60 protein-coding genes (1 of these 60 only partly in view) are annotated in these 56,811 nt (G+C 48.8%); 38 read left to right on the forward strand and 22 right to left on the reverse strand.

Annotated elements, in window-relative coordinates:
- Positions 1-191: 191 nt before the first annotated feature.
- The 14 genes from spoIIIAC (at position 192) to FWE06_04920 (ending at position 8,825) form a co-directional block, all read left to right on the forward strand.
- Positions 192-386 carry a stage III sporulation protein AC gene (gene spoIIIAC, locus FWE06_04855; GenBank protein ID MCL2546509.1) on the forward strand — a complete coding sequence of 65 codons (195 nt, stop codon included), beginning with the start codon at positions 192-194 and terminating at the stop codon, positions 384-386.
- 73 nt (positions 387-459) lie between these two features.
- Positions 460-846 (forward strand): stage III sporulation protein AD, encoded by a 387-nt coding sequence (locus tag FWE06_04860; GenBank protein MCL2546510.1) that lies wholly within the window; start codon positions 460-462, stop codon positions 844-846.
- Positions 843-1,949: a stage III sporulation protein AE gene (locus FWE06_04865; GenBank protein MCL2546511.1), complete on the forward strand. Its 1,107-nt coding sequence runs from the start codon at positions 843-845 to the stop codon at positions 1,947-1,949. The genes FWE06_04860 and FWE06_04865 overlap by 4 nt, the downstream gene beginning before the upstream one ends.
- Positions 1,950-2,417 (forward strand): stage III sporulation protein AF, encoded by a 468-nt coding sequence (locus FWE06_04870; protein MCL2546512.1) that lies wholly within the window; start codon positions 1,950-1,952, stop codon positions 2,415-2,417.
- Positions 2,414-2,965: a hypothetical protein gene (locus FWE06_04875; protein MCL2546513.1), complete on the forward strand. Its 552-nt coding sequence runs from the start codon at positions 2,414-2,416 to the stop codon at positions 2,963-2,965. Before FWE06_04870 ends, FWE06_04875 begins: the two co-directional genes overlap by 4 nt.
- A 22-nt stretch (positions 2,966-2,987) precedes the next feature.
- Positions 2,988-3,521, forward strand: coding sequence for a SpoIIIAH-like family protein (locus FWE06_04880; GenBank protein ID MCL2546514.1), 534 nt, complete (start codon positions 2,988-2,990; stop codon positions 3,519-3,521).
- An 85-nt stretch (positions 3,522-3,606) separates the two neighbouring features.
- Positions 3,607-3,963 carry an Asp23/Gls24 family envelope stress response protein gene (locus tag FWE06_04885; protein ID MCL2546515.1) on the forward strand — a complete coding sequence of 119 codons (357 nt, stop codon included), beginning with the start codon at positions 3,607-3,609 and terminating at the stop codon, positions 3,961-3,963.
- A complete protein-coding gene (gene nusB / locus FWE06_04890; protein ID MCL2546516.1) occupies positions 3,960-4,412 on the forward strand; it encodes a transcription antitermination factor NusB in 453 nt (150 codons plus the stop codon). The genes FWE06_04885 and nusB overlap by 4 nt, the downstream gene beginning before the upstream one ends.
- Positions 4,409-5,608: an exodeoxyribonuclease VII large subunit gene (xseA, locus tag FWE06_04895; GenBank protein MCL2546517.1), complete on the forward strand. Its 1,200-nt coding sequence runs from the start codon at positions 4,409-4,411 to the stop codon at positions 5,606-5,608. The genes nusB and xseA overlap by 4 nt, the downstream gene beginning before the upstream one ends.
- Positions 5,605-5,829, forward strand: a complete 225-nt coding sequence (gene xseB, locus FWE06_04900) for an exodeoxyribonuclease VII small subunit (protein ID MCL2546518.1) — start codon at positions 5,605-5,607, stop codon at positions 5,827-5,829. The genes xseA and xseB overlap by 4 nt, the downstream gene beginning before the upstream one ends.
- 55 nt (positions 5,830-5,884) lie before the next feature.
- Complete coding sequence (locus FWE06_04905) at positions 5,885-6,274, forward strand: hypothetical protein (GenBank protein MCL2546519.1); 390 nt, start codon at positions 5,885-5,887, stop codon at positions 6,272-6,274.
- 20 nt (positions 6,275-6,294) lie between these two features.
- Entirely contained in the window at positions 6,295-6,987 is a 693-nt protein-coding gene (locus FWE06_04910; protein MCL2546520.1) for a hypothetical protein, read from the forward strand.
- A 7-nt stretch (positions 6,988-6,994) separates the two neighbouring features.
- Entirely contained in the window at positions 6,995-8,311 is a 1,317-nt protein-coding gene (locus FWE06_04915) for an aspartate kinase (GenBank protein MCL2546521.1), read from the forward strand.
- 40 nt (positions 8,312-8,351) lie between these two features.
- Positions 8,352-8,825: a hypothetical protein gene (locus tag FWE06_04920; protein MCL2546522.1), complete on the forward strand. Its 474-nt coding sequence runs from the start codon at positions 8,352-8,354 to the stop codon at positions 8,823-8,825.
- Between the two features lie 55 nt (positions 8,826-8,880).
- Here the strand turns inward: FWE06_04920 and FWE06_04925 are convergent, their stop codons facing one another.
- Positions 8,881-11,067, reverse strand: coding sequence for an alpha-galactosidase (locus FWE06_04925; protein MCL2546523.1), 2,187 nt, complete (start codon positions 11,065-11,067; stop codon positions 8,881-8,883).
- Between the two features lie 168 nt (positions 11,068-11,235).
- Between FWE06_04925 and FWE06_04930 the strand changes: the two genes are divergently transcribed.
- The 6 genes from FWE06_04930 (at position 11,236) to FWE06_04955 (ending at position 19,988) form a co-directional block, all read left to right on the forward strand.
- A complete protein-coding gene (locus FWE06_04930) occupies positions 11,236-11,778 on the forward strand; it encodes an RNA polymerase sigma factor (protein MCL2546524.1) in 543 nt (180 codons plus the stop codon).
- An 8-nt stretch (positions 11,779-11,786) separates the two neighbouring features.
- Positions 11,787-13,499, forward strand: a complete 1,713-nt coding sequence (locus FWE06_04935) for a hypothetical protein (GenBank protein ID MCL2546525.1) — start codon at positions 11,787-11,789, stop codon at positions 13,497-13,499.
- A 70-nt stretch (positions 13,500-13,569) separates the two neighbouring features.
- A complete protein-coding gene (locus tag FWE06_04940) occupies positions 13,570-16,506 on the forward strand; it encodes an acyl-CoA dehydratase activase (protein MCL2546526.1) in 2,937 nt (978 codons plus the stop codon).
- A gap of 1 nt (position 16,507) precedes the next feature.
- Positions 16,508-17,812, forward strand: a complete 1,305-nt coding sequence (locus tag FWE06_04945; GenBank protein MCL2546527.1) for a 2-hydroxyacyl-CoA dehydratase — start codon at positions 16,508-16,510, stop codon at positions 17,810-17,812.
- Complete coding sequence (locus tag FWE06_04950) at positions 17,805-18,365, forward strand: GNAT family N-acetyltransferase (GenBank protein MCL2546528.1); 561 nt, start codon at positions 17,805-17,807, stop codon at positions 18,363-18,365. The genes FWE06_04945 and FWE06_04950 overlap by 8 nt, the downstream gene beginning before the upstream one ends.
- A gap of 114 nt (positions 18,366-18,479) precedes the next feature.
- Complete coding sequence (locus FWE06_04955; GenBank protein MCL2546529.1) at positions 18,480-19,988, forward strand: DUF1538 domain-containing protein; 1,509 nt, start codon at positions 18,480-18,482, stop codon at positions 19,986-19,988.
- Here FWE06_04955 and FWE06_04960 read toward each other — a convergent pair.
- The gene (locus FWE06_04960; GenBank protein ID MCL2546530.1) at positions 19,977-20,540 is read right to left on the reverse strand and encodes a hypothetical protein; all 564 of its coding nucleotides are present in this window, start codon (positions 20,538-20,540) and stop codon (positions 19,977-19,979) included. The genes FWE06_04955 and FWE06_04960 overlap by 12 nt on opposite strands.
- Before the next feature lie 178 nt (positions 20,541-20,718).
- Here FWE06_04960 and pth point away from each other — a divergent pair, with 178 nt between their 5' ends.
- The 3 genes from pth to mfd are packed head-to-tail and all read left to right on the forward strand — an operon-like array spanning position 20,719 to position 25,471.
- On the forward strand, positions 20,719-21,324 hold the full coding sequence (pth, locus tag FWE06_04965) for an aminoacyl-tRNA hydrolase (GenBank protein ID MCL2546531.1): 606 nt from the start codon (positions 20,719-20,721) through the stop codon (positions 21,322-21,324).
- Positions 21,321-22,016, forward strand: coding sequence for an SDR family oxidoreductase (locus FWE06_04970; protein ID MCL2546532.1), 696 nt, complete (start codon positions 21,321-21,323; stop codon positions 22,014-22,016). The genes pth and FWE06_04970 overlap by 4 nt, the downstream gene beginning before the upstream one ends.
- Positions 22,013-25,471 carry a transcription-repair coupling factor gene (mfd, locus tag FWE06_04975; GenBank protein ID MCL2546533.1) on the forward strand — a complete coding sequence of 1,153 codons (3,459 nt, stop codon included), beginning with the start codon at positions 22,013-22,015 and terminating at the stop codon, positions 25,469-25,471. Before FWE06_04970 ends, mfd begins: the two co-directional genes overlap by 4 nt.
- 294 nt (positions 25,472-25,765) lie before the next feature.
- On the opposite strand, the gene FWE06_04980 is transcribed toward mfd, so the two are convergent.
- From FWE06_04980 to FWE06_05015, 8 genes are all read right to left on the reverse strand, one after another.
- Complete coding sequence (locus tag FWE06_04980) at positions 25,766-26,521, reverse strand: helix-turn-helix domain-containing protein (GenBank protein ID MCL2546534.1); 756 nt, start codon at positions 26,519-26,521, stop codon at positions 25,766-25,768.
- A gap of 544 nt (positions 26,522-27,065) precedes the next feature.
- Entirely contained in the window at positions 27,066-27,830 is a 765-nt protein-coding gene (locus tag FWE06_04985; protein MCL2546535.1) for a class I SAM-dependent methyltransferase, read from the reverse strand.
- 146 nt (positions 27,831-27,976) lie between these two features.
- Positions 27,977-28,696 (reverse strand): glucosamine-6-phosphate deaminase, encoded by a 720-nt coding sequence (gene nagB / locus FWE06_04990; GenBank protein ID MCL2546536.1) that lies wholly within the window; start codon positions 28,694-28,696, stop codon positions 27,977-27,979.
- 74 nt (positions 28,697-28,770) lie between these two features.
- The gene (locus tag FWE06_04995) at positions 28,771-29,385 is read right to left on the reverse strand and encodes a hypothetical protein (GenBank protein ID MCL2546537.1); all 615 of its coding nucleotides are present in this window, start codon (positions 29,383-29,385) and stop codon (positions 28,771-28,773) included.
- 11 nt (positions 29,386-29,396) lie between these two features.
- Positions 29,397-30,215, reverse strand: a complete 819-nt coding sequence (locus FWE06_05000; protein MCL2546538.1) for a hypothetical protein — start codon at positions 30,213-30,215, stop codon at positions 29,397-29,399.
- Positions 30,216-30,330: 115 nt separating this feature from the next.
- Positions 30,331-31,251 (reverse strand): MerR family transcriptional regulator, encoded by a 921-nt coding sequence (locus tag FWE06_05005; GenBank protein MCL2546539.1) that lies wholly within the window; start codon positions 31,249-31,251, stop codon positions 30,331-30,333.
- Between the two features lie 80 nt (positions 31,252-31,331).
- A complete protein-coding gene (gene proS / locus FWE06_05010) occupies positions 31,332-32,750 on the reverse strand; it encodes a proline--tRNA ligase (GenBank protein MCL2546540.1) in 1,419 nt (472 codons plus the stop codon).
- Between the two features lie 273 nt (positions 32,751-33,023).
- A complete protein-coding gene (locus FWE06_05015) occupies positions 33,024-33,419 on the reverse strand; it encodes a hypothetical protein (protein ID MCL2546541.1) in 396 nt (131 codons plus the stop codon).
- Positions 33,420-33,554: 135 nt separating this feature from the next.
- Between FWE06_05015 and rsxC the strand changes: the two genes are divergently transcribed.
- Genes rsxC through FWE06_05045 form a run of 6 tightly spaced genes read left to right on the forward strand, consistent with a single transcriptional unit; the run spans position 33,555 to position 38,602 of the window.
- Positions 33,555-34,898, forward strand: a complete 1,344-nt coding sequence (rsxC, locus tag FWE06_05020) for an electron transport complex subunit RsxC (protein ID MCL2546542.1) — start codon at positions 33,555-33,557, stop codon at positions 34,896-34,898.
- Positions 34,899-34,902: 4 nt separating this feature from the next.
- On the forward strand, positions 34,903-35,928 hold the full coding sequence (locus tag FWE06_05025; protein ID MCL2546543.1) for an RnfABCDGE type electron transport complex subunit D: 1,026 nt from the start codon (positions 34,903-34,905) through the stop codon (positions 35,926-35,928).
- Positions 35,925-36,584 carry a hypothetical protein gene (locus tag FWE06_05030; protein MCL2546544.1) on the forward strand — a complete coding sequence of 220 codons (660 nt, stop codon included), beginning with the start codon at positions 35,925-35,927 and terminating at the stop codon, positions 36,582-36,584. Before FWE06_05025 ends, FWE06_05030 begins: the two co-directional genes overlap by 4 nt.
- A gap of 2 nt (positions 36,585-36,586) precedes the next feature.
- A complete protein-coding gene (rsxE, locus tag FWE06_05035; GenBank protein MCL2546545.1) occupies positions 36,587-37,213 on the forward strand; it encodes an electron transport complex subunit RsxE in 627 nt (208 codons plus the stop codon).
- Positions 37,210-37,791: an RnfABCDGE type electron transport complex subunit A gene (locus FWE06_05040; protein MCL2546546.1), complete on the forward strand. Its 582-nt coding sequence runs from the start codon at positions 37,210-37,212 to the stop codon at positions 37,789-37,791. Before rsxE ends, FWE06_05040 begins: the two co-directional genes overlap by 4 nt.
- 1 nt (position 37,792) lies before the next feature.
- Positions 37,793-38,602, forward strand: coding sequence for an RnfABCDGE type electron transport complex subunit B (locus FWE06_05045; GenBank protein ID MCL2546547.1), 810 nt, complete (start codon positions 37,793-37,795; stop codon positions 38,600-38,602).
- A gap of 110 nt (positions 38,603-38,712) precedes the next feature.
- On the opposite strand, the gene FWE06_05050 is transcribed toward FWE06_05045, so the two are convergent.
- On the reverse strand, positions 38,713-39,339 hold the full coding sequence (locus tag FWE06_05050; protein MCL2546548.1) for a gamma-glutamyl-gamma-aminobutyrate hydrolase family protein: 627 nt from the start codon (positions 39,337-39,339) through the stop codon (positions 38,713-38,715).
- Positions 39,340-39,453: 114 nt separating this feature from the next.
- Between FWE06_05050 and FWE06_05055 the strand changes: the two genes are divergently transcribed.
- Positions 39,454-40,053, forward strand: coding sequence for an ECF transporter S component (locus FWE06_05055; GenBank protein MCL2546549.1), 600 nt, complete (start codon positions 39,454-39,456; stop codon positions 40,051-40,053).
- A 93-nt stretch (positions 40,054-40,146) separates the two neighbouring features.
- On the opposite strand, the gene hflX is transcribed toward FWE06_05055, so the two are convergent.
- The 3 genes from hflX to rpmE all read right to left on the reverse strand — a co-directional run bounded on the left by hflX (position 40,147) and on the right by rpmE (position 42,240).
- Positions 40,147-41,475: a GTPase HflX gene (gene hflX, locus FWE06_05060; GenBank protein ID MCL2546550.1), complete on the reverse strand. Its 1,329-nt coding sequence runs from the start codon at positions 41,473-41,475 to the stop codon at positions 40,147-40,149.
- Positions 41,433-41,957, reverse strand: a complete 525-nt coding sequence (locus FWE06_05065; protein ID MCL2546551.1) for a flavin reductase — start codon at positions 41,955-41,957, stop codon at positions 41,433-41,435. The genes hflX and FWE06_05065 overlap by 43 nt, the downstream gene beginning before the upstream one ends.
- Positions 41,958-42,030: 73 nt before the next feature.
- Positions 42,031-42,240 (reverse strand): 50S ribosomal protein L31, encoded by a 210-nt coding sequence (gene rpmE / locus FWE06_05070; GenBank protein MCL2546552.1) that lies wholly within the window; start codon positions 42,238-42,240, stop codon positions 42,031-42,033.
- Between the two features lie 76 nt (positions 42,241-42,316).
- Here rpmE and FWE06_05075 point away from each other — a divergent pair, with 76 nt between their 5' ends.
- The gene (locus FWE06_05075) at positions 42,317-42,601 is read left to right on the forward strand and encodes a hypothetical protein (protein ID MCL2546553.1); all 285 of its coding nucleotides are present in this window, start codon (positions 42,317-42,319) and stop codon (positions 42,599-42,601) included.
- Between the two features lie 5 nt (positions 42,602-42,606).
- On the opposite strand, the gene purD is transcribed toward FWE06_05075, so the two are convergent.
- From purD to FWE06_05105, 6 genes are all read right to left on the reverse strand, one after another.
- Positions 42,607-43,857 (reverse strand): phosphoribosylamine--glycine ligase, encoded by a 1,251-nt coding sequence (gene purD / locus FWE06_05080; protein MCL2546554.1) that lies wholly within the window; start codon positions 43,855-43,857, stop codon positions 42,607-42,609.
- Positions 43,858-43,889: 32 nt separating this feature from the next.
- On the reverse strand, positions 43,890-45,422 hold the full coding sequence (gene purH, locus FWE06_05085; GenBank protein MCL2546555.1) for a bifunctional phosphoribosylaminoimidazolecarboxamide formyltransferase/IMP cyclohydrolase: 1,533 nt from the start codon (positions 45,420-45,422) through the stop codon (positions 43,890-43,892).
- 64 nt (positions 45,423-45,486) lie between these two features.
- A complete protein-coding gene (locus tag FWE06_05090) occupies positions 45,487-45,684 on the reverse strand; it encodes a DUF6440 family protein (GenBank protein MCL2546556.1) in 198 nt (65 codons plus the stop codon).
- 67 nt (positions 45,685-45,751) lie between these two features.
- On the reverse strand, positions 45,752-46,369 hold the full coding sequence (purN, locus tag FWE06_05095; GenBank protein MCL2546557.1) for a phosphoribosylglycinamide formyltransferase: 618 nt from the start codon (positions 46,367-46,369) through the stop codon (positions 45,752-45,754).
- Positions 46,366-47,385, reverse strand: a complete 1,020-nt coding sequence (gene purM / locus FWE06_05100; GenBank protein ID MCL2546558.1) for a phosphoribosylformylglycinamidine cyclo-ligase — start codon at positions 47,383-47,385, stop codon at positions 46,366-46,368. Before purM ends, purN begins: the two co-directional genes overlap by 4 nt.
- An 81-nt stretch (positions 47,386-47,466) precedes the next feature.
- Positions 47,467-49,905 (reverse strand): VanW family protein, encoded by a 2,439-nt coding sequence (locus FWE06_05105; GenBank protein MCL2546559.1) that lies wholly within the window; start codon positions 49,903-49,905, stop codon positions 47,467-47,469.
- Between the two features lie 331 nt (positions 49,906-50,236).
- On the opposite strand from FWE06_05105, the gene FWE06_05110 reads away from it, so the two are divergent.
- Both FWE06_05110 and FWE06_05115 read left to right on the forward strand, forming a co-directional pair.
- Entirely contained in the window at positions 50,237-50,821 is a 585-nt protein-coding gene (locus tag FWE06_05110) for a sigma-70 family RNA polymerase sigma factor (protein ID MCL2546560.1), read from the forward strand.
- A 161-nt stretch (positions 50,822-50,982) separates the two neighbouring features.
- Positions 50,983-51,264, forward strand: a complete 282-nt coding sequence (locus FWE06_05115; GenBank protein ID MCL2546561.1) for a zinc-ribbon domain containing protein — start codon at positions 50,983-50,985, stop codon at positions 51,262-51,264.
- Between the two features lie 137 nt (positions 51,265-51,401).
- On the opposite strand, the gene FWE06_05120 is transcribed toward FWE06_05115, so the two are convergent.
- Positions 51,402-51,914, reverse strand: a complete 513-nt coding sequence (locus tag FWE06_05120; GenBank protein ID MCL2546562.1) for a hypothetical protein — start codon at positions 51,912-51,914, stop codon at positions 51,402-51,404.
- Between the two features lie 225 nt (positions 51,915-52,139).
- Here FWE06_05120 and FWE06_05125 point away from each other — a divergent pair, with 225 nt between their 5' ends.
- From FWE06_05125 to FWE06_05135, 3 genes are read left to right on the forward strand one after another with little or no spacing between them, the layout of a single operon-like run.
- Complete coding sequence (locus tag FWE06_05125) at positions 52,140-53,108, forward strand: hypothetical protein (GenBank protein ID MCL2546563.1); 969 nt, start codon at positions 52,140-52,142, stop codon at positions 53,106-53,108.
- Positions 53,108-54,052, forward strand: coding sequence for a riboflavin biosynthesis protein RibF (gene ribF, locus FWE06_05130; protein ID MCL2546564.1), 945 nt, complete (start codon positions 53,108-53,110; stop codon positions 54,050-54,052). The genes FWE06_05125 and ribF overlap by 1 nt, the downstream gene beginning before the upstream one ends.
- Before the next feature lie 2 nt (positions 54,053-54,054).
- Positions 54,055-54,261, forward strand: coding sequence for a hypothetical protein (locus tag FWE06_05135; GenBank protein MCL2546565.1), 207 nt, complete (start codon positions 54,055-54,057; stop codon positions 54,259-54,261).
- A 78-nt stretch (positions 54,262-54,339) separates the two neighbouring features.
- Here the strand turns inward: FWE06_05135 and FWE06_05140 are convergent, their stop codons facing one another.
- Positions 54,340-55,161, reverse strand: a complete 822-nt coding sequence (locus FWE06_05140) for a polysaccharide deacetylase family protein (protein ID MCL2546566.1) — start codon at positions 55,159-55,161, stop codon at positions 54,340-54,342.
- A 110-nt stretch (positions 55,162-55,271) separates the two neighbouring features.
- On the opposite strand from FWE06_05140, the gene FWE06_05145 reads away from it, so the two are divergent.
- Both FWE06_05145 and FWE06_05150 read left to right on the forward strand, forming a co-directional pair.
- Positions 55,272-56,120: a DegV family protein gene (locus FWE06_05145; GenBank protein MCL2546567.1), complete on the forward strand. Its 849-nt coding sequence runs from the start codon at positions 55,272-55,274 to the stop codon at positions 56,118-56,120.
- Positions 56,117-56,811: the 5' portion of a diacylglycerol kinase family lipid kinase gene (locus FWE06_05150; protein ID MCL2546568.1), read on the forward strand. The gene runs 214 nt beyond the window's last position; the window shows 695 of its 909 coding nt (coding positions 1-695); it begins with the start codon at positions 56,117-56,119; its stop codon lies off the right edge, out of view. The genes FWE06_05145 and FWE06_05150 overlap by 4 nt, the downstream gene beginning before the upstream one ends.

The following is a 56,811-nucleotide window of genomic DNA, read 5'->3' on the forward strand; positions in this document are numbered from 1 at the left end:
AACAAAAAATCGGCGTTAGATATGTTGGCAAAAGCCATTCACATATCCAACGCCGAAATTGCCATCAGCTGGAACTTTTAAGACGTACTGTTCTTTATGCCAATCTGTACGCTTCGGTTTACGGGTTCTTTTTTTTGTTTGACAGCATAAAGTATTTCATGGACAACCCCATACAAAGGAGGAATTTTTTCATGCAAGTTGATTTGATCTTTCGCATCGCCGCCATCGGCATACTCGTGTCGGTGCTGCACTTGTTGCTCAAACATTCGGGACGCGAAGAACAGGCGATGGTGACGACTATTGCAGGGCTTGTTGTTGTGTTGATGATGGTGCTGAATGAAATCAATACATTGTTTGAGTCGGTGCGAACGATGTTTGGTTTTTGAACCAATATGGGAAAGCAAGGTAACTTAGCGTATACTTGAGCCGTGTAGTTGATGTACACAGAGGAGAAAATTCATGGAAGAGCTGATGAGAATTGCGACGCTTGCTGTTCTGGGATTGGCCATGACGCTGTTGTTGAAGCGCGATGTACCGCCGTTGGCACTAATTGTAACGATTGCGCTAATTATTGCAATATTGATGATGGCAATTAACACGTTGGGGCAGGTCAATGCATTCATCATGCGCGCCGCTGAAGTGGCGGAACTGAATGGTGATATTCTTGTGCCGTTAATGAAAACGGTGGCAATTGCTGTTATTGTGCGTGTATTTGCTTCACTTTGCCGTGATGCGTGTGAGACGGCAATTGCAGCCGCCGTAGAAATCGCGGGTGCGGCGATTGCGCTGGTGTTACTGTTGCCATTGTTTAACGCGGTGCTGGAACTGACGGTGCATTTACTATGAAAATATTGTTGATGATATTGTTGGCATTGCTTGTTATGGCGCTGAGCGGCTATGCTTATGAAGACACCGTGCCGCAAGATATCGTTGATGCAGTGGGCGTTGAAGATATTGTTCACGCATTGCCTGGCGAAGCGGCTGACCTAATGCACGGTATGACGCCGTATAATGCAAGAAATTGGCAGGCTACATTTAATAACCTTATCGGGCAAGCAGGACGCGAGGCCGGTGGCGCGTTACGGACGGCGTTGTTGGGATTGCTTGTGATAGTTGCGATTTTGCTCATTTGCGGCATGGTGGATGGGCTGCGTGAGGGTGAGGATGTCAATGGGCATGACTTTGTGCAGACCGGAGGTGCGTTGGCGATTGGCGTGACGGCATTGATGCAGGTCAATGGGCTGTTGCAGCTAGGCAGCCGAATGATTGAGCAGTTGACGACATTTTCTAACGTATTGATTCCCACGATGACAACAGTCGCTATCGTGAGCGGGCAACCGGGGGCGGCACTTGCCAAGCAGTCCGCGGCAGTGCTTTTTGGCGGAATATTGATGAATGTGATTCAGGGTGTGTTGATTCCGCTGTTATATGGTTATATCGCGCTGTCTGTCGCGCATGCGGCGGTTGGGCATGATACGCTTGGCAAGATAGCACAATTGTTGAAATGGATAGCCTCGCGACTACTTATCATCTTGATGACGCTGTATACGCTGTTCCTGAGTTTGTCAGGAGTATTGGCGGGCGCAACTGATAATTTAGCGCTGCGTGGCACGAAAGCGGCAATTAATGTCGTGCCGGTAGTAGGCGGAATTATCTCAGGCGCGGCCGATAGTGTGATGGCAGGCGCGACGCTGGTACGGGCGTCAATTGGCGTGTTTGGTTTGCTGGCGATGGTTGCGTTGGTGTTGACGCCGTTTATTCAGATGTCGATGTCATATCTTGTATTCAAAGTTGGCGCGGCGGTTGCGCCTGTGATGAGCAGATCAAAGCTCAATACATTGGTTGCTGATATTGGCGCGGCATTTGGGCTGTTATTGGGTATGGTGGGCGCAGCGTTCTTTATCAACTTCATTTCGGTATTGGCGTTAATGATGGGGGTGCGATTGTAGATGGTGCATGATTTCATCAGAAACTGGGTCATGAGCTTGACGGGTACGGGAATTGTTGTTGCTGTAGCGTTGGCGTTAACGCCGGAGGGGACGATTAAGAAGATTGTGCGGTTGGGAGCAAGTATAATTTTATTGCTTATGGTGCTACGGCCGATTTTTCATATTGTCAATATGGATTGGGTGTTTGACACCCATATGGCCGTGTTGACGACTGAGCAAGGACAGGAAATTGCGTTAGAGGCACAAAAAGAGCGCATAGCTGACCGGCTGTCCGCATATATATCTGCCATGGGAACGGGGTTGGACGTTGACGTCAATGTGGTCGTTGAGCAGGGGATGCTGACTATTGATAGTGTAGAAATCAATTATCCGCGAAATATGCCCATTACGGACATTGAAAGCATTACTCGTAGAATTGTCGAAGGCTATGGACTGCCTGCGTACAGGCAAAATTGGAGGAAGAGATGAAGTACGATGCAGAAAAATTGAAAAGCGTATTAAGCAAGTATAAATATCTGTTGATTGTAGTGGCCATGGGGGTGGCTTTGCTGATATGGCCATCAAGTCGACAGTCGACTGTAGGACAGACATCGTCTGCACAGGCAGAATATGCGCAAATGTTCAGCACCGCTGAGATGGAAACGCGATTAAGTGAGGCTTTGGCTCGTGTAGAGGGTGTGGGGCGTGTGGAAGTTGTATTGACATTGCGGAGCGGCACGGAAACGGTCTTTCAGACTGAGAATTCAAAGCGTGTTTCGCAGCAGCGCGAGAACGGAGAGACGATTGACTACAACAATGATACGACAGAATCAACCCTTGTGTTGGCGCGGGGTGGGGGAGTGCAAGAACCGGCTGTCGTTATGAAACGTTCGCCAGAATTTATGGGCGCGCTTATCATCGCTGACGGCGGCAATGAGCAGGTCGTGGCGTTACAAATCATCAACGCTGTCACAGCGCTGACGGGAATCCCGTCGGATAGAATCGCTGTTGTGGGTATGCAAACACCTGCTGAGTAATAAAAATTTGGAGGAAGAAAAAATGAAAATCTGGCAGAGAAACGCAGTTGTAGCAGTGGTCGTGTTGTTTGTAGCCATCTCGGTGTACTTAAGTTGGTCGTACAACCAAGAGCTTGACATCAATGCTGATGTGCCCGTCCACGCGCCGCTGGGAGGCGATGAAAGCACGCCGGCAGGAATAGGTGAAACACTGTCGACCGAGCGTCAAGCATATTTTGCCGAGGCTAGGCTGACGCGACAACGAGCACGTGACAGCGCATTAGCGATGCTTAACGAAGTAAACGCGACACCGGCATCAACGCAGGAAGTGCGTGACAAGGCAAGTGAAGATATTCGTGTCATTGCTGAATATGCTATGTTAGAAGCCACCATTGAGGGATTAATTCGTGCCCAAGGTTTTGCAGATAGTGTAGCTTACATCAGCGAGTCGCGATTGACAATCGTTGTCGCTGCACCCGAGGGTGGATTGACGGCAGTTGACGTGGCGAGAATTAAGAATATCGCATTGAATGAGACGTCGTATACTATTGAGCAAATAAGCATTATGGAGGCATAGGGCAATCGCCCGGTAGTGCTATTTACAAAAACAATAAACATATGCTATAATACAAACACTACCAAAGAATGTTGAGGTGAGTACTATGAGTGAATATAGCAAAGATTTGGGCGTTGTCCATATCTCCCATGATGTGATAGCCTCGATTGCGGCGATTGCGGCATCGGAAGTCGAGGGTGTGCATAGTTTATCCACGGGCGCCCGGGCTGACTTGCGCGGTAAGCGAAATATTGCCAAAGGCGTGAAAATTACAATTGAAAATGGCAATGTGACCTGCTATCTATTTATCCTTGTCAAGCGTGATTGTCCGATTTTGGATGTATCAAAGGCTGTACAGGAAAATGTCAAATCGCATATCGAGTCGATGACGGGGCTGCACGTAGCGGCAGTCAATGTGAATGTTGCCGGCGTGGCGTTTGGCAAAACGGAACGCAAGGCATGACCCGTAAGCAAGCTCGCGAGGCGGCGTTTCACGCGTTGTTTGCCTTGACATTTTCGCCGGAGGCAAATCAAAAAGAAATTATTGACTTGCTCTCGCCCATCGCGCAAGCCGCATGGCGCGATGAATGCGACATTTACAACAATCCAGCGCACGAAGAAGCTGAATACATCGAAGCCGCGGTGCTTGGCGTGACTGCCAGTGCTGCGGCTCTTGATGCGTCTATTGAGCAACACGCCAAAGGCTGGGCAATGGGACGTATTAGCCGCGTGGCACGGACGTTGATGCGTATGGCAATTTTTGAGCCTACTGCGATTGACGGTGTGACGCAGGCCACGGCAATCAACGAAGCTGTTAAGTTGTGCAAGCGCTACGACAGTGAAGAGGCGGCAGCGTTCATTAATGGTGTGTTGGGTTCGATTGCGCGCAGTGATGAGGGTGAAAAAGCATGATGCCTATCACGGTCACGGAGTTAAATGAATACGTCAAGTCATTGCTTGAACGTGATGACGTTTTGCAAAATGTGTTGGTGCGCGGCGAGCTGTCGAACTACAAAATTTACGGCTCGGGGCATCATTATTTTTCTCTGAAAGATGCCGACTCAGCTATCCGTTGTGTCATGTTTAAGGGACAAGCCTCTAAACTGAAATTTGCACCCAAAGACGGTATGCGGGCATTGTTGACAGGGCGTGTGTCGGTGTATCCGCGCGATGGCGCATACCAGTTGTACGTCAATGAGGTGATTCCCGACGGCGTTGGCGATTTGGCGCTGGCGTTTGAACAGTTGAAAGAAAAATTGCACAGCGAGGGGTTGTTTGATACGCGGCATAAAAAATCATTGCCGCGTATGCCGCGCAAGGTGGCACTCGTGACATCACCGACAGGGGCTGTCGTGCACGATATGATGCAGATTTTAAAGCGGCGGTATCCGCTTTGTAAGGTGTTGATTTGCCCTGTGCGTGTGCAAGGTGTGGAGGCACCGGGCGAAATTGTTACCATGATTGAAACACTCAATCGCTTGCGGGCAGTCGATTTAATGATTGTCGGGCGTGGCGGGGGCAGTTTGGAAGATTTATGGGCGTTCAATGATGAGCGCGTGGCGCGAGCGATTTTTGCGTCAGACATCCCTGTGGTGTCGGCGGTAGGGCATGAGCCGGACATGACGATTGCCGACTTTGTCGCTGATGTGCGGGCAAGCACGCCGTCACACGCGGCGGAGATTGTTACGCCGGATAGGTTGGAGTTGCGCGACGGTTTGCAAGCGCAGTTGTCGCGCATGGGTTTGGCGTTGCGGCGGCGGTTGGGGCGTGAACGGGAGCGGATGATATTTTTGGCCGAGCGGCGCGTGTTGCGCGAATCGGCGCATTATGTGCAGGACAGGCGGTTGCAGTTGGACAGGCTGTCAAGTCATATACAATCACAGCTTGAACGGCGCATTGCCGAAGCCAAAAGCCAAACGACGGCTTATGCGGGCAGGCTCGATGCGTTGAGCCCGTTGCGGGTGCTGGACCGCGGGTATGCCATTGCGCAAGACGGTGAGGGCAGGGCGGTGCGGTCGGTAAAGAAAGTAAACGTGGGCGATACGCTGTCGCTACGGTTGCGCGACGGCGAATTGGCGGCGAATATTACAGAGGTGAAGAAGCAATGAGCAAGAAAAAGACGTCTTACGAAGAAAATGTCAAACGCTTAGAGGAAATCACTGTTTCTCTGGAAAAGGGTGATTTGCCGCTGGATGAGTCGTTGAAATTGTTTGAGGAGGGCACTAAACTGGTGCGTGAATCGACGAAAATGCTTGATGAGGCGGAGCAGAAAGTCTTTATGCTGGTGCAGAATGAGGACGGCGAATACGAGGCTGCGGAGAATGAGTAGGGTAGAGGTGGTGTAGTTAGTTTATATGTTGAACATGTGCTAGAGAGGTAATTCCATGAGTGCTAAAAAAGGGGCTGTGCTAATGTTGTGTGTCACGATAATAATTATGCTGGTAGTTTGTGGTCTTTTTGCTCCGACAATTGATGGGCGTTGGGAAAAAAGCGGCCAACCTTTTTCAACGTTTGTGCTTCTTTTTGGAACAAACGGCACAGTCTATCATTGGCAACACCGTTTTGTTGGGGATGGCGATAGGCCTTGGGACACTGTGGATGTTGAATATCCGTCACTAAATTGGCGCATTGAGGATGGAAAGATTGTCCTTTATAATGATATAATGGAAGAACGTATACCTTTTTGCATTTCATCGAGCGGATTACTCACCTTTTTGGAACCTAGCTACTTCTTTGGTGACATGACCGGATATGAGTTTATTCGCTCTAGCTAGATAAATCGGAGGTGTCCTCCATGATAAATAACTACGATGATTTTATCGCGCAACTCTTGAATGCCGGCTTTTCGATGGGCGCCGGCAATGATGAGGGTGTGTTTGCATTGCTTTCGCATAACTGGGACAATACGCCGGAGGATTGTCTGCTGCAATGGCATACCGGCGACGCTGACACTGATCCGTGGGTGTGGCGTATGCGTGTGCTGGACGAGCGGGATGATGTGGCGTATAGCAAGTTTTTCTTCAAAAAGTCGGGTTATATTACGCGGGAATGGTATCCATACTTTTTGGCAGCGCGGCGTGGTGGCAGGACTTTTGATGAGGCTTATGCTGACGGCACGATGAGTCAATATGCCAAGCGGATTTATCATGCCGTTGCCGAAAATGGCGCGTTGCCGTTGGATGAAATCAAGCGACAAGGCGGTTTTTCGCGAGATGAGAAGCCAAAGTTTGATGGGGCGTTGGTTGAGTTACAGATGAGATTGTACTTGACTATGTGTGGGCAGGCGCAAAAGATTTCGCAGAATGGCGGGGAATATGGTTGGTCGTCGACGGTATTCTGCACAACGGAAAACTTCTGGGGTGAGGATGTTTTTAGGCAAGCGGCAGAAATTGACGTTGATGAGGCGGTTGAGAAAATTGCCGCGCAGGTTTTGTTGTTGAATCCTACGGCGGAAGAGAAGAAGATTATAAAATTTATCAAGGGGTAAAGTTATTATGTCAACTATTGTAGCTAAGTTCGGTGGCAGCTCGCTGGCCGATGCCAATCAGTTCAAGAAAGTCGCCGACATTGTCAAAAGCGACCCAAATCGCCGGTATGTTATACCATCCGCGCCGGGCAAGCGGTCGAGTGAGGATGAAAAAGTCACCGATATGCTCTATGCCTGCTATGCCAAAGCGCGTAAAGGTGAGAGTTTTGATGCTGACTTCGCAGCCATTTGTGCGCGATATCAGGGAATTATCGACGATTTGGGTTTGACGCTCGATTTGTCCGACGAGTTTAGTTACATACAAACGGCGTTTAAGCGTAAGGCAGGCAAGGCCTATGCGGCAAGCCGTGGGGAGTATTTGTGTGGCATTGTGTTGGCGGCGTATTTGGACTTTGATTTTGTCGATGCTGCTCGCGTCATTTGTTTTGATGACAACGGCGAGTTTAACGTCAAAGAAACCAAGGCGACCTTGCAAAACATCTTGGCAAACTATGAATATGCAGTCATCCCCGGCTTTTACGGCAGTACGCCGGAGGATAACATCGTCACTTTTTCGCGCGGAGGTTCGGACATTACCGGCGCGCTTGTGGCGCAAGGTGTGGAGGCGGATTTATACGAGAACTGGACAGATGTGCCGGGATTTCTCGCCGCTGATCCGCGTATTGTGGATAGCCCCGACCGTATTGACGTAATTACTTACCGAGAACTGCGCGAGCTGTCGTACATGGGCGCAACGGTATTGCATGAGGACACGATTTTCCCTGTGTATGTCAGCGGTATTGCCATTCATATTCGCAACACAAACGATGTCAGTGCCAAAGGCACGCTGATTGTTGCCGACGCGCCGCCAAGTGAAGATTCGCGGCCGGTAACGGGCATTGCGGGGCGCAAGGGATTTTCAGCAATTCTCATCGAAAAGTCTAGAATGAGGAGTCGGCCGTCGTTTTTGCACAATGTTTTGGAAGTATTGGAAGAGCATGGCGTTATCATCGAGCATATGCCGTCCGGTATTGATATGGTGTCTATTGTCGTCAGTACAAAGTGCTTGGCAGGCAAGGAAAATGCCATCATCGCGGCACTAAAAGCCGCTGTCAATGCCGATAGCGTAGAAATCGAGCATGGCTTGGCGCTGATTGCCGTCGTCGGACGCGGCATGGTGCAGTCACGCGGCTGCGCTGCGCGGATTTTCGCTTCGATTGCTCACTCATGGGTCAATGTGCGCATGATTGACCAAGGTGCGAGTGAGCTGAATGTTGTTGCAGGTGTGATGGAAGGAGATTTTGAGAAGGCTGTGAATGCGATTTATGATTCGTTTTTTAATTGATGGGTTGTGAAAATTTATATTATCGACAGGAGAAATAATCATGAAGAAATTTCTAGTTCTATCTTTGGCATTGACTCTACTTATCGCAATAACAGCATCAATGGTCGGTTGCGGCAACAATAGCGATTATCCAAACAACGACAGCCCAAATACGGGCGAGTTTGCAGGCACATTTGTGTCAAATTTGAGTGGACAACGAATTTATTTTCATGCTGACGGAACTTGGGAAACCGATGCGCCCCCTTTAGGACGACAAACTGGCACATATACATTTGCAAACAATAGAATAGAAACATTTTTTGACGAGGTTACGTCAATCGCTTTGATTAGGAGTGCTGTGGGCTTTTGGGCAGAACCGGGAAGTGAAGAGTGGTACGCACTTGTAGAGGAAGATATGCAAGAATTAGAAGAAATGATGGCGAGCCCGATAGCCGTGTATGCCTATGACTCCGAGTTGGGCACGTTACGTTTTTATGGAGAGCCCGACGACCCACAAGTGCTCACACGCGAGTGATACGCAGTATAAGCATACTGTACAAAAGAGGCGGTCAATTGACCGCCTCTTTGACTCACTCCGCCTTAAAATGCCATAATCGTGCCTTAAAGTCTCCAAACAAGAACGGTAGCGTAAACCCTGTGTTCATCAACTCGTCACCGCCCCATGTGCCGCCATTGGTTTCCCTGTACGTCAAATTCGGGTCAAGACCGCGCAGGGTAAGGCGTGAAAAACACGGCTGCGGGTCGCTCAGCACCAACGCATAAACCACAACAGCCTCACGCTTATCGGGCGATACGAGCATCCAGGCAAAGTCGTTGCCGTCAAATGGATTGCGCAAGCGATACAACGTGCCGTCGGCGATAAGATGGCGCGTTTGTTTGTATAATGCTGTCTGTTGCTTAACTTGCTCGCGTTCTTCGTCAGTTAATGCGCCGATGTTGAGTTCATAGCCAAATTGGCACAGCAGTGCAACCAATCCGCGGGTATCAAAGTCGGTTTGGCGGTGTACTTGGTGGTTGGGGCTAACCGAAACATGCGCACTCATCGACGATACGGGGTAGCACAGGCTCGTGCCGTACTGGATGCGCAGACGTTCAATCGCGTCGCTGCAATCGCTGGCCCACACTTGCGGCATATAGTACAGCATGCCCGGGTCAAAACGCCCGCCGCCGCCGCTGCAACTCTCAAAGAGCACTTCAGGATGGCGCGAAGTAATGCGCTCCAGCACGTCGTATAAGCCCAGCACATAGCGATGCCACAATTCTTGTTGGCGGTGTGCGGGCAATGCCGCTGAACACACTTCAGTTAAGTGACGGTTGGCGTCCCACTTGACGTACGAAATGGGCGCGGAATCTAAGATTTTGCAAACGGAATCGACGACATAATCGCGTACTTCTTCGCGCGACAAATCAAGCACGCATTGCATACGGCTCAACGAATGCGGTCGTGTCGGTACTTGAATCGCCCAATCGGGGTGCGCGCGATACAGATCGCTGTCGGGCGAAATCATTTCAGGCTCGAACCATAGCCCAAATTGTAGTCCGGCGTTTTTGGCGTTTTCGGCAACGGTTTTCAGTCCGCCGGGCAGTTTTTCTTGGTTAACCACCCAGTCGCCAAGTGAGCGCAAATCGTCGTTGCGCTTGCCAAACCAGCCGTCGTCGAGTACAAACAACTCAATACCAAGCCCGGTACAACTGTCGCACAAGGCTTTGAGGCTCGTTTCATCGAACGAGAAGTAGGTTGCCTCCCAATTGTTGATGACAATGGGTCGCTCCTTTTTCAGCCATGGACTATGTCCCAAACGATTGCGGTACAAGTCATGGAATGTTGCGCTCATGCCATTTAAGCCGCTGTCGCTGTAAACCATGACGGCTTCGGGCGTTTGGAACGACGCATTAGGCTGCATTTCCCAGGAAAAGTCGAAGGGATTAATGCCCATTTGCACGCGCGTGACATCGTATGTGTCGACTTCCGCCAACGCCAAAAAGCTGCCGCTGTAAACGAGGTTGCAGGCGTAGACATCGCCTTGGTCTTCGTTGGTGTGCGGGCGTTTGAGGGCGATAAACGGGTTGTGTGCGTGTGACGACATACCGCGGCGGCTTTCGACCGATTGCGTACCGTAGCGCAAGGGTGTGACGGCAATTTGGCGCTCCTTAACGTGCGCGCCGTAGAGGTGCACTAACTCAAAATCCTTGTCGGGCAGGTCGAGCGACAGGCTCATCGCCCGCAATAGCGTGATGGGTTCGCCGCCCTCGTTGTAGAGGGCAGCCGAGCGAATGATGGCACTTTTTTCAGCATAAACGGTATATGATAACACGACTTTCAAGCCAATTTGTGTGTCTTTGAGTGTTAAAAGCAAAGTCTCGGCATTGTCGCTGTCTTCAGCGTGGAGGCAGGGGAGCCCGTCAAGTGCCGGCTTGCCCTTCACAAGTTCGTAGCCTTGATAAACTAAATCGCAAATTCTTGCGCCGTCGGGTGTTTTGACTTGGATGGCAGGGCTGCGAAAATCAGAGTTGCCAAAAGCCGGGTATTCGTGTGATAATGTATCAAGGCTGATTGCGCGCCCATCGATGCCGTGCGGTGTGGGGCAGAATCCGCGCTCGGTGGTGCGAATTAAATCATCGCAGTTGACGTTGTTGACGCGCTTGCCCCAATAAGCGTGGGCAGGCCAGCGGTCGTGCATGATGGCGAATGCGTAGCTGGTGTTGCCGGCTTGCAGATGAAACTGCTTGCCGTCTTTGGAAACCTTAATTGGCATAGGGTTGTCCTCCTGTTGTGTGTCACCTTTGTGTAATGTTGGTTCGTTATGCGGGACGCGCAGGGGCGCACTTCTTACAATAATAATCCAAAACTTCTTGTATGTCAATGCAAAGTTTTGAAACTTTTTGCCTGCGCCGTGCCGCTATAGATAATAGGGGGTGAGTATATGGTCGACAAAGCTATCACTTCGAGATTTAATGAAATTTATGACACTACATACAATGCCGTTCTGTCATTTGTGGCGTATCGGTGCAAAAATGTTGCAGATATCGGCGATGTTGTGCAGGAAACATATGTAGAACTCTATAATATGTTGCAAAAGCGTGGTGTTGATTATGTGCAGAATGAACAGGCGATTGCGCTAAAAATTGCTAAACAAAAATTGTCGCGGTACTATTCGCTGGTTGAAAAATTGCAACGGCTTGTGCCGTTGTTTGCCGTGAATGATGAGGGGGACGAAGTGCCGTTGACGGACTTGGAGGCTGACGCCTTTTTGGCGGAGGATTATAACGTCAATCAAGCGGTGTTGTCCGAGGCGCAGGAGATGATTGCAAAGAAACCGGATGACGTGAGAAAAGTGCTGTATTTATACTACGATAAGGGTCTATCGATCGATGAAGTCGCAAAAAAGTTATCATTGACGCAATCCAACGTGAAGAATAAACTCTATCGTACGCTGAAAGAATTGCGGAAACTATTACAGGAATGAGGTGCAATATGAAAGGTCAAGAGTTTGTAAAAACGGTCGTATGTGCGGCGGCACGTGCTGAAGTGCCTGATAAAGAGAAAATTCGCGAAGCTGTTGTGACACAAAAGGCTGACATTGTTGTGCCAATGGTTAGGCCACGGCATATGGTGATTCGGCGTGTTGTTTTTGCGTCGTTGGCATTTGTGCTGATTGGCGTGGTTGGCCTATCGACGATGTTTTTGAGTGGGCGGGATGATGGCGTGGGCGGGCCGCCGGAAGTTGTTGCGCCGCCGCCGGACAATGCCCCACCTGTACAACAGCTGACGGAAGATGAGCTGTTGATTCAAGATTTTTTGCGGCAGTTTGTGAGTATACATGACTTTTCGCCGTATCCCGAGCTGACTTGGTTGGAATGGGTGGAGCATCTCTTTGGCGGTACGGATTTGTTTGAAATGTATCCGCAGTTGAACTGGCAAATTCACCCGTCGAATATATACAGTATTGGCGGTGCTCATTATCGAGAAGACCAAACGCTGCCGTTCTATTTTCGAAGGCCTGAAATAGCCCCTTACTTCATAATGTTTCCATACCCGCTGCTGCCATTCTTGGGGCCATTTGATATGTTCGCCGAGAGTTTTTATTTAATTGACCTTGAAGGAAACGGGATACCGGCGGTGGTTGTGCATTTCGACGAGCCAGCCTTTGATAGGGAATCATCAACGAGGTTATTGTTTCGGTATGTCAACGGTGTGTTTACTCGTGAGGAATTGCCCTACGGCAGCGCGTTTTACATTGACCCGCAGGGTAGAGTTGTGATGAGTAAAACAATGGCTGTACGAGGAGAAAGGGATGGTTCGCGCGCATGGATTTCGGAGAATCCCGTGCTGATGCAGGACTTTTATTACGTCGCATTTGATGGCGGGGAGATGGTGCTTACACCGACGGCGCGGCCAACGGAGAGGCGTTGGACGGCTGACGAAGGCGTTGAATACCTTAACCTTACGCCCATGCCGCACCTTGTTGAGTTACAGGAGCAGATTACGGCGAATATTCGGGCATACTTTACCAATCGGCCGCCGTCAAATGTAGTGGTGACGTTGCCAGAGTGGGCAGAAGAGCAAGATGGCGAGGATGAAGTGCCGCCTACACAAATTACGCCGTCTACGCCGGATGTGACACCAACGGCACCTGCGCCTGATGTAGCACCTGTGCCATGGTGGAATACGTTCACTTTCCCTGCTCGTCCGTCTGTTCCCAGTAATCTTGGTGTATTGGTGCATGATTTTTTGGCGGAGGAATGGATTTCAAGCTTTCAGAATGGTTATGGCACTGCTGTGCGCCGCAATGGCGCGCAAACACTCTTGGTGACTTATGCGGACTTAGGAGAAGCTGAAAATCGTAGTTTTGACGCTGGGCTTGGACGTAGATTGTTTGAAGGCGCAAATGTAACGGGCGACCAGTATTATGTGCATCTGGACCTTGAGTTTATAGGCGAATCGGCTAATGCATGGATTGGTTTTTGGCATAGGTATGGTGGCGGAGGGCAGGGAAGTCCGGTTTGGTGGAGTTCAGCGAATAATACCGGACAAAACAGATTTTCAGGAATAATCAATTTAGATTTTTTCACAGACTGGATTGGTTTGAGTGACGCAAACTATTTTGTAAACTATGCGGGTGTGAGTTTCAATTCAAGCGGTGCTATGCTTATCAATCACTTCGCGTTATATCGCGTCGCTGAGTAATCCATAAACTTGACACATCTGCGCCGAACGGTTATACTCTTATATGTGAAAGTAAGTATAGGGAGTAACCATGCAAGAACAGTATATACTCGGCATTGATGTAGGCTCAACAACGCTCAAAACTGTCGTGCTTGATCCAAGCGGACAGATTGTTGAAAAGAGTTATCAACGCCATTTATCAAAAGTGCGTGAAACAACGTACGAACATATTAAATCATTGCAACGCCTGCTCAAAGGCCAGTCCTTGAAAGTCGCCATCACCGGGTCGGCGGGCATGGGGTTGGCCGAGTCGGGCGGGCTTTGCTTTGTGCAAGAGGTCTTTGCCACTGCAGATGCCGTGGCACGCGAACACCCCGATGCCGATGTTGTCATTGAACTCGGTGGCGAGGATGCTAAAATCATTTTCCTGCAAGGCACATTGGAAGAACGCATGAATGGCACTTGTGCAGGCGGCACGGGCTCGTTTATCGACCAAATGGCGGCGTTAATGAATGTTACACTGCCTGAACTCGACGCATTGAGCTTGCAGTACGAGAAAATTTACCCCATTGCCTCACGTTGCGGTGTTTTTGCAAAGAGCGACATCCAGCCGCTGCTCAACCAGGGCGCGCGCAAGGAAGATCTTGCGGCGAGTATTTTTCAGGCTGTTGTTGACCAGACAATCGGCGGATTGGCGCAAGGGCGCGACATTGCGGGCAATGTGCTGTTCTTAGGCGGGCCATTGTCGTTTTTCAAGGGATTGCAAGAGCGATTTGTGGAAACATTGAAATTGAGCCAGGAGCAAGCGAATTTTACTGAGCTTGCGCCATATTTTATGGCATTGGGCGCGGCGTATTACGCGAAAAATGCAAGTGGCGTGATTGGTTACGAGGATCTGGTTGAAACTTTGGCGTGTGAGCCGGAAGGACAAAGCGATTTTTCCGTTGGACAAGCCTTGTTTAAGAGCGATGAAGAATATCAAGTTTTTAAGCAACGACATGCGGCGATGACAGTTGAGCAGAAGAATATTTTGACATATAGCGGCAACGCATACTTAGGCATTGATGCCGGTTCGACGACGACAAAGTTAGTGCTGATTGCTGAGGATGACAGCATTCTCTACCGTCATTACGCCTCTAATGGCGGCAATCCATTGCCTGTTATCCGTGAGCAGTTGATGAAAATATATAAGCTGTGCGGCGAGCGGATTAACATTGCGGCAAGTGCTGTCACCGGTTATGGCGAGGAGTTGATGCAGGCGGCGTTTGGTATAGATTTTGGGTTGGTTGAAACGGTAGCGCATTATACGGCGGCAAAGCATTTCAGTCCCGATGTTAATTTTATCATCGATATTGGCGGACAGGATATTAAATGCTTTCATATCAAGGATGGTGCAGTTGATTCGGTTGTACTGAATGAGGCATGTTCGTCAGGTTGCGGTTCGTTTATAGAAACATTTGCCACATCATTAGGCTATTCAATGGATGATTTTTCGGCATTGGCTTTGACGGCGGAACGTCCTGTTGACCTCGGTTCGCGTTGTACTGTATTTATGAATTCTTCACTAAAACAGGCACAGAAAGATGGTGCTTCGGTGGCGGATATCGCAGCGGGATTGGCGATGAGTGTGATTAAGAACGCGCTGTATAAAGTCATCCGTGTGCGTTCGGGAGATGAATTGGGCGAACATATTGTTGTGCAAGGCGGAACGTTCTTAAATGACGCTATTCTACGTTGCTTTGAACGGGAATTGGGACGCGAGGTTGTGCGGCTGTCGATTTCAGAATTGATGGGCGCGTATGGTGCGGCACTTTACGCAAAAGCCAACACAACTGTTGCGCCACGGCTGATTGATGCTGGACAGTTAGCGGCATTTACGCACAAGTCTACCGGTGTGACTTGCAAACAATGCACCAATAAATGTGCTGTAACAGTCAGCACGTTCGGCGGCGACAAGAAATTTATTGTCGGAAACAAGTGTGATGCCGGGGCGGGTGGGGTGAGAGTATCGCCCTTGCCCAATCTTGTGGCGCAAAAATACGAGGCACTGATGGATGTACCACTGGTCGGCCAAAGCAAATTAAGAGTCGGTATCCCTATGGTGTTGAATATGTATGAAAATCTGCCGTTTTGGGCAGCATTTTTCACGGAATTAGGCTGTGATATTGTGTTGAGTGAACAGTCGAGCCGTGATTTGTATATGAAAGGGCAGCACACCATTCCATCCGATACGGCGTGCTATCCCGCCAAAATCGTGCATGGGCATATCGAGTCATTGGTGTCGCAATCGGTTGACGCGATTTTTTACCCTTGTATGAGTTATAATGTTGATGAAGGCATTTCTGACAACTGCTACAACTGCCCTGTGGTGGCGTATTACCCTGAGGTGATTGCCGGAAATGTGGCGAGCGTGGCAGAAACGAAATTTATATACTCGCATATCGGCTGGCAAAGCAAATCGCGCTTTATCAAGCAGATGGAGCAGGCATTGAAGGCGATTTTGCCGTTGGTTAAGCGTAAGGACATCGCGGTGGCGGCGGACAAGGCTTACGCGGCACATACGGCGTACCGAAAGCAGGTTGCCGATATGGGACAAGCTGCGCTTGATTATGCTAAAGAAAACAACAATCCGGTGATTTTATTGGGCTGTCGCCCGTATCACATTGATCCGGAGATCAATCACGGCATTGATACACTGCTCAGTTCACTCGGCTTTGTTATTGTGACCGAAGATGCCATTGGCCACCTGCTTCCCAAACCGGAGTTGAACATTCTCAACCAGTGGACATATCATGCGCGGCTGTATAATGCGGCAAAATTTGTTGCACAGCATGATAATATGGAAATGGTATTGCTTGTATCGTTCGGATGCGGGCTAGATGCCATTACGGGCGATGAAATCAGCGATATTTTGCGAAACCAAGGCAAGTTGTATACACAAATTAAAATTGATGAAATCAACAATCTGGGCGCTGCAAAAATCCGCTTGCGCAGCCTTGCATCTGTGATGAAAGAAAGGGAGGCGTAATATGTCGCATGTTAAACCCCTTGTCGAATTTACGCCGCAGATGAGGGCGACGCATACCATTCTAGTTCCAAGCATGATGCCCATTCACTTTGATCTCATCGCAGGCATACTTGCGCAAAGTGGGTATAAAACAGAAGTGCTTAAAACAAGCTGCCCTGAGATTATTGAGCAGGGCTTGCGCAGTGTACATAATGACACTTGCTATCCGGCGTTGCTGGTCATTGGGCAGTTTATCGACGCGCTGCAAAGCGGGCAGTATGATTTAGACAATGTAGCGTTGATGATTACGCAGACGGGGGGCGGGTGTCGTGCGTCTAACTACATCGCATTGTTGCGCAAGGCGTTGCACAACAATGGGCTGGGACATATTCCGGTCATTTCGCTGAATTTTTCCGGGCTGGATAAACAGAGCGGCTTTTCGCTCAATCGTGAAATGTTGCTCAAAATGTTCTACGGGCTACTTTATGGTGATTTGCTGATGTGGGTGCAAAACCAATGCTTGCCATATGAGCTGAGTAAGGGTAGTTCGCAAGCCGTTGTCGAGCAATGGATTGACAGGTTGCTTGCTATGGATAAAAAACAGTTCTTCCGATTGAAAGAAAACTGTCGTGCCATGTTAAGCGATTTCGCCGCCATCTCGCGCGATACGAGTGTGCTAAAGCCAAAAGTCGGCATTGTGGGCGAAATTTACGTCAAATACGCGCCATTGGGCAATAATGAGCTTGAAAAATTCCTTGTGGAGCAGGGTGCAGAAGTTGTCAACAGCGGCTTGCTCGACTTTTGTCTGTACGGTGTTTATAATGTGATACATGATCGTAAACTTTACGGCGACAGTCTATTGCGAAACATGGGTGCGCGTTTGGTGATGCGCTATGCCATTGGAAAGCAGCGCAAGATGATTGCAGCGATCAAACAGCACAAAGTGTTTCGCCCGTTAGCCGATTTCAGCAAGGTGATTAAAATGAGTCGCGGTTATCTTGACCATGCTGTCAAGATGGGTGAAGGGTGGCTGTTGACCGCTGAGATGGTGGAATTGTTGCATAGTGGTGTGCCGAATATCGTTGCCGCGCAACCGTTTGGTTGCTTGCCAAACCACATTGTAGCGAAAGGCATGGTGCGTAAGATTAAAGAAAAACACCCGCACGCTAATATTGCGGCGATTGATTATGACCCCGGCGCAAGCCGAGTGAATCAGGAGAATCGGCTGAAATTGCTGCTGGCAAATGCTAAGAGAGTGCCAAAAGGGCGGGGAGAGAAGCGTATAGAAAAGAAGCATAAAGAGAGAGAACTGGTGACAAATGGTTGAAAATTACATAGACGCGCTGGAATGCCACGAAATATTAACAACGTCACGCCTTATTTTGCGAAAATTCAAGGAAGAGGATGCCGAAGCCGTTTTGGAATATGGCAGTGACGCTGAAACGGTGAAATATCTCGTCTGGGATGGCGTTCAAACGTTGGAAGAGGCAAAACAGTCTATTTTGGACTATTATTTGTCGCGACCCGGCATTTATGCCATTACGTTGAAAGAAGGCGCAAAATGTATTGGTTGTATTGATTTGCGCATCAACGAGGAACATGAGAAGTCGGGGTTTGGGTATGTGCTGAATCGGCAATATTGGGGCAATGGCTATATGACAGAGGCATTGCAAGCGGTATTGGCGTTGTGTTTTGATAGGCTGGAATTAAACCGCGTAGAAGATGGTCATTATATAGAGAATGGTAGCTCAGGAAGAGTCATGGCAAAGTGTGGCATGACGCGTGAGGGCATGGCAAAGCAACAAGTTAAAATTAAGGGTGTTTTTCGTGATGTAGTGCATTATGGCATTACGCGAGATGAATGGATGTTGAGTACATAAGGGCAGCTGTTGACTGCCCATCTGTACAAGAATGATACAGTATAAGGTTTGTAAATAGGCGCGTAATGCGTGATTTCTACAATAAAATCCACAAATCCAGCCATACTAGGACGTATGAGAATATTACGCGTCCTGAAAGAAACATTTTTGGCGTCACTGCCGCTGCTTGTTGTCATTGGTGTGGTGACGTTGTTTGTTGCACCGCTGCCTAATCCGCAAGATTATTTGCGGTTGCTTGTTGGCTACATTGGCGTGGTAGTTGGGCAATCGTTGTTTCTCGTCGGGCTGCATGAGAGCATTTTGCCGATTGGTGAAAATGTGGGGCGTTCGCTTGTCAAGGTAAAGCGTTTTGCCGTTGTTATCTTTTTCGGGCTATTATTTGGGCTGCTGGCAACAGTCGCCGAGCCTGCCTTGGCAGTGCTTGCGCGGCAGACGCATTTGCTTATCAATGCCGTTAACGAAAAAGCATTGATTTGGCTGGTGGGTGTGGGTGTGGGTGTATTTGTGTCCATAGCGTTGTGGCGCATTGTGCGCAGTGTTAGCATTAAATTTATCTTTGCGGCGTTATATGCGTTGCTTTTTGCTATGATGCTCGTTGTGCCGCAAGAATTTGTCGCGCTGGCGTTTGACGGCAGTGGCGCAACGACGGGAGATATTTCCGTGCCGTTTATCTTGACGCTCGGGCTGGGCGTTTCTGCGACCATGAGCAAACGAAGGAGCAGCGATGATGTATTTGGCATCATCGGTATTGCTTCTATTGGGCCGATTTTGGCGATTTTCGTCTACGGTATGGTGCTGAAGGCTTTGCACGGCGGCATTCCGCCTGTTGACATATATAGCCCCGGTGATGCGGCGGGTGGGCTTTGGCAAATGGTAATTTCAAATATCGGCAATGTGGCATTGGCAATTATTCCGATGTTGCTGGTGTTTCTGTTGTTTCAATTTTGGTTACTCAAATTGCCAAAGACGAAAGTCAAAGGCATTTTGTGCGGTATGATTCCCGTGTTCATAGGGTTGCTCATTTTCTTGGTGGGCATTGACTTTGGCTTTGCTTTCGCAGGGCAGTATATTGGGGAAGTGTTCTTAGCGCCAACGCGACCGGAATGGTTTCAGTGGTTGCTGTTGCCCGTGGCGTTTGTATTGGGCGCATCTATTACACTTGCTGAGCCGGCGGTAACCGTGTTGGGAGAGCAGTTAGAGAACATTACAGGCAGACAAATCAAGCGCATGACAATACGGCTGACCCTGGCGGGCGGCATTGGCGTGGCGGCGGTGCTGGCAGTGGTGAAAATTCTTGAGCAGGTCAATATTTTGGCGTTCTTATTGCCGTTGTATGCCGTTGCGTTGCTGATGATGGCAATCACGCCGAGGCTGTTTATCGGTTTGGCGTTCGACTCGGGTGGTGTGACCGGTGGAGCGTTGAGTTCGGCGTTGCTGACGCCTATGACGCTGGGGATTGCGCAGGCTATCGCCGCGACGTCGGGCGAACACGCGCCATCGGTGCTGACCAATGGATTTGGCGTGATTGCCTTTATTTCAGTGACGCCGTTAATTGCGGTGCAGGGGTTGGGGATTTGGTATAGTGTTAGGCACAAGTCAAATTTGGGTGAATTAGGCAAATAGCTCATCTTTGCTGTTAAGCAGAAAGTGACAAGTGCAACCTAAATAATGAGAGGCTCTCGTCAGTATATCATAAGATTTTGCATAACTATACAGAAACAGGTTTTGGGAAAATGCTTTTGATACAAGGCAATCAATTATTATTGCCTTGTTAAGTATACGAATGTCCACACTTTGGATTTCCAAATGATTTCTATGCACGTCACCAATGGTTTCAAATGGCAATATTCGCTCTTTTGAAATATCAACTTTGTCTGCAATCAATAAAGCTGCACCTACTGCGCTTTCTATTAGTATGCCATTTGAATGATCTTCAATCGCTTGGATAATGATACTCTTTTCCTTCGGCAATAATTGAACAGGGTACTCCATTAAAACTGCAGCTAGTGCGGCACTTTTTTGTGCATGATTCCATCTGCCGACATCTACGACAAACATTGCGTGGTATCTGCCGTGACACGCCTGGTATATACCGGGAGGCAACAGCATTTCATTTATAACATCCAACATTTTATTTATATCGCGGCAGTTGCGATAATGTTGATATGTATTCATAGGCGAATGCCTCCAAAAATATAAATACTACTCAACTATACCCTGTAACTATACCATAGTTATGTACTTTTAACAACCCTTTGCGTTCGTCATAATATCGCTCATGGACAAAATTTTGCTTGCCAACGGAAGGTGAAAGTGATAGAATATAAGATATTCACATAGCAAGGAGCAATATATGCCATTTCGCAAATCGCGCACGTTGGATGATAACAGCGACGTTTATATTATTGCCGGATTGGGTAACCCCGGGAAAAAATACGATGGCACGCGCCACAATATCGGGTTCGATGTTGTGGATGTCTTGGCGCTGAAATTTGGTGAAAAGATTAGAAAATTAAAATTCCAATCACTTTACACGTTGGTCAAGCATGGACAAAATCGCATTTTATTACTTAAACCGCAAACTTATATGAATGAAAGCGGTCGTGCCATTCGTCAGGCGGCAGATTTTTACAAAGTGCCGTCGGAGCGCATTTTGGTGGTGGTTGACGACATTCATTTGTCGACAGGCCGATTGCGCATGCGTGAGGGAGGCAGTGACGGCGGACATAATGGGCTGAAAAGCATTTTATATCAGTTGCAGTCCGACCGTTTTCCGCGCTTGCGGGTTGGCGTGGGCGCGCCCGGAGAGAATGACAGGCTGACTGATTTTGTGTTGGACGGCTTTTCGAAAGAAGAGAGTCGGTTGATAGAGCATGCTGTACAAAACGCAGTAGAAGTCTGTGAGATGTTTGTGTCAAGCGGGTTTGCGGCGGCGGCGAATGCAATAAAGAATTTATGAAGAAAGTATTGATAACAGGTGCATCGCGCGGCATTGGATTGGCGATAGCCGAGGCATTTGCCGCCGAGGAATATATTGTCTACGCCAACTACAGAAGCACGACGGAGAACTTGCAACGATTGCAGGACAAAGGCATTGTGCCTGTCTATGCTGATGTGACAAAGCCGGATGATGTTGCCGCAATGTTTGCCAAAATTGGCAGTGTCGATATTCTGGTCAACAATGCCGGTGTTTCGGAGAGCAAGCCGTTTACCGATATTACCTTGGATGACTGGGGAGCCATGATGTCGGGCAATTTGACGTCAGTGTTTTCATGCACAAAAGCGGCAGTTTCATATATGATTTCGCAAAAAAAAGGTTGCATTATTAATGTTTCGTCCGTATGGGGTGAGGTTGGCGGGTCGTGTGAAGTGCATTATTCGGCGGCGAAGGCCGGTGTGCTTGGTATGACTCGCGCGCTGGCGAAAGAGCTGGGTGTTTCGGGGATTCGTGTCAATGCCATTGCGCCGGGTGTGATTGATACTGATATGCTCGCCGATTTGACGGTGCAGGATTTGGACGAATTGAAACAAGCCACGCCGTTGCAAGCCATTGGGGTAGTTAAACATATTGCGCAGGCGGCGTTATATTTGGCGAAAAACGACTTTGTGACCGGTGAAATTTTGCATGTTGATGGGGGCTTTAGACTTTGATACAGGCATTACTCGATAGATTTCCCGCCTACCGCGAGGTTTGGGCGGCACTTGACGCGCGCGAAAATCCTATTGCAGCCTCGGGGCTGAGCGGCGTACATAAGGCGCATTTGTTGGCGCAAATTTCGGTTGAGCGACCATTACTACTCATCGCGCCGGATGAACAGGAATTGGTACGTTTATGCAATGATATAGCTGCTATTTTGGGCACTAAGCCGACCGTTTTACCGCCGCGAACAACAGCGTATCATAATGTGGATGTTATTAGTCATGAGTGGGAGCATGAACGGCTGAAAGTCTTGCATGGATTACGTTGTGGCAATGTAAAAGTATTGGCAGCCACGCCTGATGCTTTGATGATGGTTACGTTGTCGCCCGAACGGCTGCAAGGGTTGATGTTGCAAACGGGGGGCACATACCGACAAGAGGATTTATTGACGACGTTGATAGTAGAGGGCTATCGGCGTTGTGAGCAGGTTGAGGGCATCGGACAATTTGCAGTGCGGGGCGGGATTGTTGATTTTTTCAGTCCGTCTAGTGCAGCCCCTGTGCGTATAGAATTTTTTGGCAATGAGATTGACAGCATGGCGACTATTGACACGACAACGCAACGTCGTTTGGACAATATCGATGAAGCAGATATGTTGCCCGTTCGCGAGTTGTTGCCACATGAAGATTTCGTGCGACAGCTGGAAATATTGGCAGCAAAGCAAAAAAATGACGCCGTGCGAGAAACGATGCTGCAAGATGCGCAACGATATACGGAAAATGGAATTTTTCCTGCGCTAGATAGATATATTCAATTGCTTTGCCCCGAAAACGCGACGGCATTTGACTATTTGCCGGACAATGCGCTCGTTGTGATTGCTGAAAAAGAGCGTTGTCGTGGGCGGCGTGAAGCCACCATGTGGCGGCAGCAGCAGGACGTAGAAACATTGCTGGAAGCTGGATTGATTGACGCGGCACAAACTGTGCCGTACATTGATGAGGTTGAGTGGGCAGGAAGCTTGCGGCGGCGAGACTTGTTGTATTTGGATGCCTTGCCATCCGATGGTTACGAAGTTAAGCCGCGTGCGAATATCCCTCTGCAAGCTAAGCAGCTGCCGTCTTATGGCGGCAGTTTAGAAACGGCATTGGGTGATATTCGATACTATCAAGAGAGCCTTATGCGGACGTTGGTGTTATGCCCCACGCCGCTGCGTTGTAAGCAGTTGGAAGAGGTGTTGCGCGATAAAGGCATTGCCGCGCAGGTAGAAACAGCAGTCAAGACACTACCTGCGGTCGGTCAAGTATTACTGACGGTTGGTGGGCTCAGCGGCGGGATGGAATATCCTGCGGGACAGCTTGCCGTCATCACTGAAGAGCAGTTGGTGCAGTTATCGTCACGTAAACGTGGCTCAAGCCGCAAGGATTCGCGCCAACGCGTGGCGAGTTACGCTGACCTCACGCCGGGTGATTTGGTTGTACATGACTTGCATGGTATCGGGCGGTTTGTTGGCATTGAGCCAATTGAAGTCGATGGCGTGCGTCGTGATTATATTAAAATTCAGTATGCTGGAACAGACAGCTTGTATGTGCCGGTAACGCAATTGAATATGGTGAGTAAATACATCGGCGCCGGCGCCGGGGGGGGGGATGATGAAAAAGCTTCTAAAATCAAACTCAGTAAGTTAGGGGGGGAGGCATGGCAGCGTGCGAAAAATCGCGCTAAGGAGAGCACAAAAGAACTTGCCGCTGACCTAATCAAGCTATATGCTGAACGTATGCGCAAAAAAGGGTTTGCTTTTGAAGCCGATAGTGAGTGGCAAAAAGAGTTTGAGGAAGCTTTCCCATATGATGAAACGCAAGACCAAATTACTGCCATTGCCGACTGCAAAAATGATATGCAGAGCAGTCTGCCTATGGACAGACTGTTGTGCGGTGACGTAGGATTTGGCAAGACCGAAGTGGCATTGCGTATGGTGATGAAGTGTGTGTTGAGTGGCAGGCAGGCCGCCATTTTAGTGCCGACAACGGTTTTGGCGCAACAGCATTACAATACGGCACGGCAACGATTTGGGCGATATCCGTTACGTGTCGAGATGGTGTCACGTTTCCGCACGGCGGCGCAGAATCGAGAAACATTGAAAAAGTTACGAAATGGTGAGCTTGACTTGGTCATCGGCACACATCGGCTGCTGCAAAAGGATGTGATTTTTCAAAAATTGGGGCTGCTGGTCATTGACGAGGAGCAGCGGTTTGGGGTGTCGCACAAAGAGAAACTCAAAGAAATGGCCAAGCAGGTTGATGTATTGACCTTGACGGCAACGCCTATTCCGCGGACGCTGAATATGGCGTTGTCGGGCGTGCGTGATATGTCAACGCTGGAAGAGCCGCCGCGCAACCGGTATCCGGTGCAAACCTTTGTGTTGGAATATGATGAATTGATTATTGACGATGCCATTCGCCGTGAAATCGGGCGGGGGGGGCAGGTGTATTATCTGCACAATCGTGTCGATACAATTGAGGCGTTGGCGGGGCGATTGCAGCGGCGGCATCCCGACGCCAAAATTGCTGTGGCGCACGGAAAAATGGCGGAGGGAGATTTGTCTGAGATGATGCGTTTGATGACAGAAGGGGAGATTGATTTGCTGGTCTGTACCACCATTATTGAGACGGGGCTGGACATTCCCAACGTCAATACGCTGATTATCGAGGATGCCGATAAGATGGGCTTGGCGCAACTGCATCAAATTCGTGGACGCGTAGGGCGGAGCAATCGCCATGCCAGTGCTTATCTGACCTATCGGCGTGGCAAAATTTTGACCGAAGTGGCAACTAAGCGTCTGACGGCGGTGCGTGAATACGTGGAATTTGGCGCGGGGTTCAAGATTGCTATGCGTGACTTGGAAATTCGCGGTGCGGGCAATATCTTGGGTGCCGAGCAGCACGGGCATATGTTGAGCGTTGGATATGATATGTACTTGAAATTGCTGGAGGAGGCTGTTTTAGAAGAAAAGGGTGAACAAAAGCCGTTGATTGCTGAATGTATAGTTGACTTGCAAGTCAATGCCGGCATCGACGAAAAATACGTGAAATCCGCTGGCGTGCGCATGGATTTATATCGTCGCATTGCGTTGGTACGTGATCGAGAACAGGCGCGTGATTTGCTTGATGAGCTCATTGACCGCTTTGGCGAACCGCCGCGCATGACAATCAATCTTGTGGATATTGCGCTGCTCCGCAACGAAGCGGCCGCGGCGGGGTTTTGTGAGGTCACGCAAAAAGAGGGGCGCATATTGCTATATATCCAAGCGCCGGATTTAGAACGTGTGGCTAAAGTCTGCGGTATGGAAAAATACCGCAGAAAAGTGCTGTTTTCGGTGGGCGATAAGCCGTATTTTGCATTTAAGTACGACGAAAAACTGTCTGTGATTGAGCAATTGCGGGCTTTGATTGGGGATTATGTGACCTAGGAGGAATGGTTCGCCTTTGAACGGCGGGAAGAAGTAATTAGTAAAGTTGAAATCCGATGTTTTAATGAGTGCCGGCGCATTGGACAGCCGCCGTTTGCGAATATATTCCTTGACAGAATGCCCGGTCAAAGCATAGAAGTCACGATATAACTTGGCATGAGAAGTAAATTCTGCAGAAGAAAGCCGTTTCCTTGTGATTGAACCGCTCCCTGTCAAGTAGACAATTAAAATAAAAAAAAACGGATGGAATGTTTATGGCACCCCATCCGTTTTGCAATACTGTTTTGTCTGTTGTTATGTGTCTAATCGTGATAATAATCCATTTAATTCACCAATCAACATTTCCAACATAACTTTTTTGTTATTGCAATAAGCTAATCCTTGTTTGTCAAATATTATCAACAGAGCGGATACAAAGGAATAGACAAATTCTTCCGCTTTTTCAGAAGGCATACGGACTTTCAATGTCTCTGCCTGTACGAACTCCTGAGATCCGTAGATTTTCGGAAGTCTTACAACAATATCCATTGCTTTATCGAAATCATCCAATTGCCTGCAATAAACCCAGCACAAAATGTTTAGAGCGTGATAGCGAATCTGATCATCAACACAATCCTCTAAAATGCGCCGGCAGATATTGATTGCTTCATTGGCTGCTTCAAGAGATATTTTTACACCATTATCCATACACCCGATTGCGGAAGCCAAAAAGGCTTGGAGTTTGTAACTTGACGGATACTGGCTCACAGCTTCCCTGTAAACAGAAACCGCTTCAGCAAAGTTACCGGCACATTGTTCTTTGTTTGCTTTTTCAATATACTCATTGATCTTGTTTTCTTTTTGCTTTTGATTCATACCTACCAACTCGTCGAGAGAAACATTGAAAAAATCTGCAATTGCAGGAAGAATTTCAATATCGGGGTAGCATATTTCGCTTTCCCAACGTGATATTGCCTGCGCCGTTACACCTAAATGCTCGGCTAAACGGTCTTGTGTAACATCTGCTTTTTTTCTTAATGCTTTTATTTTCGCGCCTATTTTAATCGTCATGATAAATCGCTCCTTGTTAAGTATTTCAGGCCTGTGACTTAATTATATCTTTTTTTCATTAAAAAACAATTATCAATCTGTTGTTTTTTTATCAACCGATTGTTTATACGCAAAATAGCGTAAAGAATTAAACCCTCTTTTTTATGAGAGAGCATAATTGTCATATCTAAAATTTACGCTGCTGTTAGCAATAAAGCGCGGTACTCCAACGGAGCATATCCCCCCAACCTCGCTTGAAACCTCCAGTTGTTGTAAAAGTGGATATACTGTTCAATAGCGGCTCTTAAACTATCATAATCATGAAATTTCCGCAGATAATAATGCTCTTGTCTTTTAGGTCAAGAATTGCGCTAAGGTACATTTTATCTCTGTTGCCGTATTTGAACTCCGTTGGAGTTGTCTTGTCAAGGGCTGTTTTTTAGGCATGGAAATACCCCATAGGGTAAAGGCGTGTAAAGCCTTGCCCTATGGGGTTTTGCGTAAATAATATCAATTTTTTACGGCGTAGTTCGGCAGTTAGCCGTTAGCGGCGGAAATGCTTATACTATTCAGAAAACTTCATTGTTTCGATAACTAAGTTAGACGGATATCGTGTACGCACTGCAATTTCGTTTTCGTCAAATTCACAGTCGGGAGGCAGTGGCGAAACAGGGAATAGTTCCTCCATACGCTTGATGTATAATTTATTCTTTGCTAATAAATTTACATAGTCGCTTATTTTCATGCGGTAAGTTGTAAAAACGAAATCATCTTCCACGCGCCACTTCCATTGCATAGGGCCAACATAGCTGTAGTTTGGGTTGGCGTTGTCCTCGGGCCACAACTCAGTTGCGCCAACACACGCCATAACAGGGTGTGTTGCACTAAAAACAAATCGTCCGTTTGGTTTCAATACACGGCTGACTTCCTCGCATACTTTGCCAAAATCCTTTGCATATCCGATTGCATTCATACAAATAACTAAGTCAAATGATGTTGATTCGGCAAATGACAAGTCAACCATATCAGAACAGGTGGTAGTAATATTAACCCCTGCTTTTTTGGCAACTTGTTCCCCTATTTTTAATTGCTCTATTGATATATCGGAACACTTGACCGTTGCGCCTTTCTTTGCTAACACTATTCCGCAATTGCAAGTTCCCGAACCAATTTCAAGAACAGATAAGCCGCTTACATCTCCAATTATATTCAAATCTTTATCGGTGGGATAATCGTAACTTTCAAAATCAATATCATCTAATGATAAATAATCCTCTTGATAAAACCTTGATGCGTGCAAATTCCATGATTCCCTGTTCATATCGTTCATTATCATATCCCCCTGTCCAAAATATAAAAACTACGCGCCAATGGGTGCGTGTGTGCGTAGTGTAGATAATGTATCTACCCACGGCATGAGATACGTTTTGACGTGCCTAATATAAATTCTTTGTGCTCGGGATATTGGAATAATTGCTATGCGCCCAATGCCTCTTTATCCACCACAATGGTGCAATCAGGATGCAACGCCAGTAGCGACGATGGATTATCCGCCGTCAGCTTGCCTGCGCACAACTCTTTCATAATCGGTGCTTTGGATTTGCCGCACGCCAGCAACAGAATCTTTTTCGCGGCCATAATCGAACCCATGCCCATAGTAATGGCCTGTGTCGGTACTTTACTTGCGTCGCCGTTGAAGAAACGGGCGTTGACGTCGATGGTGGCTTGCGCCAAATTGGTCAAGTGCGTTCCTGCGGGCAGTATGGCGGCGGGCTCGTTAAAGCCGATGTGACCGTTGACGCCGATGCCGAGCAGCTGCATATCAATGCCGCCGGCTGCCGTGATTTTGGCATCATAGGCCGCGCATTCGGCAGGCACGTCTTTAGTCATGCCGTCGGGCAGGAAAAAATCCTTAATGTTGACGTGGTCGAACAAGTTTTCGCGCATGAAGTAGTCGTAGCTTTGGTCATTGGACTTGGGTAGCTGATAATACTCATCAAGATTGAAACTGGTGACTTGCGAGAAGTCGAGCATACCGCCTTTGTGCATGGCGACAAGGCGTGCATACAGCCCAACGGGTGTGCCGCCTGTGGCAAGGCCGAGGATGCTGTTGGGCTTGTCCCAAATCTGTTGTGCGAGAATGGCGGCACCAACCGCGCTGGCTTCGTCGTAGCTGTTGACAATGATGGTTTTCATAGTTTATGTCCTCCGTGCAATTTGTGATAACAAAGGTATTATAGCACGGCGCGGGGGTGGGGTCAAGAACGAGATTAGTTGCCGTATTGACTGACGACATAGGGTAAAATCGCCCATGTTACTTGGTCTGCGGTGATTGTGCGGGTATGGATTTCAGGAACCCAGCCAGCAGTGCGAGTATTGCAGTTATTACGGTTTGCGCAGGTTTTGCAGTTCGGTTTGACTTTGTTTGTATCCGATATGCAATTCTCACTGCCACAGCCATTATCATTGCCGCAACCGCCGCAGTTTACTTCTCGCTCACCTTCGCCGCCATACAACTGCTTAATCATCTGCCACGAATATTCCAATCGTTCATCACTAACCGACGACTGCCCTTTGTAGTGTATGCACAAGTCGCAGCGATGCCCGCATTTTCCAACATGAAAATGCGTTGTCGGGAAAGGCTTGCGGTTGGGCTTTTTCCTCACTAAAATTAATGCCTTCACGGTTTCCAATGTATCTAAATCGGCAACGGAAATGCACTGATTGTTAATATGAAAGTCATAGCGATCGTCATAGATGCGAATGGTGCAAATCGTTTCGCCGTTGTCGCAGAACGCCAATTCGTCCACACCGTTGCCGACTTCATCGAGGGCATATTTACCGCGCATAAAGCGCATTGCTTCGGCACTGACTTCTTGTAACATGGATTGCCCTCCTATAACGTCTGACAGACAGGGCATACAAATGTCGACGTACTGCCCGTTTTGATGGAAATAATCTCTGTGCCGCAAATTGGGCAAGGTTGTCCTTCTTTGTAGCCGACGAGAAAATCATCAACAGTAAAGCTGCCGCTTTGTCCAAAGATGTCTTTTTCATAGGAAAATGAACCTTTTTCGCAGGACAGGTTTAGGACACCCAGTATGCTTTGATAGAGCCGCTTGACGTCGTCGTCGCTCATGTCGGATATTTTTTTCTGCGGGTGTAACCGCGCGCCGAATAAAATGTCATGCATATACATATTGCCGATGCCGCCGACATTCTTTTGATTCATGAGAAAAGATTTGACTTGTGTTTTTTTGCCGGCAAGCAGCGACGTGAAATATTCCAGTGTGAATTTTTTGTCAAAGGGGTCGATGGCAATGTCTTTTGTATTGGACTCAACAGCAAGCTCATTGTTCGAGGCAAGCAAAAATTTCCCGAACCACCAAAAGCGGGCGGTGTATCCGCTGCCGTCGGTAAAGAGGACTTTAATCTGATATTTCTCCGGCAAATGACTCTCGTCTTCAAAGTATAGGACGTCTGCGCCCATGCCGAGCGATAGCAAAATATATTCGCCGTTGTTCAGTCTGGTGAGTATCCATTTGCCTTTGTTGTAAACTGTTTCGACTTTTGCACCTTTGGTTCTGTGTTGAAATTCATCGGGCGGGATATTGACGCACTTTTCTTGCAGGAGCGAAATTTCTTTGATGGCTTTTCCTTGCAGCGTGTCATTCATTTGTTGTGCGTATTTCGCAATTTCGGGTAATTCAGCCATGATGATCCTCCTCCATTGTTTCCATGGCGGTTTCCGGGAAAACAAATTGTTTCATGACTTCTACCGGAATGTCTTTGTCAAACATAGTCTGCTTGATTTTTAAGATGTTCATGATTTAAACCTCTTTCATTTTGATAGGAATAAATACATCCTGCTGATATTTACCCGTTTTGTGAGCAATATCCCAAGGCAGGATTTCTTCAATCATTTCGATGCGTGCGATATCAATTTCGTAGTTTTCACTTTTACTGACCCAGCCTTTCAAGAGTATAAACGTATCGTCCATATCCTCGAAAAAAGAGCTGGCGACGGCATATAGCCCACCTGCAAAGCTTTCATCAATATAGGGTGTTTGATTGTCATAGCCTTGCGGAATAGTCCGTATCATAGTCCACTCGCCTAGCTCGCAGCGGTAGAAACAATCTCGCATTCCCGGCGTTGGTGTCAGACCGTACGCGGCAAATAGGTTTTGCATTTTGTCGCCGTCCAAAGTTATCAGCTCGCCTGTTTTCAATCGAGAGATAAGTATGCGTACGGCCGGCAAGCGAATGATGCGGACATCATGCAGGCGCAATGCCTTTCGATTTATATTCGATAACTTTTCAACAGAAATGGTATCAGATTTTTCCTCCGCCGCAATAAGCCGTTTTTCCAGTTCTTCATACAGAAGCGGTACCGCTGAGATTCTCTTGATGCCCTTTGTCACCATTTGATTGAGAAAGTCATTTACCACTTGTCTCAACTCCGACAAGGCAGCAATTTCCCCATCCAAAGAGTCCAGTTTGTCGACAAATGCTTGCGTCAAAACAGCCGTGCTTTCGCTTTGGAAAATTGTGGCGATGTCCTTGATGGGAATTTGCAATTTACGCAATACGACGATTTGCTTCAACCGCTCCAGTGCGGCGGCGTCATAATGTCGTTGGACTTTGTACTCAGGATAATGACTCCATATCAGCCCCTTTTCCTCATAATACCGTAATGTTCGACTGGATAGACCGAAAATTTCGACGACTTCATTGATTCGTATCAAGTCCAAAGCATCACCTCCGCACCTATTATACAAGTTGACCCAGCGTCAATGTCAATAGGAAAATTAAGGGTGAAAGAAGATTTAAATTAATATTGCGTCGCCCAATAAATCCGCGTTGCTGATGGCTTGCTGCAGACGATGCATTTGCCGTCGGCGTCAATCGGCTCAAATGGAATACAACGGCTCTTAACGCCCGCTACTTTTGTCACTTCATCCTCGCAAGTGCGTTCGCCACACCAGTGGGCAAGAAAAAATCCGGATTTGTCGATTTCTTGTAAATTGTTAACGGTGTATGTGCGTGCCGTCAAATTGGCCAGGGCTTTGTTGTACAGGCTTTGCTGTATTTCCTCGAGCATGAGCGGAATTTGCGTCGCGATATCGGCAAGTTTGATCGTCGCCTTTTCGCCGTTGTCGCGCCGTGCCAGCACGCAGTTTCCAACAGCTAAATCGCGTGGGCCGAGTTCTATGCGTAGAGGAATGCCCTTCATTTCATACTCAGCAAACTTCCAGCCCGGCGAGCGGTCGTCCGTGTCGATTTTGGCGCGAACGCCGGCAGTTTGTAGCGTTTTCAATAAATCTTGGCAGGCGTCAAGTACACCCTCTTTTTGCATGGCAATGGGAATAATGACTGCCTGTGTTGGCGCGACACGCGGCGGCAGAACAAGCCCGTTATTGTCGCCGTGTGTCATAATCATACCGCCGATGCTGCGCGTTGTTAAGCCCCACGAGGTTTGGTGCGGATGTTTCAGCGTGTTGTCGCGGTCGCTGAACGTGATGTCAAACGCCTTGCAGAACCCATCGCCGAAATAGTGTGTTGTGCCTGACTGCAAAGCTTGCCCGTCGTGCATCATGCACTCGATGGTATAGGTGTTAACTGCACCGGCAAATTTCTCTTTCTCGGTTTTAATGCCCTTGACAACAGGCATCGCCAGTAAATTCTCGTACATATCTGCATAGACATCAAGCATTTGCAATGTTTCCTGCATGGCCTCGTCGCGCGTGGCATGAATGGTATGTCCTTCTTGCCAAACAAGTTCTCGTCCACGCAACAGCGGTCGTGTGGTTTTTTCCCAGCGCACAACGGTGCACCATTGATTATATAGTTTTGGCAAATCGCGCCAAGACTGTACCATATGCGCCCAGTGCTCACAAAACAGCACCTCCGATGTCGGACGGTAACACATACGCTCAGTGAGTTCCTCGCTGCCACCATGCGTTACCCATGCCACTTCGGGTGCGAAACCAACGACATGGTCTTTTTCTTTTTGTAACAGCGATTCGGGAATCAAGGGCGGAAAGAGGACGTTCTCATGCCCTGTCACCTTAAAGGCGCCGTCCAGTTTGGCGACAATATTTTCCCAAATGGCATAGCAATACGGGCGCATGATAATAAATCCTTTGGCGGAGGTATAGTCGATTAGCTCGGCTTTTTTGACCACATCTGTGTACCATTGGGCGAAATCGACATTCATATCAGTAATTTGCTCGACATTGTGAGTACTCATGGTGTAATGCTCCTAAGTCATTTTTTCATTACTATACCACACCCAAACAAACTTTGCAATCCACATAAAAAACCTCCCGGCAATGACAGGAGGCTTTATCTTACCGCTGTTTTACGTAGGCAAATCAAAAGGAGATGTTGTTTGGTGTTCTGATTCAATGTACGGTGTTTGTTCGTTTTCTGTATCATCAGCAACAGATGTCGTTACTGCTAAGATAACAAAACACAAAATAATGAGTCCGGGCATGACAATTATCTTGAGCGTCTTCTTTCATCAACGCTTTTTCCCGAAGAACATGGTATATATCAGCACGGCAAGCAACGCGTAGAAAATGTCTGTAACACCGCTCGTGCCACTTAGAATACCAACATACTGGCAATACTCGAAAACGATAATGACAGTCATTACGATGAACGCCGATGTTGTTGCTTTTTTGATTTTCAAATTCAGTGCGGCGACAAAGGCAAATGTCCAAAGCATATTAGATAGTCGGTAAATGATGAAAACCCGCAAGAAACGCGGCAGGAAAGCAAGACTAAATGCCGGCGTACGCCATGGCAGATACTGCCCGAAAGGCGGACGTGTTCGCAGCAATGCGTAGATTAAAATGCCAAGAATGATTGGCAGAATAACCTGCAGTAATAAGGTTTTTGATTTTCTTCTTGACATAATGAATATCCACCGATTCTCTTAGTGTTATTGCGCATTATTATACCATGTTCTTTCAAGTTTTGCAAACGATACGTTGACAGATTATTGCAAATCATGTAGAATGGAAAAGAATTAATTAACGGAGGTCATCCCATGCCCTCAACATTCCACGGCGGTGTGCATCCAGAAGACCGCAAGAAAGCCACTAAACATAAACCGGTCGAAACGCTCATGCCACCGCACCGGCTCATTTATCCGCTTGCTATGCATAAGGGTACGCCCTGTGAATCCATTGTTCAAATTGGCGAACAGGTACATATCGGGCAGAAAATCGCCGACAGTCATGCTATGGATGCTACACCCATCCATGCTGGTGTATCGGGCCAGGTCATTGCTATTGAGCCGTATTCTACGCCCAATGGCATTCGCGAGATGTCTATCGTCATTGAGAATGACGGACAAGAAATTATGTGTGAAAAGGTTCGGCCGTACGGTAGCGTTGAGTCGTTGTCGCGAGAGGATCTGTATGCTATTATCCGCGATTCCGGTATTGTCGGTGCCGGTGGCGGCGCATTTCCTACACATACAAAAATCAACGACGCTATTGATGTGGTGGAAATGCTTATCGTTAACGGTTGTGAAAGCGAACCGTATTTGACCGGCGATCACCGTCGCATGCTTGAAGCGCCTGAGGAAATTGTTGGCGGCGTGCGTGTGTTGGCAAAGCTGTTGAATGTAGACAAGGCTATCATTGCTGTCGAGGCAAATAAGCATGATGCTGCTGATGTCGTTAAACGTACGTTGCCGCGTAATGGGCCAATTCAAATTAAAATTGTGCCTCATCGCTTTCCGCAAGGCTCAGAACGACAACTGATCAAAGCTGTCACCGGGCGTGAAATGCCGCCTGGCAAGCTGCCTATGAGTGTCGGCGCGGTAGTTTTTAATGTAGAAACTGTCGCGGCCATTCACCGTGCAGTTACAATGGGCTTGCCTTTTTTTCAACGTGTGGTAACTGTTGCGGGCAATGCCGTGGCAAATGCAAAAAATCTGCGTGTGCGCATCGGTACGCCGTTTGGTGAGCTGTTTGCGGCAACCGGGGGATTTCGCGAAACGCCGCATAAAATTATCATGGGCGGCCCCATGATGGGGGTGGCGCAACACAATTTGCGCGCGCCTGTGACTAAATCAACAGCGGGGTTGTTGGCATTTACAGACAGTTTGGCATTGCCGAAGTCAAGTGGATGTATTCGTTGCGGGCGTTGTGTCCGCAAGTGTCCAATGAGGCTCATGCCGCTGTATTTTTATGCTTTTGAGCAGCGCAATCGCTTGAGTGAACTTGAACGCATGCGCATAGAAGATTGTATTGAGTGTGGCAGCTGTGCTTATATTTGTCCGTCACGGTTGCATCTCGTACAGTCGATTTGTACGGCGAAAGAGAAAATCAACGCCATGCGTGCCAAAGTGTCCAAGTCACCGCTTGGCGAAAGGGAGTTATAAAAGTATGCAAGAAATGCCGTTTTCCGTATCCGCCTCGCCGCATTTGCGTGCTGAGGACAGTACACGCTCCATTATGCTCGACGTCATCATTGCGCTGATGCCGGCACTGATTTATGCTGTCGTCTATGCGTGGAGTTGGCGCGCGGCCATTGTTGTCGGCATCAGTGTGATGAGTTGCGTGCTATTTGAATGGATGTACCGCAAATTGACACGCCAAGAAAATTCTACCGGCGATCTATCGGCTATTGTGTCAGGCATGTTGCTTGCCTACATGTTGCCGGTCGGCGTGCCGTATTGGATACCCGTTGTCGGTGCATTTTTCGCCATTATCGTTGTCAAACAACTCTACGGCGGATTGGGCAAAAACTTTATGAACCCTGCTCTTGCTGCGTATGTATTCTTGCTCCTGTCATTCCCTCGCTTTTTAACGCTGTTCCATGAATCAGACATAGTTGTGCCGTTGTGGCGCGGTGATATGAACGCCGGGCTTGCTGAAACACCGCTGGCGCTGCTGCAACGGTATGGACAGGAAGGGGTTGTATTGCCAACCGAATATGTTACCACATCGCGTTTGCTGTTTGGTCAACATGCCGGGGCCATCGGAGAAGTGTCAGTCATTTTGCTATTGGTCGGACTACTGTACTTGCTGATTCGCCGTGTAGTATCGTTGCGCATTCCGTTGGCGTTTATCGGAACGGTAGCATTGGTGACATTTATCTTCCCGCAAGCCGATGCTGACCGCGTACAGTTCATGCTGAGCCATTTGCTGACAGGCAGCCTCATATTGGGTGCGATTTTTATGGCAACAGACTATTCGACATCGCCGGTCACAGGCGGTGGACAATGGGTTTATGGAATCGGATGCGGATTGTTGACGGTGTTGATTCGCTATTCTGGTGCCATGCCTGAGGGCGTGCCATTTGCTATTTTAATCATGAACGCCTGCGTATGGATTTTCGACAAGTATATGATGCCGCGCCGTTTCGGCGTGAAATGGCTGGCAAGACTCAAAAGGACGTGGTCAGTATGATGATGAAGCTGAAATCTTCCAAAGAAAATTGCAGTGTAATCGGTCAAATTATCGCTGTACTCGCCATCGCGCTGGCCGCGGCGGTAATCATTGCGGGTACGAATGTTGTCACCCGCGACCGTATTGCGGCCAATTCCGCGGCGGCGGAGCGGGCTGAGATGTTCGAAATCTTTCCGCAAGCAGAAGACTTCTCGGTGGTAGCAGATGGCATACATGTTGCCACAATGCGAAACCCATCACTGGATGCGCCGGGGATGTTGGCGTACGACTTATTGGGCTATATTGTCAATGTCACTGCTGAAGGACCGGCCGGCGATATTGAATTACTGGTCGGCGTAGATGGCTACGGCTACATTGAGCGGGCCATTGTACTGTCGTCAAGCGAAGTGCTGATGGGTGCCATGATCACTGATGACCTATTCTTGATGCAGTTTACAAGCCAACGCGACATTGCAAGTGTACAGGCCATCGTCGGTGCCGAGGAATCCTCTCAAGCTGTTATTGATGGGGTTGCTGAAGCGTTGGCACGGTTAAACGAATTTTTCGATTCCAGAGAAGAACAAATCAATATCGACGAGCCCGGTAACGAAGTAGAGAACGATTGGCCCTATGAAGATGAGCGTGAATACCATGAAGAAATAGGGGAGGAGAGCTAACTATGGGACAAACAACCAGGCAATTTAAAGAAGGCATTGTCACCCGAAACCCCATCTTCGTGCTGTTGCTCGGCATGTGTCCGGCATTGGCGGTAACGACAACGGTACGCAACGGCATTGGCATGGGCATTGCTGTTGCGCTCGCCTTGCTTGGCTCGAACATCACCATCAGTCTGTTGCGTAACTTGATTCCCAAGCAAGTCCGTATTGTTTGTTATGCTATGATTATTGTCACGTTTGTATCAGTTGTCGACATGCTGTTCCGCGCTTACTTTCCACAACTGGCAATAACATTGGGCATCTATATACCGTTGATTGCCGTTAATTGCGTCATCCTTGGACGTGCCGAAATGTACGCCTCAAAAAACAGCGTGATGCGCTCGGCCATCGATGGCTTGGCAGTTGGTGTCGGATTTATTTTCGCCTTGATGGCAGTCGGCTCGATCCGTGAAATTATGGCACATGGCACATGGCTAGACAGACAAATTCTACCCTCACGAATCCCAACCGTTGCTTTGATGGGGATGCCTGCTGGTGCATTTTTGGCCATGGGCTTTGCTGTCGCAGCCGGGCAATATTTCGTGCGGCGTCGCCGTAAACGCCGCCTGTATTTTGAGGAGGTCGTATGAGCTTTTCACAACTTTTTATTTTAGCATTGGGTGCCATCTTAGTTGAGAACTTTGTGTTGACGAAGTTTTTGGGAGTTTGTCCGTTTCTGGGCGTCAGTAAACGCATGGATACCGCTATCGGCATGGGATTTATCGTGACGTTTGTCATGACAGCATCAGCTGTGGTGATTTTCTTTGTCAATGCCGTATTGCTTCGTGCCAACTTAGAAGCGTTGCGTATTGCCGTTTTCGTGCTTGTCGTAGCAGCGGTGGTGCAGTTGGTGGATTTGATTTTGCAAAAAATGGCATCGGCATTACATGCATCACTCAGCATTTATCTGCCGTTGGCTACGGCAAACTGTGCTATACTGGGTGTAGTGCTGTTAAGCACGGCACAGGACTTGAACTTTATCGCCACGGTCGTCTATGCTTTTGCGGCTGGGTTGGGCTTTTTGCTCGCCATCACGCTGTTTGCCGGTGTGCGCGAACGATTGGATTTTTCTGATTATCCAAAAGCGTTTGAAGGCGTGCCCATTGCGTTGATTACAGCCGGGTTGTTGTCAATGGCGTTTATGGGCTTTGCTGGAATGAGGTTTTAGTATGAGTATGATGATTTATTCGGTGATATTGCTTGGTGGTCTGGCATTGGCTTTTTCAATGATACTGGCATTTGCTGCGAAAAAATTGCGTGCTGATCGCGACAAACGTGTTCGCCCGTTAATTGACACGTTGCCTGGCATTGACTGTGGAAGTTGCGGCTATGCCGGTTGTGCGGCATTTGCCGAGGCGTTGACAGTTAATCAAGTCAAGCCAGAAGATTGTGTTAACAGTGATGAAGAAACGCAGCACAAGGCGGCGGTGATATTAGGTGTGGCACCAAGCCAAGGGCAGCATGAAGTTGTTATGGTGTGTTGCTCAGGCGGCAACCGTGCTGTAAAAAAATTTGACTATGTTGGCATTGAGGATTGCCGTGCTGCGTTGCTGGTGGGTGGCAGCGGCCCCAATGAGTGTCTGTATGGTTGCCTCGGCATGGGGTCATGCGTGCGCACCTGCCGCTATAATGCGTTGAGTTTGCGAGACGGCGTGGCAACGGTGGACAGCGATCGTTGCGTAGGTTGTAAGGTTTGTTCTAAGGCGTGCCCACGTGACCTTGTGGTGTCTGTGCCAATGAGTGCCGATGTGGTGGTGGCATGTAGCTCACTCGACAAAGGCGAGCGCCTGCGCCAAATCTGCGAAATCGGCTGTGCCGGCTGTTCAGCCTGTCAGTATGCTTGCAAATACAATGCTATCAAGGTGTCTCAAAACCTGGCGGTTATCGATTACGAAAAATGTGTCGGTTGTGGAGACTGTGCCGAAAAATGTCCGCGCAAATTGATTGTGGATACTAAAATTGGCGTTAGGATGATGTAGGGGCGAACTGCGTTCGCCCGCGAATTTATCTGTGCGCACTGTTGATTTATCAAAGCTTTATTATGCGTTTCTGTAGTCCCGTTGTATATCTTATCAACTCAAATATGCCCTTACATAACCCTTAGCAAATCAAAAAATTCGGGTTGCCAAGGGTGCCGCTCAGGGTGCCACTGTACGGCAAAAATTGGCAACATTTCGTGCTCAATGGCCTCAATCGTGCCGTCGTAGCAGATGCTGACACCCCGTAAGCCCGGTGCAAGCATATCAACGGCTTGGTGGTGATAGCTATTAACTCGGCTCAAATCGCCCCATAGTCTATGTGCAGTGCTGCTCCGTGTGTGCGTGACGGTGTGCATGATGCCATTGCTGTGTGTTAAGCCGAGCTGTGATGGCATATCTTGCACTAACGTGCCGCTTGAAGGGAACGGCCCCCCCAACGCCACGTTGATGATTTGGATACCACGACAAATGCCGAAAATGGGCTTTTGGGCCGCCGAAAAGGCGTGAATCAGTGCAATATCCAGCGCGTCACGTCGCGCGTCAATCGTGACCGTGTCGTTGATGACCGATTGTCCGTAGAGCATGGGATCGGGATCATAGCCGCCTAAAATTAGTAGGCCGTCGAATGATTCTACGCTAGTGGGCACATTGAATGCCAGTGCAAAATCAATTCCTTCGAGCTGTCGCATATAATGCTCGTTGGGTAAAATGCCTGTGCTGCAGGTGGTGAGAAACATAACGCGGCCCCCTATTGACAAAGTGAGACTCGGGTGGTATACTACCCTCTAACATCGTATGCAGGTGTAGGGAATGATGGCAATCATTTCACGGAAGAAGGAGGAAGAAGTTTTATGCAAAATATTTCTGTAACAAACCCGTTGAGTCGCAAAGTGGGTGTTGCTTTGTTTGTCACAATCATTGTTGCCTTGCAGGCATTTACAACGTTTGTGCGGCCGTTTTTCTTGCCTATCACGCTGGCATTGCCGCTGATTATCATCGGGGCAGCCGTTTATGGCATGCGCAATGCGGCGGTTTTGGGTGCGGCATTTGGTTCAGTAGTGTTGATGAGTGGCATGACCGGCACAGCACCTGTATCGGCGATGACATGGAGTTTGAGCCCGGTTATCACAATTTTAGCAACGATAGGCCGTGGCGCGATTGTTGGGTTGGCTGCTGGTGCGGTATATGCTGCGTTATCGAAGAAAAGTGTTCTTGCGGGCATTCTTGCGGCGGCAATTGTTGCACCCGTTGTTAACACAGGGTTGTTCATTGCTGTGATGGTGTTATTATTCCAAAATGTGTTGACACACTTTGACGTTGGTACAACCTTTGTAGCAGTTTTTGGCGCATGGGTCGGCGTGAACTTCTTGATTGAACTAGCTGTTAATCTGGCGCTTGCACCATGGATCGTCAATATCGCCATGATGGTGAAAAAGTCAAATCAATCGTAACATTCTGTCGAACGTTGCCATAAGATGGCATGGGATGCTTTCGTAAGAACTCAAAAGACAAAACCCGAGCGATATGTTTCGCTCGGGTTCACTTTATTTTATATAATTATTCAGTTGTTTTCGCAACCGCTCGCCACATACCGCTTTAACGATGATGCAGTCATCCTCATACGTAATGCTGAGCACCTGCCCGTCCTTGTACAGTACATCAAGAAAATCGGCGCGGTCATAAGGTAGGCAAAATTGCGTCTCGCGTCTATCGGCGTTGAGTTGTTTGCTGACATGAGTCAGCAAATCGTCCAAGCCCTTGCCCGTCAAGACAGAAATTGCCATGCCGTCATTCGGAGGCGGGATGGCATTGGCCAAGTCAATCTTGTTGTATACGCGGAAAGTTGATGTTTCCGCTGCGCCCAACTGCTCAAGCAATTTTTCTACCACCTCGGCTTGCTTATGCCAATCGGCATGCGACACATCAATAACGTGCAGCAATAAATCGGCATAGGTCAATTCTTCCAACGTTGCTTTGAATGCTTCGATAAGGTGGTGCGGCAATTTGTGAATAAAGCCGACTGTGTCAGTCAGCAGAGCCGTTGCGCCGTCCGACAGAGGCAGTTTGCGAGTGATCGGATCGAGCGTTTCAAACAAGCGGTCGCGGGCAACGACTTTGGCATTCGTCAAAGCATTGAGCAAACTCGATTTGCCCGCATTGGTATAGCCAATTAGTGCAATGGTCGGCATCTCGTTTTTCTGCCGCTGTATACGCTGGCGGCTCCGTATTTCACGCACGCGTCGCAACGCTGCTTCCAGTTGATGGATGTGCCGGCGAATATGCCGCCTGTCAGTTTCCAATTGCGTTTCGCCCGGCCCGCGCGTACCAATGCCAATGCCGCCGCTTTGCGCCGCGCCTGTTTGGCTCATTGATGTGCCTTTACCCGACAGTCGCGGCAGGGTATAACGATATTGCGCCAATTCGACTTGCAAGCGCCCCTCGTGCGTCTGTGCTCGTGCCGCAAAGATGTCCAAAATCAGCACACTGCGGTCAATGACACGGCATTCCAGCTCTTTTTCCAAATTGCGTGTCTGGCTGGGCGACAGTTCATTGTCGAAGACAACCAAGTCAATATCATGCGCTTGGCATAACTCTTTAAGTTCGGCTAGCTTGCCTTTGCCAATCAACGTGCGGGGATTTGGAGACTGTCGATGCTGCAATGATTGCGCGATACAAATGCCGCCGGCCGTTTCCAGCAGTGATTCAAGCTCGGCGAGGGTATCCTCGTCGGCCTGTTGGTCATCCTGAAAAACGGGTGATGATAATCCGACTAAGACGGCGCGCTCTGAGCCTGTGGCATCGACTGACTCTGAGTCATTTGCGGCATTGTCTAACGCTGTGTTGTTGGTGTGCTCAGTTGTTTTATGATGCATTCTTGTATTTCTCCTATATATATTGTATGGTAGTCTTTGATGGGATAGTTTTTGTCAATCGTACTGTCAATAAACCCTTCGGGGTCTAGTTTTGACTTGTAAATTTTGCGGCAAGTCAGTACCAATTCTGCTTCTTGAAAATAGGCATTTTCGCCGTCAATAACCGTCGTCAAGTTTGTCTGTGCGATTTTGTCGCCATCTCGTCCGCTCATTTTACCGCAGAGTGTAAGCGCCTCGCGGTATGTTTCGGGCAGAAAGCTCAACGTAAATGTATCGCTTGCATCGAGAAATTCATGTGTATAGCGTTGCGGGCGCACGTAGATGGTGGCAACATTCTTGTGCCACAGCACACCCAGCCCGCCCCAGCTGGCGGTCATGGTGTTAAGTGTGCCGTCACGCACTGCTGTAATGAGCATCCACTGGTTGCCGATGGCGGCAAAAGGGTTGAGTGGCAGATTTTCGATAGGTGTTTGAATGAACATAATGGGATACCTCCTAATAATTTTGTAAAAAAACAAACAACCTGCAAAATTGCAGGTTGTCCGACTTCCATTGTTATTGTTGCGCCGTAATGCCAAACTTTTTGTTGAAACGGTCAACGCGGCCGCCGCTGTCAACAAGTTTTTGTTTGCCGGTATAGAACGGATGACAATTCGAGCAGATTTCCACACGGAGATTCTCTTTGGTGGAAGCTGTGTCGATGGTTGTTCCGCAAGCGCAACGAATGGTCGTCGGAGCATACTTGGGATGGATAGCAGTTTTCATGGTCTTTCACCTCGTTAGAAATTGACAATATGAATAAGTATAACATAGGTTGCTGGGAAATGCAAGTGTTTTTTGCTTGATTTATATTTTACTTTTGATTATAATGAAAATAACAGAACAAATTAGAGCAGGGAGCGGGAGCGCAGAAGACATCAATAATGTCGGAGAAAGTATTAAGGGTATTTACCATTTTTCGAATATATCAGGGTATTATCAAGCTGATTTGCCAAATTTGCGTGAGTTTAAGAGCAGGGTGGTGGAAGTCAAAGAGAAGGAACCCGGAAAAATTAAAAAATATTCCTTGGAACTGCTAGAAAAACTGCTTGATGAAAAAATCAAATTAATATCAGTAGAAGAATAGAATTTCTACAACCGTCCGATATCTGTCCGAAAAAAGGCACCTTCAAAGGCAATGGGGCGCAATGCCGTGTATGCTGCCGCCAATGCCTCGGGCATATTTTCGCCCAACGCCGTAATGCCCAGCACACGTCCGCCGTTTGTAACAACTTGTCCGTTTGTATTCGCCGTTCCTGCGTGAAAAACAATGGCATCTTGCACATCGTCCAAGCCGGTAATTGGAAAGCCCTTGGGATAATCGCCCGGGTAGCCGCCTGAAGCCATAACGATACAGACAGACGCTTGCTTTCTCCATGCAATCGGGCAGTCAGCCAGTTTGCCGTCGATAATTGCAAGACAGATATCGACCAAATCGCTGTCGAGCAACGGTAAAATGGCCTGCGCCTCTGGGTCACCGAACCGTGCGTTGTATTCGATAACTTTTGGCCCGTCGGGCGTAAGCATCAGCCCAAAATAAATCACGCCTTTGAATGGTCGTCCCTCAGTCGCCATGCCTTGAATGGTGGGCAGGAATATATCACGCTCGCAAATCGCTGCAATGTCAGGCGTATAGTGCGGCGACGGGCAGATAGCGCCCATGCCGCCGGTGTTTGGGCCTTGGTCGCCGTCAAATGCTCGTTTGTGGTCTTGCGATGACGGCATTGCCTTAACCGTGGCGCCATCGGTGAACGCCAGTACAGTGACTTCGGGTCCCGTCATACACTCCTCAATCACCACACGATTGCCAGATGCACCAAATCGTCCGCCGCTCATCATGGAAATAACAGCATCACGCGCTTCGTCTTCCGTTTGTGCGATAATGACACCCTTGCCCAGCGCAAGCCCGTCAGCCTTGATAACGACAGGCATTGATTGTGTTTCTAAATATGCCAGCGCGGCGGTTTGATCGTCAAAAGTTTGATATTTTGCCGTCGGGATGCCGTGTTTCTGCATAAACGCCTTAGAAAAAACCTTGCTGCCCTCTAAAATGGCGGCATTGGCGCGTGGCCCAAATGCAGGGATACCGAGGGCTTCCAGCTTGTCGACCAGCCCCAATGCCAACGGGTCATCGGGCGCGACAAATACTAAGTCGGGTTTATTTGATTCCGCCCAGCTGCAAATGCCGTCCAAATCAGTAGCAGGGTAGGGTAGGCAGGTTGCAATCTGCGCAATGCCGGCATTGCCCGGCGCGACAAAAAGTTCAGGCATGTGGCGGCTTTGCGATAATTTCCATGCAATAGCATGTTCGCGGCCGCCGCCGCCGATAAGTAAGAGTTTCATGTAGAGATTCCTCAAGTTCTAAAATTTGCAGGTTAATGCACAAAATGTCGCATGCCAGTAAACAACATTGCAATGCTGTGTTTATCACACGCGTCAATCGAATCTTGGTCGCGGATTGAGCCGCCCGGCTGTATAATCGCCGCAATGCCTGCCGCTGCCGCCGCCTCCACGCAGTCAGACATAGGGAAGAACGCGTCGCTCGCCATGACGGAACCTTTGGCGTTTGCGCCCGCGTAGCGGAGGGCAATATCCAACGCTGTTACGCGGTTGCATTGCCCCGGGCCAATGCCGACGGTGCGCTTGCCATTGACAAGTACAATAGCGTTTGAACGTACATGTTTGACCACTTTCCACGCAAAGTCAAGCTGCGTTTGCTGCTTGGGCGTGACCAACGCCTTACTGACGCGCTTGGTGCTTTCGTAAAGTTGCACATTCGCACTCTGCACCAACAAGCCGCCGGCAATTTGCTTGATTGTTCGCGTATCAATGGGCGTGAATTCGCTGATTTTGGGCAGTTCCATAACGCGGATGTTTTTCTTTTGTGTTAAGCACGCTAAGGCATCCGGCGCATAGCTTGGTGCAATGACGATTTCGATGAACATTTGGTTAATCGCCTCGGCGACCGCCGGTGTACACTCACGATTCAGCGCGATAATGCCGCCGAAAATTGAAACTTTATCAGCTTCATAGGCATTGTGCCAAGCTTCGTCAATGCATTCGCCAATGCCTACGCCGCAAGGTGTCGCGTGCTTAACGGCGACGCAACATGGCTCAGCAAACTCTTTCACCAACGCAATCGCACCGTTCAAGTCATTGATGTTGCAATACGATAATTCTTTGCCATGTAACTGTCGCGCATTAACCAAATCGCCGTCGTGCGGCGACAGTTCACGGTAATACGCTGCTGTTTGGTGCGGATTTTCACCGTAACGCAAATCTTGCTGCTTCTCGTAGGTCAATGTCAAATGTTCGGGATATGCTACGCTCTGCTCGTTATCAAAATATTGCGCAATTTGCGCATCGTACTGTGCCGTGTACTCAAAGACTTTGCGCGCTAACGTCAGTCTGTACTCCTGCGACACTTCGCCTGCCTGCAAGCATTCAAGCAATGGCGTGTAATCATCGGGTGACACAACAACACAGACGTCCTGCCAATTCTTTGCCGCTGCGCGCAACATGGTAGGCCCGCCGATGTCAATGTTTTCAATGGCCTCATCGCGCGTGACGTTGGGCTTGGCAATTGTTTCGCGGAACGGGTAGAGATTGCACACCACGATATCAATCGGCGCAATGGCAAGCTCTTTAATTTGTGTCATATGCTTGGCATTGCCGCGTACGGCAAGAATGCCGCCGTGAACTTTGGGATGCAAGGTTTTTAGTCGCCCGTCAAGGCATTCGGGGAAGTCGGTCACCGCCTCGATAGGCGTGACATCCAGCCCTGATTCAGCAATCAATTTTGCTGTACTGCCGGTCGATACAAGGTCGTAGCCAAGTGACTGTAATCCTTGCGCCAATTCGACCGCACCGCTTTTGTCAAATACGCTGATTAAGGCTCTTTTGTTCATAGTGAATCTCCTTGCAATTATACATCCTATTATATTATACTGTGTTCTGCAATGCAGCAAATGCTTATTTTGTGCTATCCTCGTCAATTACGGGATTTCCATCCTTGTCGAGAAGTGGCGTCAAGCCACCTGCGCTCACGTACTTGTAAAACAAATATTGCGCCCCCGTTTTTTTATCACGGAGAACGGTTGCCCATTCTCCCATCCCAAACATATCCGTATATAATTTTTCGAAACGTTTTTCTGGTTTAGCCTTTTTCATAATTGTATAATCCTTTTCATTTAGCTATTGTGTAATATCTAACTCGTTGCAATGCACAAAATATAAATTAGCAACTATAAACCTTCCGCCCCTCAACACGCAACTTCCCCTCACAATGCCGGCGCACCGCGTCGCACAACAATGGCCATTCACATTCCTCCATCACGCGCCGCTGCAGCGTTTGCGGCGTATCGTCAGGCAACACATCAATGGATTTTTGCGCAATTACAGGACCGCTATCCGTTTCCGGCCAAACGTAATGCGCCGTTGCGCCCGTGAGCTTGACGCCGTAAGCCAGCGCGGCTTCATGCACGCGCAAACCATAAAATCCATCACCACAAAAAGCGGGAATGAGTGACGGGTGGATGTTGATAATACGGTTGTGGTACGTTTTGCAGAAGATCGGCGACAACACCGTTAAAAAACCGGCAAGAACCACTAAATCAATGTCGTGTGTTGTCAAAACGTCCATAACGGCGCGAGTAAATTTTTCGCGGTCGGGATACTCTTTCTTTGATACGACAGCCGTTGTAATGCCCGCAGTTTGCGCTCGCTCAAGTGCAAAAACATCGAGTCGGGATGACAGCACCAGTGCAATTTCGGCATTCGAGAACATTTCCCTTGCATCAATTAAGGCCTGCAAATTTGTTCCGCCGCCGCTGACCAGAACCGCAATTTTTATCATAAGTGCACGCCCTCGTTTTTGATGACTTCACCTACGATATATGCGTTTTCGCCAACGGCATCCAATGCTGTAATTGCCGCCTGAGCCTCTTCTTTAGAAATAACACAGATTAAGCCTAGCCCCATGTTAAATGTGCCGTATAAATCTTCTTTGCTCAAGTTGCCGCGCTCGGCCAGTAAATCAAAGATCGCGGGGCGGGGGAAAGCTTGTAAGTCAATCTTTACTCCCAAGCCGCTCGGCAACATACGCGGAATATTTTCATAAAACCCGCCGCCGGTGATATGGCTGATACCTTTAATCGTAATCCCTTGCAGCAACGCTTGAATCGCCGAAACATAAATACGCGTGGGCGTAAGCAACTCTTCGCCCAATGTTTTGCCGAGCGACGGTATAAAATCCGATAATCCTTCACGTGAGCAATCAAAAATCTCACGAATCAGTGTAAATCCGTTGGAATGAACGCCCGTTGACGGCAGTCCAAGCAGTACGTCACCCTCTTGTGCGGCATCGTTGTCCACCATTTTAGGCTTGTCTACCATGCCGACGCAAAAGCCGACCAAATCGTAATCACCCGCAGCGTAAACGGCAGGCATTTCGGCTGTTTCGCCGCCGACGAGGGCGCAGCCGGCTTGACGGCAACCTTCGGCAACACCGCTGACGAGCTCAGCTACTTTCTCGGGAATGGTTTTGTGAATGCCGATGTAGTCAAGGAAAAATAGTGGCTGTGCACCTGAGCAAGCCACATCGTTGGCACACATGGCAACACAGTCAATGCCGATGGTGTCATGCTTATCCAGTTCAACGGCAAGTTTGACTTTCGTGCCGACACTGTCCGTACCCGACACGAACACAGGTGTGTCCAACCCGCCAAAATCAGGCTGAAACAGTCCGCCGAATCCACCCAAACTGCCCAGTACGCCTGGGATGTAGGTTGATTCAACCGACTGCTTCATCAATTCAACAGCCTTGTAACCGGCCTCGACATCAACGCCGGCTTGAGCATAACGCTGGCTCATATAAATTCTCCTTTTGTGCAATGGTTTGAGGCGGAATGTTGGTTTCTTACTAGGTTTGTCGGTTTCAGTTATGCTTGATACTTAACCGCCGTATCCATCGTCGGGTGGTATGGGATCAGGTGAAGGTGGCGGCGGCGATGGAGGAGGTGGTGCTGGTGAAGGCGGCGGTGGTGGTGGCGCAGGCGGGTCAGTGGGCGGTGGCGTCGGTGAAGGCGGTGGTGGCGCGGGCGGGTCAGCGGGTGGTGGTGCCGCCTGATGGTTTGGAACCATATCCGCCGAACCGACTTCTATCGTGCGCGGGCGCATACGATAGACATCACGGCCTAAAAATTCTGTGCGCACCAGCACGCCGTCGCGATAGATACGGCGGTGCGCTTCACTGGTAAACCCGGTTGAGCCGCCATCGGTTACGCGCTGATTGCCGGCACCGAGTGCAGGATTATGCACATGTACGGTTTGAATAGGTGTTGAGCCAAGCTGTGTTGACACAATGCTTACAGTATAATTGTTGGTGCGTGTGCCCATAATGCGCACGCGCACACGGTTGCTGTTTGGGTGTTCCACCACTAATCGAATGGGATATGGCGAAGTGTTGCGGAAGCGGAAATCGAGTGAACCCCAAAAAATGGCCGCATCTTGACTCAATGGTGAATATGCTACACGGAAGCCATGCTGATGTCGTTCAACGATCTCCATATTGCCGCGCAATGCCGCCATATAAAGAGTAGAAGATACTTGACAAATGCCGCCACCAAGCATTTGCTCAGTCCGGCCGGCAATGAAGCCGATTCCGCTTTGGAAGCCGCGCGCTGCCGTACGCTGTCCGACTCTACGGTTGAATGAGAAGACATCGCCGGGGTTGAGAATCATGCCGTTAATGAGTTGTGACGATAAGCGTACGTTGGTTTGGCGGCCTGCTGAGAAGTCTAAAATATCTGTATGGATATCGGCAAGCACATCGTTGAAAAAACCTGTTTGTTGTTGTGTACGCAAAGCCGCCGCCGTCAATGTTGGTTTGACGACAGTCAGCGGCACGACAACGGGGTTATCTGATATCGTTTCGAGCAGTTCGTTGGCTTTGTCGATGTCTAACCTCAGCCCGGACTGTTCTTCGGTAATGTCTTGGCCATTGGCTTGCAATGCTGCGTTGCGCATAGGAATGTATACTTCTTCGGCAATCTCGTCCAGTGAGATAGTTTGCCGCTCGGTCACTGCGGCGGCAAAGGAAACAGGCTCCGGCACAGTGCCTGTGACGATAGAAAGAAAAGCCTCAACAAATGAGTCGGCAATGGCTTGGTTGTCAAACTCGACACCGTCTGCGCCACGCCAAATATAGATACTTTCGTTGTTGATTTCCACCGAGTCGTGTTGCAGCTCAACAGCACGTGGTTCGATAAAATCATCAACAATTTCCGTAATGCGCTCAATATCAAGGTTGAGTTCGGCGGCTGAGTTGATTTCTATGGGGTTGTTGCGCAGGCGCACAATGGTGCGCATACGTGTGAAAACATTGCCCTCGCGCCCGTAGTTAAACGCGCGCTCCACAGCATCATCAGTCAGATGACGCAGGTCGATATCATCGGTAGTAATGGTCAACGTAACATCATCAATATTAACGCTTACGTTAGTGATTCGCTGCTCATTGTCGTCAAGGGCCCAGTCGCTGATATGGCTGGCATCAAAAGTTTCTTGCGCTTCTTCTCTGGTCATACCGCCGAAAGCAACACCATTAATGTAGATGCCGTCGTAGATAACGTCTGATGACAGCGTGATAGCAGTAAAAATTGCAACAAAAACCAACAACGCTGCTACTACCGATGATGCGGCAATGATAGCAATTTTAATGCCTTTTCTCTTGTCTTTGCACACTGCCTTGTTCAGCGGAACTGGCGGGGCTTCCGAGGCAGTTTGTTCGATAGAAGCTACCGTTATGGTCGATGGCTTTTTTTGCTGTTTAGCCGTGATATGTATGGTTTTTTTTGTGGGTGCTTTTTGTGCCTTTGGCGGTTTGACAGGTGCTTTTTTTTCTGTTGCCGCCGGCGGAGTTTTAATTGCTGTTGGCTCTTTTTCTAATGTTGCCGTCGCTGCTGCTGTCTTTACGGCATCTTTGCTTGCCGCTGATTGACTCATTGTCGTTGTCGCGACTTGATTCTTGCCTGGCGTCAACGTGTCAGCTATTTCTTTAGGTGATTCTTCGGGCGTTGCCGCCGGCTTCTTATGTGGTGCTGTTGGCTTGGGTACAGTTTTTGACGCGGCTTTTGGCGCCGCTTTGGTTGGCAATTTTGTCGCAGTGCCTGATTTGGCTTGCGGCTTTTTTGTGGGGGGAGATGGCTTTTTCGGTGTTGGCAGTTTTGTCACAGGTTTGACGGTTGCCTTTTCGGATGCAACAGAAGCAACCGTATCCTTTTCAGCTACGGCTTCAATCGGCGGCATTGGCTTGGCTGTGGATGGTTTTGTTGCTTTTTTCTTTGGGCTATTTTGTGAAGCATTGCCCGGCTTGCGGACAGGTCCTTTGCTCATTGTACACCTCGCATTGGGATTTCTCTTGACTAAAATTCTTCAAGCACATTATATACGATGCTGCAACAAAATACAATAACAAAACGGTTACAAATTCAAGAAAATTTTGCATAACGGAAAGAATTATGTCACCCTACACACAAAATTTGCTCTGAAATTATCGAAAAAGACGACAAAAATCCTGATAAATGCCCGGCAAAGACAAAACAAATGTCACACAAGCACCCGACGAAATTTATAAAAAATCTAAAAATTATGATTGACAAGTGCATGAGAGTGTGATATATTGATTGAGAGTAAGCGGAGATAGTTGGCATAAGAGGAGTTGCGCATGAGGGCAAAAGCATTGCGGTTGTTGGATGATACGACCTTGTGCGGCCAAGCGCAAGCAGGAGACCGACAAGCCGAAGAATTGCTGATTTTGCGATATACACGGCACGTGCGACGTTGTGCCCATCCGTTATTTTTAATGGGCGGAGACAATGAAGACCTCAACCAAGAAGGGTTGTTGGGACTTTTGTCAGCCATTCGTGATTACCGGGCTGACGGCACGGCGGCATTTGCTACCTACGCTGAAACCTGCATTCGTAATCGTTTGGCATCGGCTATTTCCAAAGCCAATCGGCTGAAACATACACCATTGAACTCTTCCTTGTCGATGGACGTGCCGCAGTTGGCAGCTGTGCTACATGACTTTAATGTGATTGATCCAGAGAAGTGGGTGATTGAGCGCGAAGAGGGACGTGAGTTCGCGCAGTTGCTGGCTGGAATGCTGTCAAGCATTGAATCGAGAGTGTTGCAATTGTATTGCGATGGGTATTCCTACCGTGAGATTGCTGCGCAGATGAATGTGAAAAGCAAGACGGTGGATAACGCCATCCAGCGCATCAAGAAAAAATTAAGAAGTGTTTTGTAAGAGACAATGCCTACACCGTTCCGCAAAGATAGTAACCCCGCCTCGCCAGAGGCATTATTATATGTGCCCATGTAGCTTAAATCACCAGAGCGCGCAACAACGAGGTGTCGGTGCAAATCCGTCCACGGGCAAAGAAAATCACCAAAAGTGAGGGAAAACCAATGTACGAAGACAAAACCCTGAAGTGCAAGGATTGCGATGAAGATTTTATCTTTACCGCAGGAGAGCAAGAGTTCTACGCAGAGCGTGGCTTCCAGAATGAGCCGCAACGTTGTAAGAACTGCCGCGACGCTCGTAAAAACGCGCCGCGCGTTCGTGAATTCTTCTCGGCAACTTGCGCCGCTTGCGGCGGTGAGGCAAAAGTGCCTTTCGAGCCCAAGACCGATCGTCCCGTTTATTGCAGCGACTGCTTCTCGCGTACACGCGAAGAAGGCAGCTACTAAGATTTAACGCGACAATACTCCCCCGAATGCTTTGCGTTTGGGGGAGTATTTTGTTGGTGTTGTGGAGAAGAGTCACCATCCTTACACAGAGGGGCATGCGACAAAAGGCGGGTGAGCATAGACATTGGCTCCCTACGTTAAGCGGGGGCGTTTTTGCGATTGGCGGCACCGATGATGTAGAGGACGCCCAGGGGGATGCCCCAGATGTAGGAGTCGGCAAAATGGTACGAAAGCAATAGATAGCCTAGTAGGTCAAAGCCCGCAGTCAAGATTAGTATGGCGATGCCGCAGCCAAGTATCAAAGGTGCTTTCGATTTATCGTTTGCCATGACGATGCCGGCGATGCCCATACCGAGGATGGCAGTCATGGCGATGAGGATAACGATATCGGCGGCAGTATAGTTGTGTGTGATGTAATGGCCGACACGATGATATGACTCAAAATGGCTTAACGCATCGATTATGCCAATAGCGCTGAAAATGGTTGCCAAAATACCGACGACGCGAATCATTGTCTGTCCGGCGGGTTTCTTGGGCTTTTGGTATACGGGGTATGTCGGTATGTTTGGATAGGATTGCGGCGGTTTGTTTTGGCATGAACAGGGGGCGTTGTTGATGCGTTGTTGGCCGCATTGTCCGCAGAATGGCATGTGAGGTCCTCCCTTTTGTGTTTTTAGTAAGTAGGGTCGGCACGGCGGAATCACCAAATTCTATAATGAAAGGGCGTGCAGCAGCAAATCGTCCTTATGTTGCAATAATAACAAATTCGCAAATACTTGTCAATTGTGGGGCATTTGAATTTTTTGTCGAGATGGTGTATACTATGATAGTGCAAGATTGAGAATGCAGAATGCAGAGTTAAAGGAAGTGCTTTCATGTCCCTTGAAACGATAGAGAGATCCACTGAAGAAATATCTGAGCAATCGCCGGTTGAGCCACCGAAAGATTATCGTTCCAAGCCGGTGAAACGCAAGCGCGGGTGGCGGCCATCGGGGAGAAGTGACGGGCGGCGCATTCGCACGCATCCGCCGTTAAACAATTTGATTCCGTACATTATGAAGCGCCGCGCTGAGTCAAGCAACTATTACATGGCCGAAGTTGACTGTTTGGCGGCTGAGAAGTATATTCGACAAAAGCGCGTTGAGGGGCTGAAAGGCTTTGGTATGCTGCACTTTTTTATTGCGGCGTATGTGCGTGTTGTCAGCCAACGGCCGGGGATTAACCGTTTTATTTCGGGGCAGCGGTTGTACGCTCGGCATGGCATTGAGGTGGCGTTGACGGTTAAGAAAGACTATACCATTGAATCGCCCGAGACAGTCATCAAGGTAGTGTTTACGCCGCATGATACGGCTGAGGACGTGTTTCATAAAATTCAACATGAGCTGAAAGTTGGATTGGAAGAGGGTGATTCGACGCGTACCGATGCGGCGGCGCGTAGCTTTGCACTGATTCCGGGGATGTTTTTGCGTTTTACCATTAAAATGTTGGAAGCGTTGGATTACTATGGATTGTTACCACGATCATTGACGTATACCAGCCCGTTCCATGGCAGCATGTTTGTGGCTGATTTGGGCAGTATTGTTTTGCCGCCCCTACATCACCACTTATATCATTTTGGCAATGTGCCGCTGTTTTTAGTCATTGGCGGTAAGAAAAAAGTGCAAGAAATCGATAAAAACGGTGAGGTTAAAGAGAAGAAAGTGCTGCCGTTTGCGCTGACGTTGGATGAGCGCATTACTGACGGGTTTTATTTTGCGGGAGTGCAGCGCGTGGTGTTTGACATTTTTAAGAATCCGGAGCAGTTGGATTTGCCGCCTGAGACGGTGGTGGAGGATATATTGTAATGCAACGGGTGATAGCGTTGGGTTTTTTTGACGGCGTGCATATCGGGCACGCGGCGTTACTGCGGAAAACGACACAATGTGCCGCCGCGTTGGGGGTAGTTGCAGCGGCGCTGACGTTTGATGTGCCGCCGAGCCGTGTGATTGGTGGCACGCTATTGCCGCTATTGACCACGCCGGAACAGCGGGCGGCACTGATGCATGAAAATTTTGGCATTGAGGATTGTATTGTTTTGCCGTTTGATGAGGCATTGATGAATATGCCGCATGAAGTGTTTGTGGCACAAGTGTTGCAAGAGAAATACAGTGCAGTCGGCGTAGTGGCGGGCCGTGATTACCGTTATGGGCGCAGTGGGAAAGGCAATGTGGAAACGTTGGCGCAGCAATGCGCCGAATTGGGTATGACGTGCGATATAGTTGAGCAAGTGCGCGTTGACGGCGAAATTATTAGCGCGACGGCCATTCGCGCGCTGTTGGCAAAGGGTGATGTAGCACGTGCTAACGAGTTTTTTGGGCGGCCATATACGTTGTGTTTGCCCGTGCAGCGCGGGCGTGGGTTGGGGCGACAGTTGGGATTTCCGACGGCCAATATGATTTTGCCCGAAGATTGGCAGCAACCGGCGTTGGGTGTCTATCGTTCGCAAGTGGAGTTGGACGGTAAAGTGTTTGCCTCGGTGACGAATATTGGGCGGCGGCCGACGGTGGAGAGCGACAGCCCCCCGTCAACGCTTGCGGCCACCCAATTTCAAAAGGGGGCGGGGGATATTGTGGTTGAGACACATTTGATTGGATTTAATGGCGATTTATATGAGCAGACGCTGTGTGTGGCGTTGCTGTCGTTTATGCGACCGGAACGGAAGTTTGAGAGCTTGGACGCGTTGAAAACGCAGATGGCGATGGATAGAAGTTACGTTGAGGGGCGGGCGAATGCGCGGGGGTGCAGATAGTTATGATAGACGATAAAACCTTAAAAGCAAGGCAATTTGTTAGGGAAGTAAAAGAGCTTGCGGCAAAGCGTGGTTTGCCGTTTTTTGTAGTAACAGATGGCGCAAGTGGCATTGATAATATCGATTGTGACGCTGTTGAACAGGCGAGAAAATCGCATGTTGAGTGGGAGCTAGGGCAGGGGATAGATCCATGTCATGATTGGGCGTAGGCGTTGTGTATGGCGCAAGAAATCACTTGGCTCTTGGAGTCCTTACAGGTGCAGTCGCAACAGCGGATGATTCTCTCTCTATCCTAATAACTTCTCGGCGCTTTTGTGATGGCTGCGCAGGTAGCGTTTGATGAGTGAGAGTGAGGCCGGGTCGCCCCTGCGGATGTTTGCCATGCCCTGGTGGCTTTGGAGGGTGACTTGGATGCCGTTTTGTCGTAAGGCTGCTTCCGATTCGCGGTCGGCAAAGCCGAAGGGATAAGCAAAGGCGACGGGTTGGCGACCGGTCAGTACTTCTATGGCATCACCGATGCGGCGGCAATCTTCGGCGATAGGGGCTTGATAGGCTTCGGGCGATTCGTTGCGCTTGCGTGTCGCACCGCGTCGTCCTTTGTTGTGGTGTAAGCCCCAACTATGGCTTTGTATATCCCATATGCCGCGCTGCTGCATGGCGCATATCTCGTCCCACAGCACATATGAATAGTTAGGATCAACGGCGTTTTCACGAGTCGATTGCTCGCAAAATTCACCGTTGATAAAGATTGCGGCACGCATGCCGTATTGTGCCAATAACGGTTCGGCGTAATAGACATTGTTGTAATGTCCGTCATCAAAAGTCAGCATAACCGGTTTGTAGGGCAGTTTGCGCCCTCTGTGTACGTAGTTGATTAAATCTTGTGTCACAATGGTGGTGTAGCCGTTGTCGCGTAGAAACTGCAAATCCTTTTCCAACGCGTCAGGCGAAATGCCGTATTCACCGTGACGGCGCGGGCTTTTGATGATGTCGTGATACATCAGCACGGGGATATCGATGCTCTCACGGCTATCTTTTCGGCTAAATGAAAAGCCCGTTAAAAGTGCAAAAAGAGATACGATGGAAAGGTAAAACACTACTTTTTTCATGCTCAGTCACCTCATGTTAATCTCACCTTAGTATGTCGTGAAAAAAGGGTTGCAAACGAGGTGATTTTTTGGTAAAATGTCGTAAATTACAAAAATAGGAGGATTTCACCATGAGTAAAATTATTCTGACCGCGGACAGCGGCTGCGATCTCGGGCCTGAGTTGATTGCCAAGTACGACATACGCATTATTCCTATCCATGTGACGTTGGAGGGCAAAGAGTATCTCGACGGTGTGGGCATGACCTCGGAAGAAATGTTGCAAATTTGTGAGGCCAAAGGCATTGTGCCTAAGACATCGGCACTCAATCCGACAGAATTGGAAGAATTTTTCAAGCCGCTGATTGCCGATGGTAGCCAAGTTGTCCATATCAGTATATCGTCGGCGGTATCGACATCTTATCAAAGCGCGGTGCTGGCGGCGAGCGATTTGGAAGGCGTACATATCGTGGACAGCAAGACGCTGTCTGCGGGCATGGCGCTGCTGATGTGCAAGGCTTATGAAATGCGTGAGGCCGGGTTAGCAGCGGCGGATATTGCTGAGAAATTAACGGCGTTGACGCAGAAGACACGCGCCAGTTTTGTGCTTGAAACGCCGGAATGGCTGCATAAAGGCGGCCGCATTTCGACGGCAAAATTTGTGGTGGCAAGCGCATTGGGCATTAAGCCCTGCATAGAAGTTGACACTTTGACCGGTACGATGGGGCCGGGTAAAAAATATCGCGGCAAGTTTGACAAGGCGTTGCTGCAATATGTTGATGATAAACTGGCGAACGCCGAATACGATAACGATCGTATTTTTATTACCCATGCGGGTGTTGAGGACAGCCTGATTGAGCAAGTCAAGATGAAGATTTGCGAAGTGGCTGATTTTAAAGAGATTATTGTGACGCGTGCTGGCATGACGATAACGACACACTGCGGACGTAATACACTAGGTGTGCTGTTTGTGGCTAAGTGAGGAAGCACCTCTTTGTTCTCAATCCGGCGGCAGGTAAGCGCGATAATGTGCGAGAATTGCGGCAGCGGATAGACGCGCTGGAAACAGAGGAACAAGCGATATTGATAGTGACAGAACATCCCTGTCATGCCATAGATATTGTACGTGAGCAAGCCGTCAACCATGACGGCTTGCTCGTTGCCTATGCCTGCGGCGGCGACGGTACGCTCAATGAGGTTATCAATGGTGCTGCGGGGCTGTCTAATGTGCATGTCACACATTATCCGTGTGGAACGGGAAACGACTTTTTGAAGTGTTTCGATGGCAAGGTTTCCGATTTTTTAGATATTTCGGCATTAATGCGCGGTGAAACAATGGATATTGATTTATACAGCGTCAATGGGCGGTATGGTATTAACATCGGCAGCGTGGGACTGGACAGCCGTGTGGGAGCTGAAGTGCATCGTTTTAAGCGTTGGCCGTTGGTCAACCACAAGATGGCGTATAATTTGTCGGTGCTATACAATGTGGCCAAGGGCGTCGGTGCAAACTATCACGTCAGCATTGACGGGCAGTTGTGTAATGATTCGTTTACGCTGCTCAATGCCTGCAATGGGCGGTATTATGGCGGCGGTTTTTACGCTATGCCCGATGCTGTACCGAATGACGGATTGCTTGACTTTCTTATTGTCAAGCGTGTATCGCGTTTTGG

The organism is Oscillospiraceae bacterium, from assembly GCA_009780275.1.
In the GTDB taxonomy this organism is placed as follows: Bacteria; Bacillota; Clostridia; order Oscillospirales; family UBA929; genus WRAI01.

Bases quoted from the DNA above. Each gene is read 5' to 3' on its own strand.
- spoIIIAC (MCL2546509.1), top strand. From the start codon at position 192: ATGCAAGTTGATTTGATCTTTCGCATCGCCGCCATCGGCATACTCGTG.
- FWE06_04860 (MCL2546510.1), top strand. From the start codon at position 460: ATGGAAGAGCTGATGAGAATTGCGACGCTTGCTGTTCTGGGATTGGCC.
- FWE06_04865 (MCL2546511.1), top strand. From the start codon at position 843: ATGAAAATATTGTTGATGATATTGTTGGCATTGCTTGTTATGGCGCTG.
- FWE06_04870 (MCL2546512.1), top strand. From the start codon at position 1,950: ATGGTGCATGATTTCATCAGAAACTGGGTCATGAGCTTGACGGGTACG.
- FWE06_04875 (MCL2546513.1), top strand. From the start codon at position 2,414: ATGAAGTACGATGCAGAAAAATTGAAAAGCGTATTAAGCAAGTATAAA.
- FWE06_04880 (MCL2546514.1), top strand. From the start codon at position 2,988: ATGAAAATCTGGCAGAGAAACGCAGTTGTAGCAGTGGTCGTGTTGTTT.
- FWE06_04885 (MCL2546515.1), top strand. From the start codon at position 3,607: ATGAGTGAATATAGCAAAGATTTGGGCGTTGTCCATATCTCCCATGAT.
- nusB (MCL2546516.1), top strand. From the start codon at position 3,960: ATGACCCGTAAGCAAGCTCGCGAGGCGGCGTTTCACGCGTTGTTTGCC.
- xseA (MCL2546517.1), top strand. From the start codon at position 4,409: ATGATGCCTATCACGGTCACGGAGTTAAATGAATACGTCAAGTCATTG.
- xseB (MCL2546518.1), top strand. From the start codon at position 5,605: ATGAGCAAGAAAAAGACGTCTTACGAAGAAAATGTCAAACGCTTAGAG.
- FWE06_04905 (MCL2546519.1), top strand. From the start codon at position 5,885: ATGAGTGCTAAAAAAGGGGCTGTGCTAATGTTGTGTGTCACGATAATA.
- FWE06_04910 (MCL2546520.1), top strand. From the start codon at position 6,295: ATGATAAATAACTACGATGATTTTATCGCGCAACTCTTGAATGCCGGC.
- FWE06_04915 (MCL2546521.1), top strand. From the start codon at position 6,995: ATGTCAACTATTGTAGCTAAGTTCGGTGGCAGCTCGCTGGCCGATGCC.
- FWE06_04920 (MCL2546522.1), top strand. From the start codon at position 8,352: ATGAAGAAATTTCTAGTTCTATCTTTGGCATTGACTCTACTTATCGCA.
- FWE06_04925 (MCL2546523.1), bottom strand. From the start codon at position 11,067: ATGCCAATTAAGGTTTCCAAAGACGGCAAGCAGTTTCATCTGCAAGCC.
- FWE06_04930 (MCL2546524.1), top strand. From the start codon at position 11,236: ATGGTCGACAAAGCTATCACTTCGAGATTTAATGAAATTTATGACACT.
- FWE06_04935 (MCL2546525.1), top strand. From the start codon at position 11,787: ATGAAAGGTCAAGAGTTTGTAAAAACGGTCGTATGTGCGGCGGCACGT.
- FWE06_04940 (MCL2546526.1), top strand. From the start codon at position 13,570: ATGCAAGAACAGTATATACTCGGCATTGATGTAGGCTCAACAACGCTC.
- FWE06_04945 (MCL2546527.1), top strand. From the start codon at position 16,508: ATGTCGCATGTTAAACCCCTTGTCGAATTTACGCCGCAGATGAGGGCG.
- FWE06_04950 (MCL2546528.1), top strand. From the start codon at position 17,805: ATGGTTGAAAATTACATAGACGCGCTGGAATGCCACGAAATATTAACA.
- FWE06_04955 (MCL2546529.1), top strand. From the start codon at position 18,480: ATGAGAATATTACGCGTCCTGAAAGAAACATTTTTGGCGTCACTGCCG.
- FWE06_04960 (MCL2546530.1), bottom strand. From the start codon at position 20,540: ATGAATACATATCAACATTATCGCAACTGCCGCGATATAAATAAAATG.
- pth (MCL2546531.1), top strand. From the start codon at position 20,719: ATGCCATTTCGCAAATCGCGCACGTTGGATGATAACAGCGACGTTTAT.
- FWE06_04970 (MCL2546532.1), top strand. From the start codon at position 21,321: ATGAAGAAAGTATTGATAACAGGTGCATCGCGCGGCATTGGATTGGCG.
- FWE06_04980 (MCL2546534.1), bottom strand. From the start codon at position 26,521: ATGACGATTAAAATAGGCGCGAAAATAAAAGCATTAAGAAAAAAAGCA.
- FWE06_04985 (MCL2546535.1), bottom strand. From the start codon at position 27,830: ATGAACGATATGAACAGGGAATCATGGAATTTGCACGCATCAAGGTTT.
- nagB (MCL2546536.1), bottom strand. From the start codon at position 28,696: ATGAAAACCATCATTGTCAACAGCTACGACGAAGCCAGCGCGGTTGGT.
- FWE06_04995 (MCL2546537.1), bottom strand. From the start codon at position 29,385: ATGTTACAAGAAGTCAGTGCCGAAGCAATGCGCTTTATGCGCGGTAAA.
- FWE06_05000 (MCL2546538.1), bottom strand. From the start codon at position 30,215: ATGGCTGAATTACCCGAAATTGCGAAATACGCACAACAAATGAATGAC.
- proS (MCL2546540.1), bottom strand. From the start codon at position 32,750: ATGAGTACTCACAATGTCGAGCAAATTACTGATATGAATGTCGATTTC.
- FWE06_05015 (MCL2546541.1), bottom strand. From the start codon at position 33,419: ATGTCAAGAAGAAAATCAAAAACCTTATTACTGCAGGTTATTCTGCCA.
- rsxC (MCL2546542.1), top strand. From the start codon at position 33,555: ATGCCCTCAACATTCCACGGCGGTGTGCATCCAGAAGACCGCAAGAAA.
- FWE06_05025 (MCL2546543.1), top strand. From the start codon at position 34,903: ATGCAAGAAATGCCGTTTTCCGTATCCGCCTCGCCGCATTTGCGTGCT.
- FWE06_05030 (MCL2546544.1), top strand. From the start codon at position 35,925: ATGATGATGAAGCTGAAATCTTCCAAAGAAAATTGCAGTGTAATCGGT.
- rsxE (MCL2546545.1), top strand. From the start codon at position 36,587: ATGGGACAAACAACCAGGCAATTTAAAGAAGGCATTGTCACCCGAAAC.
- FWE06_05040 (MCL2546546.1), top strand. From the start codon at position 37,210: ATGAGCTTTTCACAACTTTTTATTTTAGCATTGGGTGCCATCTTAGTT.
- FWE06_05045 (MCL2546547.1), top strand. From the start codon at position 37,793: ATGAGTATGATGATTTATTCGGTGATATTGCTTGGTGGTCTGGCATTG.
- FWE06_05050 (MCL2546548.1), bottom strand. From the start codon at position 39,339: ATGTTTCTCACCACCTGCAGCACAGGCATTTTACCCAACGAGCATTAT.
- FWE06_05055 (MCL2546549.1), top strand. From the start codon at position 39,454: ATGCAAAATATTTCTGTAACAAACCCGTTGAGTCGCAAAGTGGGTGTT.
- hflX (MCL2546550.1), bottom strand. From the start codon at position 41,475: ATGCATCATAAAACAACTGAGCACACCAACAACACAGCGTTAGACAAT.
- FWE06_05065 (MCL2546551.1), bottom strand. From the start codon at position 41,957: ATGTTCATTCAAACACCTATCGAAAATCTGCCACTCAACCCTTTTGCC.
- rpmE (MCL2546552.1), bottom strand. From the start codon at position 42,240: ATGAAAACTGCTATCCATCCCAAGTATGCTCCGACGACCATTCGTTGC.
- purD (MCL2546554.1), bottom strand. From the start codon at position 43,857: ATGAAACTCTTACTTATCGGCGGCGGCGGCCGCGAACATGCTATTGCA.
- purH (MCL2546555.1), bottom strand. From the start codon at position 45,422: ATGAACAAAAGAGCCTTAATCAGCGTATTTGACAAAAGCGGTGCGGTC.
- FWE06_05090 (MCL2546556.1), bottom strand. From the start codon at position 45,684: ATGAAAAAGGCTAAACCAGAAAAACGTTTCGAAAAATTATATACGGAT.
- purN (MCL2546557.1), bottom strand. From the start codon at position 46,369: ATGATAAAAATTGCGGTTCTGGTCAGCGGCGGCGGAACAAATTTGCAG.
- purM (MCL2546558.1), bottom strand. From the start codon at position 47,385: ATGAGCCAGCGTTATGCTCAAGCCGGCGTTGATGTCGAGGCCGGTTAC.
- FWE06_05105 (MCL2546559.1), bottom strand. From the start codon at position 49,905: ATGAGCAAAGGACCTGTCCGCAAGCCGGGCAATGCTTCACAAAATAGC.
- FWE06_05110 (MCL2546560.1), top strand. From the start codon at position 50,237: ATGAGGGCAAAAGCATTGCGGTTGTTGGATGATACGACCTTGTGCGGC.
- FWE06_05115 (MCL2546561.1), top strand. From the start codon at position 50,983: ATGTACGAAGACAAAACCCTGAAGTGCAAGGATTGCGATGAAGATTTT.
- FWE06_05120 (MCL2546562.1), bottom strand. From the start codon at position 51,914: ATGCCATTCTGCGGACAATGCGGCCAACAACGCATCAACAACGCCCCC.
- FWE06_05125 (MCL2546563.1), top strand. From the start codon at position 52,140: ATGTCCCTTGAAACGATAGAGAGATCCACTGAAGAAATATCTGAGCAA.
- ribF (MCL2546564.1), top strand. From the start codon at position 53,108: ATGCAACGGGTGATAGCGTTGGGTTTTTTTGACGGCGTGCATATCGGG.
- FWE06_05135 (MCL2546565.1), top strand. From the start codon at position 54,055: ATGATAGACGATAAAACCTTAAAAGCAAGGCAATTTGTTAGGGAAGTA.
- FWE06_05140 (MCL2546566.1), bottom strand. From the start codon at position 55,161: ATGAAAAAAGTAGTGTTTTACCTTTCCATCGTATCTCTTTTTGCACTT.
- FWE06_05145 (MCL2546567.1), top strand. From the start codon at position 55,272: ATGAGTAAAATTATTCTGACCGCGGACAGCGGCTGCGATCTCGGGCCT.